Raw genomic sequence first — 57671 nt, forward strand, 5'->3', positions numbered from 1 at the left:
CCCGTTTGTCCAGGCATCATGCCCTATCTCTCTCTGACTTAGAGACGGATTCAGATTTCAGGTCGAACCGACCTGAAATCATCCGTCTCTAGGCCGCCGGGTTCTTTCTGTTTCCGGGAATGCCCTTCATGGACTCCTATCGCAACAGCGACCCGCGGCCGCCGATCATGCAGGGCTCGCCGCCCGTCATGGTGCCGCCGAAGCTCGACTGGGACCGGCCGCCATGGAACCGCTGGGCGTTCCAGCACATCCGCGAAATTCTGCCGACCGCCGAAGTCTGGCGCGGAAACGGCCATCGCCATCGTCTCGAACGCGCCGAGGCCGATCTCGACGGGCTGGCGGTCGAGGACAGCGAGGGCAGGGCCTCGACGCTCGCCGGGTTGCTCGACGAAACCTATACGGACGGCTTCCTCGTGCTCAAGCACGGCAAGGTTGCCTATGAGCGCTATTTTAACGGCATGGACGAGCGCACGCTGCATCTGTCGCAGTCGATGGCCAAGTCCGTCACCGGCTCGGTGTTCGGCATATTGGCCGGGCGCGGCCTGATCGATCCGGCCAGGCCGGTGACCGACTATCTGCCGGAGCTGGCGGAGACAGGCTGGGCCGGCGCGACTATCCAGCATGTGCTCGACATGACGACGGGCGTGCGTTTCTCCGAGGAGTACACCGACCGCTATTCCGACATCGGCCAGGTTGATGTCGCCACCGGCTGGAAGCCGGTACCGCCGGGCAGCGATCCGGACTTCCGCTGGCCCTCGCATATGTTTGAGCTGATCCTGGGCTTGAAGGACATTGTCCGCCCGCATGGGGCAAAGTTCGAGTACCGCTCGATCGAGACCGACGTGCTCGCCTTCCTCATGGAGCGGGTGACGGGCAAGCGACTGGCGCAATTGGTTTCGGAAGAACTCTGGCAAAAGCTCGGCGCCGACGAAAGCGCCTGCTTCACCGTCGACAGCGCCGGCTATGCCGTGGCCGATGGCGGCTTCAACGCCACGCTGCGCGACTATGGCCGCTTCGGCCAGATGATCCTCGACAATGGCGGCGGCATCGTGCCGGCCGACTGGATCGAGGCGACACGCAATGGCAGGCATGGCCCCGGTTTCTCCCCCAGCCTGCCGCAGGGCAGCTACCGCAACCAGTTCTGGATCGAGGATCCCAGCTCGCGCGCGCTGATGTGCCGGGGCGTGTTCGGGCAGATGATCCATATCGACTGGAACACAGGAATGGTCGTGGTGAAGCTTTCGACCTGGCCGGATTTCAGCAATCTCGCCTACTCCACGGCGACGCTGAAGGCCGTGCACGCCATCGCCGCTGCTCTGAGCTGAGCCCCCATAAGAAACGACATGGAAGGAAACGCCATGACCGGCAAGACCGCGTTCGAGACCCGCTACGGCTTCGCCCGTGACCACGTGCTGCTTTCCAACTGGCGCGAAAACCCGTTCAACCGATGGTCGTTCCAAAACCTTGGCGAACTGGTGCCGACGGCACGCGTGGCTGCGGCACCGGGTGGTGCCGAGGCGCCCGCACGGGATTTCGGTGGTTTGCTCAGCGAAAAGGTCTCGGTTGCCAAGGCGCCGGAGACGGTGGCTGACTTCCTCGCGCGCTCCAGCACCGATGCACTGACCGTGATGAAGGGCGGCAAGATCATCGGCGACTGGTTCGCGCCGCATATGGATTTCGGCGCTCGCCACATCATTTTCTCGATCAGCAAGTCGGTCACCGCCATCATCGCCGGGATATTGGAAGGCGAGGGGGTGTTCGATCCGGAAGCGCCGGTGACGCAGTATATCCCGGAAGCCGCAGGCTCGGCCTATGGCGATGCGAGTTGCCGGCACGTGCTCGACATGAGTGTCAGCCTCGATTTCGAAGAGGCCTATCTCGATCCGGAAAGCGCCTTTGCCCGCTATCGCCGCGCCACGCTGTGGAACCCGGGCGGCGGCACAGAAAGCCTGCGCGAATTTATCCTGACGCTGCAGCGGCTGGCCGAGCCGCACGGCCAGACCTTCCGCTACCGCTCGCCCAATTCCGACCTGCTCGGCCTGCTGCTGGAACGCGCGTCTGGTCAGCGCTTCACCGAGCTGATGCGCGAAAAGCTGTGGCTGCCGCTTGGCGCCGTCAGCGAGGCCTCGATCGGCGTCGACATGGAAGGCACGGCGCGCACTGCCGGCGGCATTTCGGTGACGCCGCGCGACCTGGCGCGCATCGGCGAGATGATGCGGCAAGGCGGCATGGCCAATGGCCGCCGCATCGTACCGGAGGCCTGGGTGCGCGACACGGTCAGCACCGGCGGCAGTGCGGAGGCCTGGCGGCGCGGCACGATGGCTTTCCTGTTTCCGAACGGCCGCTACCGCAACAAATGGTACCAGACTGGACACGAGAACGGGGCCTATTGCGGCATCGGCATCCACGGCCAGTGGCTCTATGTCGATCCGAGGACCGAAGTCGTCATCGCCAAGATGTCGTCGCAGCCGGTGCCGGTCGACGATCCGCTCGATGCCGAGATTGTCGCGTTTTTCGAGGCGTTGAGCCGGATGGTCTGAACCGTCCGGCACGGTTCCTTGCCGCGTGCTTTCTTGTGGACCGCCTGCGCCGGTGGAAAACGTCGCGGTTGGCGGGGCAGGCATCTGCGCCTATGGTCGCCGCTCTTTTGATGAGAGCAGGAACGACATGGCATCCGACATCAAGCGCATCGCAGCCATCATCGCGGCCGAGATCAAGGCGCGGCCCGAACAAGCGGCCGCGGCGATCGAACTGCTCGACGAGGGCGCGACGGTGCCGTTCGTGGCGCGTTACCGCAAGGAAGTGACTGGCGGGCTGGACGACACGCAGTTGCGCGACCTTGCCGAGCGGCTGGCCTATCTGCGCGAGCTCGACGCCCGCCGCGACACCATCCTCGGCTCGATCCGCGAGCAGGGCAAGCTGACCGAGGAACTGGAAACCAAGATCGCGGCGGCGGCCACCAAGGCGGAACTCGAAGACATCTATCTGCCCTACAAGCCGAAGCGCCGCACCAAGGCCGAGATCGCCAGGGAGCGCGGGCTGGGGCCGCTGGCCGAGGCCATCCTTGCGAACCGCGCGCTCGTGCCCTCCGAGGCGGCACTCGCCTATGTCACCGAGGAGGTGGCCGACGCCAAGGCCGCATTGGAAGGCGCGCGCGACATCCTGTCGGAACAGTTCGCCGAAAATGCCGATCTGGTCGGCAAGCTGCGCACCTACATGAAGGACCGCGCCTTCATGCGCGCCCGGGTGGTCGACGGCAAGCAGGAGGCCGGCGCGAAATTCTCCGACTATTTCGACCATGTCGAGCGCTGGGCAAATGTGCCGAGCCATCGTGCGCTCGCCATGCTGCGCGGCCGCAACGAGGAGGTGCTGTCGCTCGACATCGAGGTCGACACCGATGACACCTCGCCGGTGAAGCCGGTCGAGCGGATGATCGCCAATGCTTATGCCATCGGTGGCAGTCTGCCTGGTGACCGCTGGCTGATGGACGTCGCCGGCTGGACGTGGCGCATCAAGCTCTCGCTGCACCTGACGCTCGATCTGATGCGCGACCTGCGCGAACGGGCCGAGGAAGAGGCGATCCACGTCTTCGCCCGCAATTTGAAGGATCTGCTGCTCGCCGCGCCCGCCGGTTCGCGGCCGACGATGGGGCTCGATCCCGGCATCCGCACCGGCGTCAAGGTGGCGGTGGTCGATGGCACCGGCAAGGTGCTGACAACGACGACGGTCTATCCGTTCCCGCCGAAGAACGATGTGCGCGGCACGCAGGCCGAACTCGCCAAGCTCATCCGCCTGCACAAGGTCGAGCTGATCTCGATCGGCAATGGCACCGGCAGCCGCGAGACGGAAAAGCTGGTTGCGGACATGCTGTCCGACATGCCTTCCGATGGCGGGCCGAAGCCGCTGAAGGTGATCGTCAGTGAAGCCGGCGCCTCGGTCTATTCGGCCTCGGCGACGGCGGCGGCGGAATTTCCTGGCCTCGACGTGTCTTTGCGCGGCGCGGTGTCGATCGCGCGGCGCCTGCAGGATCCGCTGGCCGAACTGGTCAAGATCGAGCCGAAATCGATCGGCGTCGGCCAGTACCAGCACGATGTCGACCAGTACAGGCTCGGCCGCTCGCTGGAAGCGGTGGTCGAGGACGCGGTCAACGCGGTGGGCGTCGATCTCAACACTGCCTCGGCGCCGCTGCTGGCCCGCGTCTCAGGCCTCGGCGCATCGCTCGCCGACGCCATCGTTGCGCATCGCGATGCGACCGGGCCGTTCGCCAGCCGCAAGGATCTGCTCAAGGTGCCGCGGCTCGGGCCCCGCGCCTTCGAACAGTCTGCCGGCTTCCTGCGCATTGCCAATGGCAGCGAGCCGCTCGATGCCTCGTCGGTGCATCCCGAAGCCTATGGCGTGGCCAAGAAGATCGTCGCCGCCTGCGGGCGCGATGTGCGTTCGCTGATGGGCGACAGTGCCGCGCTCAAAGCGCTTGATCCGCGCGTCTTCGTCGACGAGCGTTTCGGCCTGCCGACGGTGCGCGACATCCTGGCCGAGCTGGAAAAGCCCGGCCGCGATCCGCGCCCCGGCTTCAAGACGGCGACCTTCGCCGACGGTGTCGACGACATCAAGGATCTGAAGCCCGGCATGCTGCTGGAAGGTACAGTGACCAATGTCGCCGCCTTCGGCGCCTTCGTCGATATCGGCGTCCACCAGGACGGGCTGGTGCATGTCTCGCAACTGGCCGACCGTTTCATCAAGGACGCGCATGAGGTGGTCAAGGCCGGCGACGTGGTCAAGGTGCGCGTCGTCGATGTCGACATAAAGCGCAAGCGCATCGCGCTTTCCATGCGCAAGGATGGCGGCGAGGGCGGTGCATCCAAGGGCGGGCCGCGCGACAATGGTGGCGGCAGGCCGGCACCGCGTTCGCCGGCGCCACAACGCCAGCCGGAACGGCCGATGCAGCAGGGTGCGTTAGGTGCGGCGCTGGCGGATGCGCTGAAGCGGAAGTAGCCTACCAAGCCAGAACAGCCGGCTCCTTCTCAAGCTGGCCCAGCAGCCAGTCGCGAAAACTGGCGACTGGCGGATGGCCGCGCTTGTCGTGCGGGACGACGAGGTAGTAGGCGCTGCGGCTTTGCATGGGTTGGCCGGGGGCGGGCACCAACTGGCCGCGCTGCAATTCGCCAGCGATGAGGAGCAGCGGCAGCAGCGCGACGCCAAGCCCCGCCATGCAGGCCTGGGCGGCGGTGCCGAACTGCTCGAACTGCATGCCGGGGCCGGTCGGTGCGCTGAGGCCCTGGTGTTCGAACCATTCGGTCCAGGCGCCAGGACGTGTCGCCATGTGCAGCAGCGGCAGGCGGCCGATATCGGCCGCCGTGGCGATGGCGCGGCCGGCGAGGAAAGCGGGCGACACCACCGGCGCCACGGTTTCGCGCACCAGAAGTGTGGAGTCCGCTTCCGGCCAGTCCGGCAGGCCGTAATGGATGGCGGCATCCAGCCTCTCCCTGGCGAAGTCGAAGCGGCCGACGCGGGTGACGAAGTTGATGGTGATGTCGGGATTGTTCTCGACGAAATCGGGGATCATCGGCATCAGCCAGCGAGTGCCGAATGTCGGCAAGATGGCCAGGTTCAGGATGCCACTATGCCGATTGCTCATCAATCCAAGAGCGGCGTCGCGCAACTGGCCAAGCGCAGAGCGCACCGCCTCGGCGTAGATTTCGCCCGCCGTCGACAGCCGCACATTGCGGCTGTCGCGTTCGAACAACTGGCGGCCGAACTGATCTTCGAGCAGCCTGATCTGCCGGCTGACCGCGCCCTGGGTCAGATCCAGTTCCTGGGCGGCGGCGGTGAAAGACCCAAGCCGGGCCACCGCCTCGAAGGCGGCAAGCGCGCTGATGTTGGGTAAAAGGCGGCGCTGGACACTCATGATCCATTCCTAACGCTCATTGATCCGTGAAGCAATTTCGTTTGATTTTTTGAGCCCGCGGGCCGATAAGCCGGGCTTCACCGTTTTGAGGACCGAGAAGCCATGGCCGCCGACAAGAATGCATTCGTCTGGGAAGACCCGTTCCTGATCGAGGACCAGCTTTCGGAAGAAGAGCGCATGGTGCGCGACGGTGCGGCCGCCTTTGCCGCCGACAAGCTCGCGCCGCGCATCGAGGACGCCTACCTCAACGAAACCTTCGACACCGCGATCTTTCGCGAGATGGGCGATGCCGGCCTGCTCGGCATCAACATCCCTGAAGAATTCGGCGGGCTCGGCGCCAACTATGTGACCTACGGGCTGGTCGCGCGAGAAGTGGAACGGGTCGATTCCGGCTATCGCTCGATGATGTCAGTGCAGTCGTCGCTGGTGATGTATCCGATCTACGCCTACGGCTCGGACGAGCAGCGCATGAAGTACCTGCCCAAGCTCGCCAGCGGCGAGTGGATCGGCTGTTTCGGCCTGACCGAGCCAGATGCCGGCTCCGACCCGGGCGGCATGAAGACGCGCGCCGAGAAGACCGCCAGCGGCTACAAGCTCTCCGGCTCCAAGATGTGGATTTCCAACTCGCCGGTTGCCGACGTGTTCGTCGTCTGGGCGAAGTTGAAGGGCGAGAACGGCAAGGATGAGATCCGCGGCTTCGTGCTGGAAAAAGGCATGAGGGGACTGTCGGCGCCGAAGATCGGCGGCAAGCTGTCGCTGCGGGCCTCGATCACCGGCGAAGTGGTGATGGAAGGTGTCGAGGTCGGCGAGGATGCGCTGCTGCCCAACGCCAAGGGCCTTGGCGGCCCGTTCGGCTGCCTCAACCGGGCGCGCTACGGCATCTCCTGGGGCTCGATGGGTGCGGCCGAAGATTGCTGGCACCGCGCCCGCCAGTATGGTCTCGACCGCAAGCAATTCGGCAAGCCGCTGGCCGGCACGCAGCTTTACCAGAAGAAGCTCGCCGACATGCAGACCGAGATCGCGCTCGGGCTGCAGGCATCGTTGCGCGTCGGGCGCCTGCTCGACGAAGGCAAGATGGCGCCGGAAATGATCTCGATCGTCAAGCGCAACAATTGCGGCAAGGCGCTCGACATCGCCCGCCAGGCCCGCGACATGCATGGCGGCAACGGCATCCAGATCGGCTACCACGTCATGCGCCACGCGCAGAATCTGGAAACGGTCAACACCTATGAGGGCACGCATGACGTGCACGCGCTGATCCTGGGACGGGCGCAGACGGGTATCCAGGCGTTCTTCTAAGCTGCGCCTTAGGCCAGCTTTGGCTGCTTAAATTAGGTGCACCGCAACATCTGTGCTTGGAGAATGGCCGGCAGATGTGTCAGGGTTCGGCGAATTCATTTTGAAACGCCGATCTCCGGGGCCCCATGGCAATTTTGGCAGCCGTCTACCATCTGACCCATTACAAATACGACCGGCCGGTGGTTCTCGGGCCCCAGATCATCAGGCTGCAGCCGGCACCGCATTCCCGTACCAAGGTGCTCAGCCACTCTTTGAAGGTCGAGCCGGCGAACCACTTCGTCAATCTGCAGCAGGACCCTTACGGCAACTTCCTTGCCCGTTTCGTCTTCCCGGAGCCGGTGAGCGAGCTGAAGATCGAGGTCGACCTCGTCGCCGACATGACGGTCTACAATCCGTTCGATTTCTTCGTCGAGCCGTCAGCCGAGACGTTTCCGTTCGAGTATCCTGAAGAAATCCGCGACGATCTCGCCATCTACCGGACACCGGAGCCGGCGGGGCCGTTGCTCTCGGCCTTCCTGAGAACCGTCGAACGCAGCGCGAAAAACACCGTCAATTTCCTCGTCGACCTCAATGCGCGGCTGCAGCGCGAGATCGCCTATATCGTGCGCATGGAGACCGGCGTGTTCTCGCCGGAGGAAACGCTGGCCGCCGGCAAGGGCTCGTGCCGGGATTCCGAGCTGGCTGCTGGTGCAGATCCTGCGCAATCTCGGCATCGCCGCCCGCTTCGTGTCGGGCTATCTGATCCAGCTCAAACCCGACCTCATTGCGCTGGATGGGCCGGCCGGCACATCGGTCGATTTCACCGATCTGCACGCCTGGTGCGAGGTCTACCTGCCGGGCGCCGGCTGGATCGGCTTCGACCCGACCTCGGGCCTGCTCACCGGTGAAAGCCATGTGCCGCTTGCCGCGACACCGCATTTCCGCAATGCGGCACCGATTTCCGGCATGGCGAGCTTTGCCAATGTCGAATTCGGCTTCGAGATGCGGGTCGACCGCATCGCCGAGCATCCGCGCATCACCAAGCCGTTTTCGGATGAAAGCTGGCAGGCGCTCGATGCGCTCGGCAACAAGGTCGATGCGGCACTTGGCGCAGGGGACGTGCGGCTGACGATGGGCGGCGAGCCGACCTTCGTGTCGATCGACGATTTCGAGTCCGCCGAATGGAACACTGCCGCCGTCGGCCCGACCAAGCGCGAAAAGGCCGATGCGCTGATCCGCAAACTGCGCGAGCGCTTCGCGCCGGGCGGCTTTCTCCACTATGGCCAGGGCAAATGGTATCCGGGCGAAAGCCTGCCGCGCTGGACCTTCTCGCTCTACTGGCGCGCCGATGGCCAGCCGGTGTGGAGCGACCCGTCGCTGATCGCGCGCGAAAAGAGTTCGGCCGGTATCGGCCCGCAGCAGGCCGAAAGCCTGCTGACGGCGATCGCCGGCGAGCTCGGCATCGACAAGACCATGGTCAGCGAAGCCTATGAGGATCCGGCCGAATGGCTGCTCAAGGAAGGCAAGCTGCCGGAAAATGTCGATCCGTCCAATTCCAAGCTGGAGGACCCGGAAGAACGCAGCCGCATGGCGCGCGTGTTCGAGCGCGGGCTGACCAAACCGTCCGGCTATGTGCTGCCGGTGCAGCGCTGGAACAGCCAGGCGTCGGGGCCGCGCTGGCGCTCGGAAAAATGGAAGACGCGGCGCGGCCGGCTGTTCCTGGTACCCGGCGATTCACCGGTCGGTTATCGCTTGCCGCTCGGCACGCTGCCCTATGTGCCGCCGGCGCAGTTCCCCTATATCGTGCCGGTCGATCCGTCGCTGCCGCGCGGCCCGCTGCCGGCGCGCGAAGCGATCTTGCCTACTGCGGCGCCGGCGGAACTTGAAGGCGCCGATGAGATGGCGCGCCGGCAGCAGGCGGCGTCGTTTACCGCCGCGACCGGCCAGCAGGACCGGGTCGAACAGGAGATCACCGAGATCGGCGGCGCGGTGCGCACCGCGCTCTCCGTCGAGCCGCGCGATGGGCGGCTGTGCGTGTTCATGCCGCCGGTCGAGGCGCTTGAGGATTATCTCGAACTGGTCGCCGCCGCCGAGAATGCGGCCAAGGCGATCGGCCTGCCGGTCCATATTGAGGGTTATGGCCCGCCGCATGATCCGCGCCTCAATGTCATTCGCGTGGCGCCTGATCCCGGCGTCATCGAGGTCAACATCCATCCGGCTGCCAATTGGCAGGATTGCGTGGCGACGACGACGGCGATCTATGAGGAGGCGCGGCTGACCCGGCTTGGCGCCGACAAGTTCATGATCGATGGCCGCCACACCGGCACAGGCGGCGGCAACCATGTCGTGGTCGGTGGTGCGACGCCCAATGACAGCCCGTTCCTGCGCCGGCCCGATCTGTTGAAGAGCCTGGTGCTGCAGTGGCAGCGGCATCCGTCGCTGTCCTATCTGTTCTCTGGCCTGTTCATCGGCCCGACCAGCCAGGCGCCGCGCTTCGACGAGGCGCGTCACGATTCGCTCTACGAGCTCGAAATCGCCATGGCGCAGGTGCCGCATCCGGACCAGGGCGCAGCCCCCTTGCCGTGGCTGGTCGACCGGCTGTTCCGCAATTTGTTGACCGACGTCACTGGGAATACGCACCGCTCGGAAATCTGCATCGACAAGCTGTTCTCGCCGGATGGGCCGACCGGCCGGCTCGGCCTGGTCGAGTTCCGGCGGCTTCGAGATGCCGCCCAATGCGCGCATGAGCTTGGCGCAGCAATTGCTGGTCAGGGCGATCATTGCGCGCGCGTGGAAGAACCCGCTCGACGGTCGCTTCGTGCGCTGGGGCACCTCGCTGCATGACCGGTTCATGTTGCCGCATCATGTCTGGGCGGATTTCTCGACGTGCTCGACGACCTCAAGCTCAACGGTTTCGAGTTCCGTCCCGAATGGTTCGATGCGCAGCTCGAATTCCGTTTTCCGTTCTGTGGCGAGGTTCAGCACGCCGGCATCAAGCTGGAGCTGCGGCAGGCCCTGGAGCCGTGGCATGTCATGGGCGAACAGGGCGCCATCGGCGGCACCGTGCGCTTCGTCGATTCCTCGGTCGAGCGGCTGCAGGTCAAGACCGAAGGCCTCAACCCGGAGCGTCATGCCATCGTCTGTAACGGCCGCATCGTGCCGATGAAGGTCACGGACAACCGCGAAGTCGCGGTGGCGGGCGTACGCTTCAAGGCCTGGCAGCCAGCTTCGGGCCTGCATCCGGCGCTGCCGGTCAACACGCCACTGGTGTTCGACATCTATGACCGCTGGTCGGGCCGGGCAGTCGGCGGCTGCGTCTACCATGTCGCGCATCCCGGCGGCCGCAACTACGACACTTTCCCGGTCAATGGCAATGAGGCGGAGGCGCGGCGGCTTGCCCGCTTCGAGCCGCGCGGCCACACGCCATCAGGCTATGTGCTGCGCGAGGAACAACCAGCGGAAGATTTCCCGATGACCCTTGACCTTCGGCGGCCGGCAAGACTCTGATCAGCGATGGCAAAGGGGAATCACAAAAGGATACGCGGCAAGCCGCAGATCCACAGCCTGCTGGAGCACTACCAGCCGATCGACGGCGTCGTCGACGAGATGGTCGACGCTGCAGGCAATCCCCGCCCTGTGTGGAAGCATTTCATCGAGGCACTCGACGATCTCGGTGCCGAAAAGCTCGGCCAGCGCTTTGCCCGCGCCGACCAGTATCTGCGCGATGCCGGCGTCTACTACCGGGTCTACGACAAGGCTGGCGCCAATGAGCGCGAATGGCCGCTGGCGCATGTGCCGCTGCTTATCGAAGACAGCGAATGGGTGGCGATCAGCGCCGGTCTCGTGCAGCGGGCCGAACTGTTCGAGGAAACCATCGCCGATATCTATGGGCGCAACCGGCTGATCGAAAAAGGCATCCTGCCGGCGGGATTGATCGCGGCCAGCCCCGAATATCTGCGGCCTGTCGTGGGTACCACGCCGGCCGGCGGCCATTACCTGCATTTCTGTGCCTTCGAACTCGGCCGTGGCCCCGACGGCCAGTGGTGGGTGCTGGGCGACCGTACGCAGGCGCCGTCCGGCGCCGGCTTTGCGCTGGAGAACCGCGTCGCCACGACGCGCGCGCTCTCCGATATCTATGGCGAGATGCATGTGCACCGGCTTGCCGGCTTCTTCCGTCGCTTCCGCGATGCGCTGATCGGCATGGCCAGGGAAAGCGAAGGCCGCGTCGCCATATTGACTCCGGGGCCGCTCAACGAAACCTATTACGAACACGCCTATATCGCCCGCTATCTCGGCATCATGCTGCTCGAAGGGGAGGACCTGACCGTTTCCGGCGGCAGGCTGATGGTACGCACGGTTTCCGGCCTGATGCCGATCAGCGTGTTGTGGCGCCGCCTCGACGCTGCCTTCGCCGACCCGCTCGAATTGCGCTCGGATTCGCAGATCGGCACGCCGGGGCTGGTCGAGGCGATCCGGCAGGGGGCGGTATCCACCGTCAATGCGCTGGGCTCGGGCCTGATGGAAACGCGGGCGCTGCTCGCTTTCCTGCCCAAGATCGCGCGCGAATTGCGCGGCGAGGAGTTGCTCTTGCCGAGCGTCGCGACATGGTGGTGCGGGCAACCGACCGAACGCGCGCACGTGCTTGCCAATATCGACCGCATGGTGGTCGGTCCGGCGCTCTCGACAAGGCTTGCCTTCGAGGATGACGGCCAGACCACGCTCGGCTCGGCGCTATCGGCCGGGGAACGGGCGGAACTGGTGGCGCGCATCGAACGCGATGGCGGCGCCTTCGTCGGCCAGGAAGCGGTGACGCTGTCGACGACGCCGGTCTTTGTCGGTGGCTGGCTGGAGCCGCGGCCGGCGAGCCTGCGCGTCTATCTGGCGCGCACGCCCGAAGGCTGGACGGTGATGCCGGGCGGGTTCGCCCGTGTCGGCCTGTCGCTCGACCCGACGGCGATCGCCATGCAGCGCGGCGGCCAGGCGGCCGATGTCTGGGTGGTCAGCGACAAGCCGGTCGAGCGCGAGACGCTGCTGCCGCAAGAGGGCGACAGTTTCACCCGCACCAGGCCGGGCAGCCTGCCCAGCCGCGCGGCGGAAAACCTGACCTGGCTCGGCCGCTATATCGAGCGCTCGGAAGACACGGTGCGCATCCTGCGCGCCTATCATGTGCGGCTGGCCGAGACATCCGATCCGGATATGCCGTTGCTGGCCGATATCAGGGACTATCTCGAACCGTTCGGCATCGATGTCGAGACGGCGATCCCGTCGGGGCTGATCGGCACGCTGGACAGCGCGGTCTACAGCGCGGGCCAGATCCGCGACCGCTTCTCGCCCGATGGCTGGCTGGCGCTGAAGGACCTGTCGAAGACCATCCATCAGTTCGCCACGACGGTGGCGCCGGGCGACGACGCGACACGGGCCATGACCGTTATCCTGCGAAAGCTCGCCGGTTTTTCCGGCCTGCTGCACGAGAACATGTACCGTTTCGCCGGCTGGCGGTTCCTCGAGATCGGCCGGCGACTGGAACGGGGCATCCAGATCGCCCGTACGCTCGCCCGGCTGACCAGCCCCAAGGCGCCGGACGGCGCGCTGGACATGATGCTGGAGATCGGCGACAGCGTCATGACCCACCGCCGGCAATATCCGGTGCAGGCCGGCCGGCGCACGGTGATCGACCTTCTTGCGCTCGATCCGCTCAATCCGCGCTCGATCCTGTTCCAGTTGGAAAGGCTGAAGGCCGAGATTGGCCTGTTGCCGTCGGTCGGCGGCGAGGGGCACATGTCGCCTGCGGCGAAAGAGATCCTGCAGCTTAACACCCAGATCGCCATCAAGGAGCCTTCGGACATGACGGCAAAGGCGCTGGACGAACTCGCCTATGAAATCGGAGGCCTCTACAACAGCCTCGCCAAGGCCTATTTCGGCTAAGCAGGTTCCGCAAAAGTGTCGCGCGGTTTTGCGACAAGAACCTGCGTCAGGACAGAAAAGTTTGCATGCTTTACGACATCAGGCTTCATCTCCATTACGACTATGCCGCGGCGGCGGGTGGCGGCCGCCACCAGATCCGCGTGCTGCCGTCGACGATTTCAGGCGTGCAGCGGGTCATCGCCGCATCCCTGTCCTTCGCGCCGGCGCCCAATGAACGGTCGGATTTCTCCGATTTCTTCGGCAACAACGTCACCTCCATCGCCTTTCGCGATGCGCATGACGCGCTCGACATAAGGATGAGCGCCCGCGTTTCGGTGTCGCGGCCGGAGCCCGGGCTCGATGTCTCACCCGATATCGGGCGGCTGCGGCAGGAACTGGCCGCGGTGCGGTCGCTGGCGTCCGCGTCACCGCACCATTTTCTGGCGGGAAGCGCTCACTCCGGCATCGATGCGGCGATCACCACCTACGCACGAGACAGCATCGCCGGCTCGGCCGCCGGCACGGCAATGAACCTATGCAACCGCATTCACCGCGATTTCACCTATGACGGTGATGCAACCACAGTGCGGACCCGGGCCAGCGATGCGTTCAAACTGAAGCGCGGTGTCTGCCAGGACTTTTCGCATATCATGATTGCCGGGCTGCGCGGGCTCGGCATTCCGGCTGGCTATGTCAGCGGCTTCCTGCGCACCATCCCGCCCAAGGGCAAGCCCCGACTGGAAGGCGCCGATGCCATGCATGCCTGGGTCAAGGTCTGGTGCGGGCGTGACGCCGGCTGGCAGGAATTCGACCCGACCAACGGCATGCGGGCCAGCAATGACCACATCACCGTCGGTTACGGCCGTGACTATTCCGATGTCGCGCCGATCGTCGGCGTGCTGAAAACCACCGGCGGACAGGTCGGCGAGCAGGCTGTCGACGTCATTCCCGTCGCGCTCGAAAAGGCGTGAAAAGGGACCTGCTCACGCAAGGTGGTCCACTGGTACAATTCGGCATGAACAAAGACGACTTCTCAAGTGGTGACGTGGCAGCTACCCTTTAGTCGGTTTCGAGAGGACCAATAATCGCAGTATTGATGCGCGTGGGCGCGGGGTTTGGTATTGAAAGCGGTCAGCGTCGTCATCCCTGCCCACAATGCGGCGAAAACCATCGCTACAACGCTGGCGTCCCTCGCCAGCGAGGCGGGGGTTATCGGCGAGATTCTGCTCGTCGATGATGCATCGATAGACGGTACGGCTGCCGCCGCGCTGCAGGCCGCGGCGAAATTGTCTCTGCCGCTGCGTGTGCTGCCGGCCAATTGTCGCGATGCCGGTGGCGCGCGCAACATTGCACTGGCGCAGGTGCTGTACCCCTGGGTGTACCTCATCGACGCTGACGACCTGCATCTTGAAAGTGGCTTGCGCGCGTTGCTCCAGCAGGCAGATCGCCAGCCAAAAGCCGACATGATCGTTGGCGCTTACCGGCGTCGGGTGAATGGCCAGGACCGCCAGATCAAGGTGCCGAACGGATATCAGGCCGGCTGTCTGGCAAACGCTGCGGCCTATGTGAAAGGCGACATTCGCTCCGTCGCGGTGGGCAGCGTGCTTGCTTCGCGGCACCTCATCGGCCAAACGCGGTTTCCGGTCGGGCTGGCCTATGATGAGGACACATTGTTTTGGGCGCGGCTGATGAGCACGGCGTCGCTGGCCATGATCGAGCAGCCTGTGATGGTCTACGAAGTCTCGCCGATGCGCTCCGACGATCGTTTTACGATCAACCCGGTGCGGCGCTTCCTTGATTGGCGCCGGGAACTGCGCACACTCACCGATTGCAGCATCCCGGTCTCGGCGCTCAAGACCAGGGAGGGGCTTGTATCCCTCAAGATTGCCCGCGTCCACTATGCGCGCGGTGGCCTGGCCATGGCCGCGCGCTTCCTGGCGGTGGCCGCGGCCGCGCCGAAGCGACGGTCTGAGGCCTGGCGCTGCCTGCGTTACAGGCTCAAGCTCGCGGTGCGACGCCGGCTGTCGGCTCCACTGAACCAAATGCAGGACGCGCTGTAACCTGCCAGCCGCCAACACGTTCGGGATCGCCTGCTTTTCAGACGGTGTGTGGAACCAGCAGTCGGCCAACAGCTTATCTACGCATATTTGCGTGGAGCTTACATGCTGCAGAGATCCGGATTGCCGCACGGCCGGTCGACCGACGAAGACGCTGCGCCGAAGAATGGGGCGCAAAGCTCGGCCAGGGATGCCGCACTCACCTATGTCAGCGATGCCGAGCCTGGTATCCGCCGGCTGAGGACCAGCAAAGGATTTTCCTACACAGGACCGGACGGGAAAGCGGTCTCCGATGCCGCCAGGGCGCGTATCGAGGCGATCGTCATTCCGCCGGCCTGGACGGATGTGTGGATCTCGCCCGATGCCGATGGGCATATCCAGGCGACTGGAAGGGATCAGCGGGGGCGCAAGCAGTATCGCTATCATCCACAATGGGCCGAGGAGCGCGACGGCGCCAAATATTCGAGCCTCGTTGCTTTTGCTGAAAGCTTGGTCGACCTGCGGCGCACGATAGACAGCGATTTGCGCCGTCACGGCCTGCCATTTGAGCGTGTCGTCGCCGCAGTCGTCTGGCTGCTCGACAACACGATGATCCGCGTCGGCAATGCCGCCTATGCGCGCGACAATAAGAGCTTCGGCCTGACGACATTGCGGGACCGCCATGTCGACATCAAGGGATCGAGCCTGCGCTTTGCCTTCAAGGGCAAATCCGGCAAGGAATGGAAATTGAAGCTGGTCGATCGCCGCATCGCAGGGATCGTGCGGGGCGCCCAGGATCTGCCCGGCCAGAAGCTGTTCCAGTATCTCGACGAGGACGGCAACAGGCGCCCGGTCCGCTCCGATGACGTCAACCGCTATATCAGGGACGCCGCCGGCGATGCGTTCAGCTCCAAGCATTTCCGCACCTGGGGCGGCACCATCCACGCCGCGTCGCTGTTTGCGCAGACGGAGCTGCCCGAAGCCCAAGCCCAGCAAAAGCGGGTGATGAACAGCGTCATCGACAGAGTGGCCGAGCGGCTGGGCAACACCCGTACCGTCTGCCGCAAATGCTATATCCATCCGCTGGTTTTCGAGGCCTGGTCGCAAGGGCGGCTGCTGGCCGAAATGGCGGAAGCCAACAAGCGCAAGCGGTCCATAGAAGGTCTCGATGACGAGGAGGCGCTCGTGTTGAGGTGGTTGAAAACGCACGAAGGGTGACGCGCAACAATTGGCGCTCGCCACGTCAGATTTTTTTATCGACGCCGTGTCGGGATCGGTCCTACTGTTTCGTCCTTTGATACAGAAAAGGACCAACCATGCTCTACGCCATCCTATGCTATGCCTCCGAAGACGTCGTCAGCTCCTGGAGCAAGGCGCAGGACGACGAAGTGATGGCCAATCTCCTCAACGTTCAGGACAAGTACGCCAGGGCCGGCCGGCTCGGCCCGGTGGCGCGGCTTTTGCCGACGACGGCGGCGACGACGCTGCGGAAAGTCAAAGGCGAATCGGTGGTCATCGATGGGCCGTTCGCCGAGACCAAGGAGCAGTTCCTCGGTTTCTACACGCTGGAATGCGCCGATCTCGACGAGGCCGTCGAATTCGCCCGTGAGCTCTCCGAGGTCAACCCGAGCGGCGGCTCCTATGAGATCCGGCCGGTCTCGGTGTTCAATCCCACCAAGGTGGCCGTATGACCGAACTTGCCTGGATCAGCTCGGCGATCAGTTCTGCCCGCCCGCAGGCGATGGGCGCGCTGCTGCGCTATTTCCGCGATCTCGACACGGCGGAGGAAGCTTTCCAGGATGCCTGCCTCAGGGCGTTGAAGAACTGGCCGCAGAACGGGCCGCCGCGCGATCCGGCGGCCTGGCTGATCTTTGTCGGCCGCAACAGCGGCATCGATGCGGTGCGCAAGCGCGCCAAGCAGGCGCCGATGCCGGAAGAGGACCAGATTTCCGATCTGGAAGATGCCGAGAGCGACATCGCCGAGCGGCTGGACGGGGCACATTACCGCGATGACATTTTGCCGGCTGCTGTTCATCTGCTGTCATCCCGATTTGCCGGCAACGCAGCAGATCGCGGTCGCGCTGCGCATAGTCTCCGGTCTCACCGTCAAGCAGATCGCGCGCGCCTTCCTGGTCGGCGAGAGCGCCATGGAGCAGCGCATCACCCGCGCCAAGGCACGCATAGCGGACGCCGGCGTGCCGTTCGAGACGCCGGGCGCGGTCGAGCGGTCGGAGCGGCTCGCTGCTGTCGCTGCTATGGTCTACCTGATCTTCAACGAAGGCTATTCGACCAACAGCGGCGAGGCGCCGGCCCGCGCGCCGCTGTGCGAAGAGGCGATCCGGCTCGCCCGGCTGCTGCTGCGGCTGTTCCAGGCCGAGCCGGAGATCATGGGGCTCACGGCGCTGCTTCTGCTGCAGCATGCACGCGCACCCGCCCGTTTCGACGAAGATGGCGAGATCGTTCTGCTCGAGGACCAGGATCGCGGCCTGTGGAGCCGCAAGATGATCGACGAGGGGTTGGCGCTGGTCGACAAGGCATTGCGTCATCGCAAACCCGGCCCCTACCAGGTGCAGGCGGCGATCGCCGCGCTGCATGCGCGGGCAGAGAAGGCCGAGGACACCGACTGGGTGGAGATCGACCTGCTCTACGGCCTGCTCGAACAGATGCAGCCGTCGCCAGTCATCACGCTCAACCGCGCGGTGGCGGTCTCCAAGGTGCGCGGCCCGGAAGCCGCGCTTGCCATGATCGAGCCGCTGGAAGACAGGCTTTCCGGCTATTTCCACTTCTTCGGCCTCAAGGGCGGGCTCTTGATGCAGCTCGACCGAGGTGAGGAGGCGCGGGTCGCCTTCGACCGCGCCATCGCGCTTGCCAACACGGCAGCGGAAGCGGCCCATATCCGCATGCATATCGACCGTTTGATGAAAGACGGTGCCGTGCGCGCGCCGGCGAAAAAGGCCAACTGAGCCGCGTTTGCCCCTCTGGTTCAATCGTGTCGCCTGGATCAATCGTGTAATTTGGCCTTGGACCATGCCGGGTGGCGATTTTCCCCTGAAACGAGTAAGGCCACGCCATGACTGCGCCTGAAGTGCCTTTCGGCATGCGGGGCGACATGGCGCGAGGCTTCGACCGCCATATGATGGGATCTGAAAGGGATAAAAATGACCATAGCGAAGGAAACGGCCGAGCTTCTGGCGAAACTGGGTGTGGCCAAGGACACGCTGGTTGGCGGCGACCTGATCGTGCGCAGCCCGGTGACGGGTGAACAGATCGCGGCGCTGAAGACGATATCGCCGGCCGATGCGGCCAAGACCATCGATGCCGCGCACAAGGCGTTCCAGTCCTGGCGGCTGGTGCCGGGCCCGAAGCGCGGCGAACTGGTGCGGCTGCTCGGCGAGGAATTGCGTGCGCACAAGGCCGAGCTTGGCCGGCTGGTGTCGATCGAGGTCGGCAAGATCCCGTCCGAGGGCCTCGGCGAAGTGCAGGAGATGATCGACATCTGCGATTTCGCCGTCGGTCTGTCCCGGCAATTGTACGGTCTGACCATCGCCACCGAGCGTCCTGGCCATCGCATGATGGAAACCTGGCATCCGCTCGGCGTGGTCGGCGTCATTTCGGCCTTCAATTTCCCGGTCGCGGTATGGTCGTGGAATGCGGCACTGGCGCTGGTCTGCGGCGACGCGGTGGTGTGGAAACCGTCGGAGAAGACGCCGCTGACGGCGCTTGCCTGCGAGGCGATCTTTAAGCGCGCTGTGAAGCGTTTCGGCGCGGACGCACCGGCAGGATTGGCGCCGGTGCTGATCGGCGACCGTGCCGTCGGCGAAATCCTGGTCGACCACCCCAAGGTGCCGCTGGTTTCGGCGACCGGCTCGACCCGCATGGGCCGGGATGTCGGGCCGCGCCTGGCCAAGCGCTTTGCCCGCGCCGTGCTGGAGCTCGGCGGCAACAATGCCGGCATCGTTTGCCCGACCGCCGACCTCGACATGGCGCTGCGCGCCATCGCCTTCGGCGCCATGGGCACGGCCGGCCAGCGCTGCACGACGCTGCGGCGCCTGTTCGTGCATGAGAGCGTCTACGATGCCTTGGTGCCGCGGCTGAAGAAGGCCTATCAGAGCGTTTCGGTCGGCAATCCGCTGGAGACGTCGTCGCTGGTCGGACCGCTGATAGACAAGGCGGCGTTCGACGCCATGCAGAAGGCGTTGAAGGAAGCAGCCGCCCATGGGGGCAAGGTGACCGGCGGCACGCGGGTCGAGAACGGCCACCCCGATGCCTATTATGTGCATCCGGCGCTGGTCGAAATGCCGAAACAGGTCTCGCCGGTGACGGAAGAGACCTTCGCGCCGATCCTCTACGTGATGAAATATTCGGATTTCGACGCGGTACTCGATGAGCACAATGCGGTGGGTGCCGGCCTGTCGTCGTCGATCTTCACCCGCGACCTGCAGGAATCCGAGCGTTTCCTCGGTGTCGATGGTTCGGACTGCGGCATCGCCAACGTCAATATCGGCACGTCGGGCGCCGAGATCGGCGGTGCTTTCGGTGGCGAAAAGGAAACCGGCGGCGGCCGCGAGAGCGGCTCCGATGCGTGGAAGGCCTATATGCGCCGCGCCACCAATACGGTGAACTATTCGAAGGCGCTGCCGCTTGCCCAAGGCGTCTCGTTCGACATCGACTGAGGCGCCGAGGCGTGCCTCGGGTCAGTGTCGATCAAGCTTGTCGAGCGTCAAGTGAGACAGACGGAAGACCCACATCCCGCCGTGACGCTGGACAGCTTTCCGCGCTTGTCCAGCGTCGGTTTTTCGTACCGTCTTTTCATTTGGGTCCCTCTCCAATCATAGCGCCGCGCGCATAGCGGGCATTGGAGTGCTAGCGGGCATGACGAATTCGTGCATCCCCCGCACGGGGGATGCCGCACCGGTCAGCGGCCTGCCGTCGGACCAAAGGCGTCGGCGAAGGCGGTATCCATAATGGCCAGCTTCACCGCCTGGGCGGTTATGTATTCCTGATGGAAGTCGCGCGACACCCACATCACCGAGTTACCGCGTTGGCCGAGCCAGCCGACGCTGCCGAGATTTTCGGCATCACGCAGCTTGCGGGCCAAATGGGTTCGCGACAGTTTCAGCCATCTGGCGAAATCGCCGATCGAGACGATGCCGGTCGGGATCCGATCGAGGCCGGCATGGTCGGGATCGACGCTCGATATCAGCCAGTCCATGACGACGCCGCCATTGTTGAGCCAGGTGAACAAGGAAAAGGTCCGCTTGGGCTCGCGCACTGGATTGGACGACAGCAAGCCATCGGCAATCCGTGGCTGCACCATGGCGAGTGCGTCCGGCCGGGCCAGGAACACAGCGAGCCGGTTCCCTCCGTCGAGACTGTCCAGCGTCTGCAGATGCGCCAGCAGCCACAGGGTAACCGGCTCCAGCGAGGCCACCGACGGCTGCAGAGGGCGGATGCGGCGGTCCTGGGTTGCGGGCACATATTCGATGAAACCGTAGTGCAGCATTTCCTTGACGAAGGCGTCGGCGGTGTTGCGGCTGGCCACGGCATTCTGCCGGATCACGTCGATGAAGCGCGCCGCCGTCAGTTGCATGCGATAGTCGTCAGGCTCCCGCCTGAAATGCAGGGCGAGGCCGATATGGGCCATCAGCCAGCGTTGCTGCGTGGCGAACACCGAGGAAAGCCGCGGATTCGTCTCATAGGTCTGGTTCATCGCCGTCGCCTGGACGCGAACACAGCGATGCAATGCCGGATGGCCGGCAATTTCTTCCAACGTGAGCGCCATTCTCCCCCGCTGCGAAAAGCCCCCTTGTCGCGAAGACGCAAAAATACAATTTCAGCCTTCGCGGCTCGTGTCCAGACGCCGGCCGTCAATAGTGGGTGAATGTGTACAGTGGGAGCGAATTGCGTGAGCGCTCCGTGCGCGGCGCCGCTCAGCCACCGCCTTGCGATGGCGGAAAACAAGCCTTGAAGGCGTTGTCGACGACAGCCAGCTTGGCGGCCTGCACGGTCATGTATTCCTCATAGAACCTGTGCGACACCCACATCACCGAATGGCCACGCTGGCCAAGCCAGCCAATGCTGCCGAGTTCCTCGGCGGTGCGCAGTTTGCGGCCGAGATGGGTGCGCGACAGTTTGAGCCATTTGGCGAAGTCGCCGATCGAAACCACGCTGGTCGGAATCCGCTCCAGGCCGGCATGGTCCGGATCGATGCCGGACATCAGCCAATCCATGACGATACCGCCATTGTTGAGCCAGATGAACAGGGAAAAGGTCTGGTTGGGTTCGCGCACCGGCTCTGAGGCAAGCAGGCCGTCAGCGATCAACGGCTGCAGCGTGGCAAGCATGTCGGGCCGGTCCAGGTACCTTGCCAGCCGGTCGCCGCCATCGACATGGTCAAGCGTGCGCAGATGGGCGATCACCCAGCCGGTGAATCTCTCGATTGTCGCCGCCGTCGGTTGCAGGGGATGCGTGCGGCCGTCGCCGCCCGCCACATACTCGGCGATGTTGTAGTGCAGCATTTCCTTGATGAAAGCGTCCGCCGTGTTGCGGCTGGCCACCGCGTTCTTGTGCACGACCTCGATGAAACGCGATACGGTCAGCTCCTTGCGGCGGTCGTTCGGGTCGCGCCGGAAGTGCATGGCAAGGCCGACATGGGCCATCAGCCAGCGCTGCTGCGTGGCAAAGATGGAAGCCAGTCGCGGGGTTTCCTCATAGATGCGGATCAGGGACTGCGACTGTTCCTGAACGTAGCGGTGCAAGGCCGGATGGGCCGCTATGTCTTCCAGTTTCAGCGCGGATCTCCTGATCTCTTGAATCAACTCGTATCGCGAATTTGCGTTCCCCATTTTCCAGCCTTCAACACTTGTGTCCAGACGTACCAATTACGGAGAACAGGGCCTGCCGAGACACGCATCCACGACGACGGGCTTATGGTTCAATCTGCTAACCGATTGCTATGACTTGGAAAACCCCTCCCAATAATAGTCAGCCGAACGGCCGCTCGTTGAATTGACCTTCATCAGGGCCAGGCATAGTTTCCGCCTCATCCGACCGGCGGGGGCACGCCTTTCGGACAAGAGTGCATACCAGCCGTGGTTTTGACGAGCGATAAGACATCGCGCGGCGGCGAAGCTTTGCCGCGTTCTACTTCGAAATGCGAGTGACTGAGTGGATTATCGGAAAAAGATCGCGATTGGCAAAAATGCCGACGGCCTGCCTGTCTTGGGCGGGCCGTCGGTGCGTGGAACATGGCTGATCCTGCTGGCCGCCTCGGCATGTCTGTCGGTTCAGGCCAGTGCGTTCGCCGAGACCGCCAGCCAGATCACGCCGCCAAGCTTCCGGCCGCCACCGCAGGCCAACACGGTGGGCGTCTCCATCCCGGAAGGTTCGGCCTCCAGGCGCCGGCGGGCGCCGAGAAGCTGAAGGTCAAGCTCAGGGATGTCAGCGTCGAAGGCGGCCTGCCTGACATGGCCCAGGCGACGCGCAAGATCGTTTCGGGCCTCGCCCATCGTACGGTGACGGCGGCGGAGATCTTTGCCGCGGCGCGCGCGCTGGAGACCGAATATGGCCGCGCCGGCTACGCGCTTGTTCGGGTCGTGCTGCCGGCGCAGAAACTCAACGACGGTGCCAGGCTCAGGCTCGTCGTTGTCGACGGCTATCTCGAACGGATCGACACGAGCAACCTGCCTGAGCGCATACGCGGGCGGGTCGAGGCAACGTTGGCGCCGCTGGTCGGGCAGAAAAGCATCAAGCTGTCGGCGATCGAGCGCAAGCTGCTTCTGGCCGGCGACACGCCGGGCGCCAGGCTGCGCTCGACCTTGCAGGCCGGCGCCGCGAAGGGCGCCAGCGTACTGGTCATCGACGGCAAATATCGTCCGCTTGGCGGCCAGGCCACCGTCGACAATTCGCTGTCGCCGTCGCTGCAGCGCTGGTCGACAGGCGTCGGCGTCGATTTCAACTCGCTGCTTGGTCTCGGCGAACTCGTCTATGTGCGCATCGGCGGCTATCCCGATGGCGGTGAGAGCGGCCTGTTCACCGATGCCCCGCGCAACCGCAACTATGCCGCCGGCATCGTCGTGCCGATCGGCTATGACGGGCTGACGCTCAATCTGGAGGCCACCCACACACGCGCCAACCCGATCGCCGAGCCCGGCACGCTCGGTTTTGGCAGTGAATTCGAGCGTTATTCGGCGAGGCTTCGCTATCCCTGGATCCGCAGCCGCGAGCTGACCGTCAGCAGCGAACTCTCCTTCGACGCGCAGAACGATTTTCTCAATGCAGTGACGCCGATCTCGCTGCCGATCGCCGAGGATCGGCTGCGCATCATCAGATTCGGCACGGACGCAACCTGGTTCACGCCGCTCGGCGGCGTGTTCACCGGCAATGTCGTGGCCTCGTTCGGTATTGACGGGCTCGGCGCGCGCTCGGCCGCCGACGCCACGCCGCTGCTGCCGCTGTCGCGCCAGGGGGCCGATGCCGACTTCCCGAAGCTCGAGGTCTCGGCCAGCTACAGCCAGCCGCTGGCCACCCATCTCGGCCTCGATCTCTACGCCCGTGCGCAGACCTCGTTCGGCAAGCCGCTACTGCAGTCCGAGCAGATCGGGCTCACCGGCCCCAATGGCCTGTCGAGCTTCGACGCCGGCGCCCTGCAGGGCGATTCCGGCTATGTGCTGCGCGGCGAGCTGTCCTCGCCCTGGTACATGCCGTTCACCGGCGGCATCGTCTCGCTGTCGCCCTATGTCTTCGGCGCCGTCGGGCAGGTCCATCTCGAAATGCCGACCGTGCTCGAGACGGCCGATATTGTCGGCGCATCCTATGGGCTTGGCCTGAAGGTCGGCACGGCGCTTGCGGGCGATGCCACCAATGCCAGCCTGACCCTGGAATGGGGGCGCCAGCATCGCGACGACCATGTGCCGACCAGCGATCGCTTTTCGCTCGCCGGCGCCATCCAGTTCTGAGGCGTGAGCATGCGAAGCCACTCACCACACCGCGTCAATCGCACCAGCCCGCCGTTGATGGCGCTGCTGCTGACGTCGACGGCGTTGATCGGCTTCACCTCGGCGCGGGCGCAGGAACTGCCAACGGGCGGCAGCGTTGCGTCGGGCGGCGTCATCATCTCGAACCCGTCATCCTCGCAACTAAGCATCAAGCAGTCGACCAACTCGGCCATCGTCAACTGGCAAAGTTTTTCGATCGGTGCGGGCGCTACCGTCAACATCGACCAGCCGACATCGTCCTCGACGATGCTCAACCGCGTCACCGGCGGCACCAAATCGACGATATCCGGTCAGCTCAACGCCAATGGCCAGGTCTTCCTCGTCAACCCCAACGGCATCGCCATCTCCAAGACCGGCAAGGTGAGTGCAGCCGGCTTCGTCGCGTCTTCGCTCGACATCAGCGACGAGGATTTTAAGGCCGGAAATCTCAAATTCGAGGGCAATGGAGCCTCAAGCACGGTTTCGAACCAGGGCTCGATCAGCATCGGCCGTGGCGGCTATGCGGCCCTGATCGGCGGCAGCGTCGACAATGCCGGCTCGATCAGCGTGCCGCTGGGCAAGGTTGGGCTCGGCTCGGGCGAGAGGGCGACGCTCGATCTTTCCGGCGACGGCTTCTTGCAAGTTTCCGTGCCCACCAAGGCGGATGGCAGCAACGCGCTGGTCAGCAATTCCGGTACTATCAGTGCGGATGGCGGGACGGTCGAGCTCAAAGCGGCGGCGGTGCGCGATGCGGCGCGCCAGGCGGTCAACATGTCGGGCGTTGTCGAGGCACGCACCGTGTCAGGCCAGTCCGGCGCCATCGTGCTTGGTGGTGATGAGGGATCCGTCGAGATTACAGGCACGCTCGACGCCTCGGCCAAGGCCGGCGGCAAAGGCGGCAAGGTCACGGTCACCGGCCGCAAGGTGAAGCTCAAGGCAGCCAAGGTCGATGCTTCGGGCAAGGATGGCGGCGGTACCATCAAGATCGGCGGCGACAAGCAGGGCTCCGGCACGCTGCAACGCGCATCGACGACGGACGTCGATGCCAATACAACGATCAACGCCAGCGCGACCGGCACCGGCGATGGCGGCACTGTCATCGTCTGGTCGGACGAGCAGACCAAGTTCGCCGGCAATATCTCGGCACAAGGTGGGGCTGACGGCGGCAATGGTGGCTTTGCCGAAGTCTCCGGCAAGCAGCGCCTCGACTTCACCGGCTCCGTCGACCTGCGTGCCCGCTTCGGCGACACCGGCGATCTTCTGCTCGACCCCTACAACGTGACCATCTCCAATGCCGCCGGCAATACCGGCGGCAGCATGACCGCCAACACCAATGACAGCGTCATCAATGTCACCACGCTGCAGAACCAACTGGCGCTGGCCAACGTCACCATATCGACGGGCAGCGGCGGTTCGCAGGCCGGCGACATCACCATCGCCGCGCCGATCGCCTGGAGCGCCAACACGCTGACGCTCAGCGCCTATCATTCGATCGTCTTCAACGCGAACGCCACGATCGGGGGCGTCGGTGGCCTGTCGCTGGTCACCAACAATGGCGGCACTGGCGGCACGATCTCCTATGCGCTCGGCGCCTCGGCGACATTCACCGGCACGCAAGGCGCGCAGGCGCTGTCGGTCAATGGCCAGAGCTACACACTGATCTACGATGTCAACGGGTTGCAGGCGATCAACAGTGGCCTGACCGGCCGCTATGCGCTGGCGAAGAACATCGATGCCAGCGCCACGTCCAGTTGGAACAGCGGCCTCGGCTTCATATCGCTGGGCACCGACGGCAACAGCAATATTCAGAACAGCGGCAACGGTTTCACCGGGACCTTCGACGGCCTTGGCCACGCCGTCGATGGGCTGTCGGTGACGCAGTCCGCCGCCCAATATGTCGGCCTGTTCGGCTATGTCGGCGCGGGCGGCTTTGTCCAGAATGTCGGCGTCACCAATGTGACGGTCCGAGGATTTAAGACACTTGGTGGGATCGTGGGCTTCAATGCCGGCACGGTGACCCAAAGCTATTCGACCGGCCAGCTGTTCACGACGCAGTACGGTTCCAGTTCGGGCGGCCTGATCGGCGAAAATGATGGCGCACTGTCCGACAGCTTCTCGACGGTCGTCGTCAACGCGCGCGACACCAATACCGCGGGCGGCGCGGTGGGCTACAACTATTTCGGAACCATCGATCGCGTCTACGCCATGGGTGCCGTCGATGTCGGCAGTGGCGGCGCCGCCGTCGGCGGCCTCGTCGGATCGAATTATGGCTATTCGTTTGTCGGCAGTGGCGGCAGGATAACCGACAGCTATTCGACCGGTGCGGTCAGCGGCGGATGGCTTGTCGGCGCGTTTATCGGCAACAATCTTTATGATGGCACAGTCACAGGCGCGTATGACACATCGACATCCGGCCCCTATAACACCTCATCCACCGCCAAGCCCGCGATCGGCGGCGGCACCACCGGCGGGTCGGTCAATGTCGTCGGCCTGTCGACCTCCAGCCTCCAGAATGGCGGCGCGAGCGGTCTCAGCGCCGCCTATGGCGGCGGCACCGGTGGCCTCTATCCCTATCTGAAAAGCTTCTATCCGAATGGCGCCCAGGCGATCTCCGGAATTGCCTACAAGGATGGCGGCAACACACCGCTGATTTCCGGCACCGGCCAGCCCTATTACACAAAGAATCCCGGACTTGTGTCTGTCGTTTCCGTCGGCGTGAAGCTCGGCACTGTCTCAACTGGCGTCAACGGCTACTACTACCTCGTTCTGCCGACGGGCACCGTCCCGAACGCGGTGCTTGCCTACACGGTTGCCGACGCAGACTCGGGCGCCAGGAACGGCGTGACGTTCCGGACCGGCCTGTCCGGCGGCAATGTCTCGAACCTCAATGTCTATGGCGACTGGCGCCTCGACGAGGCGGACGGCTCGATCGCTTCGCTGTCGGCGCTGAACAGCGCCTATGCTTCCACGGCAGGATCGACCTCTGTCAGCAGCCTGTCCTTTGCCAACCGCCAGATCGAAACCGCGGCGACCACCTTCGCCCTCAATCAGGCACTCTCGGTCGGCACCGGCACCCTGGCGCTGTCATCGGACGGCTCGGTGACCCAAGGCGCGACCGGCAACGCCATCACAGCCGGCTCCCTATGGCTCGGCGGCACCGGCTCGTTCGCGGTCAATGGCGCCGGCAACCAGATCGGCACCGTCGCCGGCAATATCGGTTCGGTCGATCTGCGCGACGGTGCAAGCCTGACGGTCGCGAGCGCCTCCAGCGCCCGCGGCGTCAGCACGAGCGGGTTCAATGCCACAGGTTCCATCAAGCTGCAGACAACGGGCGACCTGACCATCGCGGCGAACGCGACGGTCAGTGGCACCAGTCCGGTGCTGGCCGCTGGCGGCCTGTTCATCAACAACCGGGGCAGCGACGCCGTCACCGCCACCAGCGGACGCTGGCTGGTCTATGCGGCGAACCCGACCGGCAACACATTCGGCAATCTGGACAGCGGCAACACGGCGATCTGGAACACGACGGCCGGCGCAGCGGTGAGCGCGGCCGGCAATCGCTACGTCTTTGCCTATCAGCCGACACTGACCTTCACGTCCAACAATGCGACGAAGACCTATGGCGACACTGCCCTGCCGCCGCTGACCTATTCGGTGGCGGGCTACCAGGCGGGCGTGATCGGTGCCTATCTCGGCGATGCCGCCACGACGACCTTCAGCGGCGGCCCAAGCGTGACGTCCGTGAACCCGCCCAGCAACACGCAAGTAGGCGCTGGATCCTACGCAATCACCGTCAGCGCCGGCAACCTCGCGGCGTTGAGCGGCTATGGCTTCGCCTACAACAGCGCGGGCCTTCTCACCATCGGCAAGCGCGCGGTGACGGTGACGGTGACGCCGGGCCAGGGAAAGATCTATGGCGATGCCAATCCCTCGTCCTATGGCTACACCGTCTCTGACCTCGGCGCCGGTGTGGCTTTGGCCGGCAGCCTCACTCGTGCGGCCGGGAACAATGCCGGGACGTATGCCATCAACCAGGGCAGCGTCACCAACGCCAACAATTCGAACTACGACATCACCTACGTCGGGGCAATTTCACCATAGCCCAGCGGGCGATCACCGTGACTGCCGCCGGCAAGAGCCGCACATACGGAAGCAGCAATCCGGCGCTCACCTATCAGCTCACATCAGGCAGTCTTGTCGGCAGCGACAGCCTGACAGGCGCGCTGACAACATCGGCGACAACAACGTCCAACGTCGGCAGCTACGCCATCACGCAAGGCACACTCAACAACAATAATTACGCGATCACCTATGTCGGCGCCAATCTGTCGGTGACGCCACGCGCGATCACAGTGACAGCCGATGCCAAGACCCGCATCTATGGCGATGCCAACCCCGCGCTGACCTATCACCTTACATCAGGCAGTTACGTCAACGGCGACAGCCTGAGCGGTGCGCTGGCGACGACAGCGACGACGGCATCATCTGTCGGCAGCTACGCCATCACGCAAGGCACACTCGCCAACAGCAACTATGCGATCACCTATGTCGGTGCCAACCTGTCGGTGACGAAACGCGCCATCACGGTGACGGCCGATGCCCGGACCCGTGCCTATGGCGACGCCAATCCGGCGCTGACCTATCAGCTGACATCAGGTAACTTCGTCAATGGCGACAGCCTCGGTGGATCGCTCGCAACAACAGCGACGACGGCATCTGGCGTCGGCAGTTACGCCATCACGCAGGGCACGCTCGCCAACAGCAACTATGCGATCACTTATGTCGGCGGCAATCTGGCGGTGACGCAGCGCGCCATCACGGTGACGGCCGATGCCAAGAGCCGTGCATATGGCGACGGCAATCCGGTACTGACCTACCAGCTGACTTCGGGCAATTTCGTCAATGGCGACAACCTTAGCGGTTCGCTCGCAACAACCGCGACGACGGCATCCGGTGTCGGCAGTTACGCCATCACGCAGGGCACGCTTGCCAACAGCAACTATGCAATCAGCTATGTCGGCAGCAATCTGGCGGTGACACCGCGCGCCATCACGGTGACGGCCGATGCCAAGAGCCGCAGCTATGGCGACGGCAATCCGGCACTGACCTATCAACTGGCCTCGGGAAATTTCGTCAATGGCGACAGCCTTACCGGCGCGCTGGCGACAACGGCGACGACGGCATCTGGTGTCGGCAGTTACGGCATCACCCAGGGCACGCTCGCCAACAGCAATTACGCAATCAACTACGTTAGCGCGAACCTTTCCGTGACGCCGCGCGCGGTCACGGTCACGGCCAATGCGGGGCAGAGCAAGATCTATGGGGACAGCGATCCGCTGTCCTACGGCTATACAGTATCCGATCTCGGCGGTGGTACAGCGCTGGTCGGTGTTCTCGACCGGGCAGCCGGCGAGATGTCGGCACCTACGCGATAGGGCAGGGAACGCTGACCAATGCCTTGAACTCGAACTACGACATCACCTATGTCGGCGCCGGCTTCAGCATCGGCAAGCGGTCAGTCACCGTCACGGCCAATGCTGGCCAGGACAAGACCTACGGCGACGCGGACCCGACCCTCGGCTACACGGTTTCCGATCTCGGCACTGGCGCGGCACTGGTCGGCGCACTGGACCGGGCGACGGGTGAGGATGTCGGCACCTACGCCATTGGGCAAGGGACGCTGACCGGTGCGAACAATGCGAATTACGACATCAGCTATGTTGGTAGCAATTTCAGCATCGGCAAGCGGGCGATAACGGTCACGGCCACTGCCGGACAGCACAAGGCCTACGGCAATGCCGATCCGTCGTCCTATCTCTACACCACCTCCGACCTTGGCAGCGGCACGGCCCTCGTCGGCACGCTTGATCGCGTGGCGGGCGAAAGCGTCGGCGCCTATGCGATCGGCCAAGGCACGCTGACCAACGCCAACAATTCCAACTACGACATCAGCTATGTCGGTTCGGATTTCACCATCGGCAAACGCGCGATCACGGTGACGGCCAATGCGGGGCAGGGCAAGACCTATGGCGACAGCGATCCGCTCTATTATGGCTACACCGTTTCGGATCTCGGCAATGGCGTCGACCTGGTTGGTTCTCTCGAGCGTGTCGCCGGCGAAAACGCCGGTACCTACGCCATAGGCCAAGGCACTCTGGCGAGTTCGAATGCCGACTACGACATCACCTATGTCGGCGCCGACTTCACCATCGCCAAGCGCGCCGTGACGGTCACCGCCAATGCCGGCCAAGGCAAGATTTACGGCGACGCCGATCCGTTGGCCTATGGCTACACCCACTCGGATCTCGGCAACGGCGTCGACCTGGTCGGCGCGCTTGATCGCGTCGCCGGCGAGAATGTCGGCCGTTATTCGATTGGGCAGGGCACGCTGATCAACGCGGACAATTCGAATTACGACATCACCTATGTCGGCACCGATTTCAGCATCGCCAAGCGGGCCGTGACGGTCACAGCCAATGCCGGGCAGGGCAAGATTTATGGCGATGCCGATCCGTCGTCCTATGGCTACAATCATTCCGATCTCGGCAATGGCGCGGCTTTGGTTGGTGCTCTCGACCGCGCTTCCGGCGAGAATGTCGGCAACTATGCGATCGGGCGAGGCACGCTCACCGATGCCGCCAATTCGAACTACGACATCACCTATGTCGATGCCGGCTTCAGCATCGGCAAGCGGTCGGTGACGGTGACGGCCGACGCCGGGCAGGGCAAGACCTATGGCGATATCGATCCGTCGTCCTATGGCTACAGCTATTCCGATCTCGGCAATGGCGCGGCTTTGGTTGGTGCTCTCGACCGCGCCTCCGGCGAGAATGTCGGCAATTATTCGATCGGGCGAGGCACGCTCACCGGTGCCGCCAATTCGAACTATGACATCAGCTATGTCGGAGCCGACTTCAGCATCGGCAAGCGATCGGTGACGGTCACGGCGAATGCCGGCCAGGGCAAGACCTACGGCGATACCGATCCATCGTCCTATGGCTACAGTTATTCCTATCTCGGCAATGGCATCGCCCTTGTCGGCGCGCTGGACAGGGCCGCCGGCGAAAATGCCGGCAGCTATGAAATCGGCCAGGGCACGCTGACCAACGCGGCCAACGCGAACTACGACATCACCTATGTCGGCTCGGATTTCACCATCGGCAAACGCGCAATCACGGTCGTGGCGGATGCGCAAAGCCGGCCGCAAGGCATGGCCAACCCGCCGCTCACCTATACGATCGGCGGGCTGGGCCTGGTCGGCAGCGATGCGCTTGCCGGCGCACTCTCGACCGCCGCGACGCCGGCCAGCATACCGGGCAGCTACGCGATCGAGCAGGGGAGCCTCACTGCCTCGGCCAATTACGAGCTGACCTATGTCGGCGCCGATCTGGTTGTCTCGGCGCCCAACACGATCCCGACATCGCAGGCGGCCACCACGGTGGCCTACAATGCCGATGCTTATGGCGCCGGCGCGCCGGCCCCGGTCTTCTTCACCGGCCAGCCGGTGGGTGGCGACACACAGACGCTGGTCGAGGATCCCCGGCTTGGCAGCATCGCCGTCTGCCAGGGCATGGCCGAGACCGCGTCCGTCTGTTCGGTCGCGGCGGTCCAGTAGCGGCACGGGGCGGAACATGCAGCGCCAGACCCTCTTCCCAGGTCGCCTCAATCGCACCAGCGCGCCGCTGATGGCGCTGCTGCTGACGTCGACGGCGTTGGTCGGCTTCACCTCGGCGCGGGCGGTGGAACTGCCAACGGGCGGCAGCGTTGCGTCGGGCGGCGTCATCATCTCGAACCCGTCATCCTCGCAACTGAGCATCAAGCAGTCGACCAATTCGGCCATCGTCAACTGGCAGAGTTTTTCGATCGGTGCGGGCGCTACCGTCAACATCGACCAGCCGACATCGTCCTCGACGATGCTCAACCGCGTCACCGGCGGCACCAGATCGACCATATCAGGCCAGCTCAACGCCAATGGCCAGGTCTTCCTCGTCAATCCCAACGGCATCGCCATCTCCAAGACCGGCAAGGTGAGTGCCGCCGGCTTCGTCGGCTCCTCGCTCGACATCAGCGATGACGACTTCAAGGCCGGCAAGCTGACGTTCCAGGGCAAGGGCGCCTCGGCGGCCGTCTCAAACGAAGGTTCCGTCTCGATCGGCCGTGGCGGCTATGCGGCACTGATTGGCGGCAGCGTCGACAATGCGGGTTCGATCAGCGTGCCGCTGGGCAAGGTTGGCCTGGGTTCTGGCGAGAAGGCGACGCTCGACCTTTCCGGCGACGGCTTTTTGCAGGTCTCCGTGCCGACCAAGGCGGATGGCAGCAACGCGCTGGTCAGCAATTCCGGCTCGATCAGCGCCGATTGCGGGACGGTCGAGCTCAAGGCTGCGGCGGTGCGCGATGCCGCGCGCCAGGCCGTCAACATGTCCGGTGTCATTGAGGCACGCACCGTGTCAGGCCAGTCCGGCGCCATTGTGCTGGGCGGCGGCGACGGCTCGGTCGAAATCTCCGGCAAGCTCGACGCTTCGGCCAAGAGCGGCGGCAAGGGCGGCAAGGTCACGGTCACCGGCCGGAAGGTGAAACTCAAGCATGCCGTCGTCGATGCCTCGGGTAGGGATGGCGGCGGCACCATCAAGATCGGCGGCGACAAGCAGGGCAAGGGGACACTGCAAACCGCTGCCACGACAGAGATCGATGCGGCCACGACGATCAACGCCGACGCCACCGGCACCGGCGATGGCGGCACGGTCGTCGTCTGGTCCGACGAGCAGACCAAGTTCGCCGGCAAGATCTCGGCACAAGGTGGGGCTGATGGCGGCAATGGCGGCTTCACGGAAGTGTCGGGCAAGCAGCGCCTTGACTTCACCGGCTCCGTCGACCTGCGCGCCCGCTTCGGCGACACCGGCGATCTTCTGCTCGACCCCTACAACGTCACCATCTCGAATGGTGCCGACACCGGCGGTTTCACCGCCGGTTCCAATGACAGCGTCATTAATGTCACCACGCTGCAGAACCAGCTGGCGCTGGCCAATGTCACCATCTCGACGGGAAGCGGCGGCTCGCAGGCCGGCGACATCACCATTGCCGCGCCGATCGCCTGGAGCGCCAACACGCTGACGCTCAGCGCCTATCACTCGATCGTCTTCAACGCCGGCGCCACGATCGGCGGCGTCGGTGGTCTGTCGCTGGTCACCAACAATGGCGGCAGCGGCGGCATCATGTCCTACGCGCTCGGCGCGGAGATCACTTTCACGGGCACCCAAGGGGCGCAAGCGCTGTCGATCAACGGGCAGAGCTACACACTGATCTACGACATCAACCAGCTGCAGGCGATCAACAGCGGGCTGAACGGCCGCTATGCGCTCGCCAACGACATCGAGGCCAGTTCCACCTATTCCTGGAACAATTTGATGGGTTTCATAGCCCTTGGCACAGACGGCAACACAAATATCCAGAACGGCGGCAACGGCTTCAACGGCACGTTCGACGGTCTTGGCCACATCATCAACCAGATCTGGGTCAGGCAGATCCCGGCCAATTATGTCGGCCTGTTCGGCTATGTCGGCGGCTCGGGCGTGGTGTGCAATGTCGGCCTGGTCGACAGCTATACAAGCGGCTCGTATGACACCGGCGCCATAGCCGGCTTGAACAAGGGTACGATCTCAGGCGTTTGGGCAAGCGGGTATCTCGAAGGCGTCAGCGGGTCGGGTGGTCTGGTCGGCACAAATCAGGGCACGATCACCCGGTCGTTCTCGACGGTGGCGGTGCAATCGCGCGATTCCAACAACGTCGGTGGCATTGCAGGCTACAACAGCGGCACGATCAGCCAGGTCTATGCCAGCGGCTCGGTTCTCGGCGGCGACAAGACCGGTGGCCTGGTCGGATTGAATCTGGGCTCGCTCAGCGACGGTTATTCGACCGGGGCCGTCAACGGAACGATGGGCGCCACCGGCATCGGCGGCAGCGTGGGCTTTTCCTGGGGCACGGTCACCAATGTCTACTTCGACACCACCACCTCGGGAACGACCACGGGCGTGGGCAGCGGCGGCACGCCCGGTGTCATCAGCACCGGCCTGACCACGGCGCAGTTGCAATCGGGCGGCGCCACGGCCCTCAGCGCGGCTTTCGGCGGCGGGACCGGCGGCCTCTATCCCTATCTGAACAGTTTTTATCCAAACGGCGTCCAGGCCATCTCCGGCATCGCCTACAAGGATAGCGGCGTCACGCCGCTGTCGTCGGGCACGCGCCAACCCTACTATGTGAAGAACCCCGGTTTTGTCACCGGCGTCTCGAACGGCGTCGACATCGGCACCGTCACCACTGGCGTCAACGGCTATTACTACATCGCCGTGCCGACCGGCTGGATCAACGACAGCGTGCTGGCTTACACAGTCCGCGACGCGGATCCGAGCAACAGCTCGGGCGCTCAAAACGGCGTGACGTTCCGGACGGGCCTGTCGGGCGGCAATGTCACCAATCTCAACGTCTACGGCAACTGGCGTCTCGACGAGGCGGACAGCTTGATCACGTCCCTTTCGGCGCTGCAAAACGCGGCTTCTGCGACGGTCGGCTCGACCTATGTCGGCAGCCTCACCTTCGCCAACTGGCAGATCGAAACGGCGGCGACAACCTTCGCGCTCGACCAGGCGATATCGATCGGCGGCGGCACGCTGGCGCTGTCGTCGAACGGCGCGGTCACTCAGACAAACAGCCTGGCGGCAGCATCGCTGTGGCTCGGCGGTACGGGCGATTTCAACCTGACCAATGCCGGCAACCAGATCGGTACGGTTGCCGCCAATGCCGGATCGGTCAACCTCGTCGATCTGGGCGGGCTGACCATCGGCAGCGTCGCCAGCGCGCGGGGCGTGACCACGACCGGCGCCAACACAACAGGGCAGGTCCAGCTGCAGACATCAGGCGACCTGACGATCGCAGCAAGCGCCAAGGTCAGTGGAACCAATCCGGTGCTGGCGGCAGGCGGCAAGTTCATCAACAACCGCGGCAGCGATGCCGTCACCGCGACCAGCGGACGCTGGCTGGTCTACGCGGCAGCACCCACCGGCAACACGTTCGGCAATCTCGACAGCGGCAACACGGCGGTCTGGAATACGGCGACCGGCGCAACGGTGGGCGCGAGCGGCAACCGCTATGTCTTCGCCTACCAGCCGACGCTGACCTTCACCTCCCAAAATGCTTCGAAGGTCTACGGCGACATCGCCATGCCGACATTGACCTACACGGTGTCGGGTTATCAGGCAGGGGTAGCCAACGCCTATCTCGGCGACAGCGCCGCCACCGCCTTCAGCGGCGCGCCGTCGCTCTCACCCCCACTCACGCTTGCCACTCAGCAACTCGGAGCCGGGACTTATACGATTACAATCGATGCCGGCGATCTCGTCGCCCTGACCGGCTACGGGCTCGCTTTCAACAGCGCCGGATTGTTCACCGTCGCCAAGCGGGCAATCGCGGTCACAGCCGATCCCGATCAGCACAAGACCTATGGCGATGACGATCCCGCTTCCTACACCTATGCGGTTTCGGACCTCGGCACTGGCGTCGCCCTGGTCGGCGCGCTCGATCGTGTTGCCGGCGAGAACGCCGGCGCCTATGCCATTGGCCAGGGCACGCTGACCAACGCCAACAATTCGAACTATGACATCAGCTATGTCGACGCCAATTTCACCATCGACAAACGGGCCATCACCGTCACCGTCGATCAGGGTCAGGGCAAGGTCTATGGCGATGCCGATCCGTCGTCCTACACCTATAGCTATGGCAATCTCGGCAGCGGCGAAGCGCTGGTCGGCTCACTCGACCGCGTTGCCGGCGAGGATGTCGGCGCCTATGCCATCGGCCAGGGCACGCTGACGAATGCCGACAATTCGAACTACGACATCACCTTCGTCAGCAAGGATTTCAGCATCGGCAAGCGGGCGGTCACCGTCACGGCCAATTCGGGCCTGGGCAAGATTTACGGCGATGCCGATCCATCGTCCTATGGCTACAGCTACTCAGACCTAGGCACGGGCGTGGCGCTGGTCGGCGCACTCGACCGTGCCTCTGGTGAGATTGTAGGCGCATACGCGATCGGCCAGGGTACGCTGACGAACGCCGACAATTCGAACTATGACATCACCTTCGCCGGCGCGGATTTCAGCATCGGCAAGCGCGCGGTCACCGTCACGGCCAATTCCGGCCAGGGCAAGACCTATGGCAATGCCGATCCGACCCTTGGCTACAGCTATACCGACCTTGGCAGTGGCGCGGCGCTGGTCGGCGCCCTCGATCGCGCTTCGGGCGAGAATGTCGGCACCTACGCGATCAGCCAGGGCTCGCTGACCACCGCAGGCAATTCGAACTACGACATCACCTTTGTCGGTTCGAACTTCAGCATCGGCAAGCGCGCGGTCACCGTCACCGCGACTTCCGGACAAGGCAAGACCTACGGCAATGCCGACCCGTCGTCCTATGCCTACACTTACTCCGACCTTGGCAGCGGTGCGGCCCTTGTCGGTGTGCTCGACCGTGTGTCGGGCGAGAATGTCGGCAGCTATGCCCTTGGACAGGGTTCGCTGACCAACGCCAACAATTCGAATTACGACATCACCTATGTCGGCTCGAACTTCAGCATCGGCAAGCGCGCGGTCACCGTCACGGCCACTGCCGGACAGGGCAAGACCTATGGCAATGCCGATCCGTCATCCTACGGCTACACCTACTCGGACCTTGGCACGGGCGCTGCTCTCGTCGGTGTGCTTGACCGCACCGCCGGCGAGAATGCCAGCACCTATGCGATCGGCCAGGGCACGCTCTCCAATGCCAATAATGCGAATTACGACATCAGCTTCGTCAGCAAGGATTTCACCATTGCCAGGCGGGCGGTCACGGTCACGGCCAATTCCGGCCAGAGCAAGACCTACGGCAACGCCGACCCGTCGTCCTATGGCTACACCTACTCAGATCTCGGCGCGGGCGTGGCGCTCGTCGGAGTGCTTGACCGTGCCGCTGGCGAGAATGTCGGAAACTATGCGATCGGGCAGGGGACGCTGACCAACGCCGCCAACGCGAACTACGATATCAGCTTCGCCAGCGCGGATTTCGCGATCGGCAAACGAGCGGTCACAGTCACGGCCAATGCCGGCCAGGGCAAGACCTACGGCGATACCGACCCATCGCTCGGCTACACCTTCTCCGACCTTGGCAGCGGCGCGGCGCTTGTCGGCGCGCTCGACCGTGGCGCGGGCGAGACCGTCGGCACCTATGCGATCGGGCAAGGCGCGATCACCAATGGCGTCAACACGAACTACGACATCACCTATGTCGGCGCCAATTTCAGCATCGGCAAGCGGGCGGTCACGGTGACCGCCAATTCCGGCCAGGGCAAGCTCTACGGCAATGCCGATCCGGCGCTTGACTACAGCTTCTCCGACCTTGGCAGCGGCACGGCGCTTGTCGGCGCGCTCGATCGCGCTTCGGGTGAGGATGTCGGGATCTATGCGATCGGCCAGGGCACGATCACCAATGCCAACAATTCGAACTACGACATCATCTTTGCCGGCGCCGATTTCACCATCGGCAAGCGGGCGATCACTGTCGTCGCCGACGTGCAAAGCCGGGCGCAGGGAGCGGCCAATCCGCCGCTCACTTACGCGGTCGGCGGGCTCGGACTGGTCGGCAGCGACACGCTCAGCGGCTCGCTCTCGACCGATGCGACCACGGCAAGCGCGCCGGGCCGTTATGCCATCGAACAAGGCAGTCTTGCCGCCTCGACGAATTACGACCTGACCTATGTCGGCGCCGATCTGGAGGTGCGGGCCACTGACGTGGTTCCGTCGGCCGATACCGCCAGCGTTGTTGCCTACAACGCCACCATCCATGGCGGCGGACAGCCTGTCCCGGTTTTCTTCACCGGCCAACCGGCCGCCGGCGAAACACAGGCGCTGGTCGAAGACCCGCGTCTCGAAAGCCCTGCCTTCTGCCAGAACATCGGCGAGATCGCGGCTGTCTGTAGCGCCGGGTCGGTGCAATAGGAGGCTGCTCGGCGGCGTTCATTCGCCCGCCTGTGGGCGTAGCGTCCGCGGGCGCGGCATCGCCAGGCGCAACTGCCGGCACCAGCGACCGAAACGGTCGACATAGATGTAGATCACCGGCGTCGTATAGAGGGTGAGGATCTGGCTCAGGATCAGCCCGCCGACGATGGCGATGCCGAGCGGCTGGCGCAGTTCCGCGCCTTCGCCAAGGCCGATGGCCAGCGGCACGGCGCCGAACAATGCCGCCATGGTCGTCATCATGATCGGGCGGAAGCGCAGCAGGCATGCCTGGAAGATGGCGTCATGCGCCGATCTGCCCTCGTTGCGCTCCGCGGCCAGCGCGAAGTCGATCATCATGATCGCGTTCTTCTTGACGATGCCGATCAAGAGGATGATGCCGATCAGCGCCATGATCGAGAACTCGATGTTGACCAGGGTCAGCGCCAGCAAGGCGCCGACGCCGGCCGACGGCAAGGTCGACAGAATGGTCAGCGGGTGCGCGTAGCTTTCATAGAGAATGCCGAGCACGACATAGACGGCGATCAGCGCGGCAAGGATCAGCAGCGGCTGGTCGGAGAGCGAGTCCTGGAAGACGCGCGCCGTGCCCTGGAAACTGCCATGGATGGTTGCCGGCATGCCGATGCGGTCGGCGGCCGCGTTGATGGCCGCGACGCCTTCGCTGAGCGCGACGCCCGGCGCCAGGTTGAACGACAGGGTGGTGGCGACGAACAGGCCCTGATGGTTGACCGACAGCGGCGTGCTGCCAGGGCCGTAATGCGCGACGGTCGACAGCGGCACCATCGTCTCTGCTCCGGTGCTGACCGCCGAACCGGTCGAGGCCGCCGTCCTGCCGGTGCTGGTGATGGAATTGTTGGCCTGGTTGCGCGCGGCGTCGGCGGCGACCGACTGGGCGCTGGTGGACCGGCCTGGTGCGACGAATGTGCCGGCAACCGCATTGCTCGACTGCGAGCCGCCAACCGATCCGCCCGATGTGCTGACATAGACTTTTTTCGAGCGCATCGGGGTTCTGCCAATATTGCGGCGCCACCTCCATGATCACGTGGTACTGGTTGCGCTGGACATAGATGGTGGAGACCTGGCGCTGGCCGAAGGCGTCGTAAAGCGTGTTGTCGATCTCGCTGGCTGATATGCCGAGGCGTGTTGCGGTGTCGCGGTCAATGGTGACGTCGGCTTCAAGACCTTTGTTCTGCTGGTCGGAGTTGACGTCGGTGAGCTTGGGCTCTGTTTGCAGCGCCGCCGCCAGCTTCGGCGCCCACTCCGCCAGCTCGTCGAAACTGTCACCTTGCAAGGTGTACTGGTACTGCGCGTTCGACTGGCGCCCGCCGACGCGGATATCCTGCACCGCCTGCAGGAAAAGCGTGGCGCCTGGCACCACAGCCAGTTCGGGCCGCAGCCTGGCGATAACCTGATCGGCGGAGATCTTGCGCTCGGCCAGCGGCTTCAGCGACACGAACATGGAACCGGAATTGGTTTGGCCGCCGCCGGTGAAAGCGACAGCAGCATCGACGGCGGGATCCTTGCTGACGATGCCGGCGAACTGGGTGAGCTTCTGCGACATCGACTGGAAGGAGGTCGCCTGGTCGGCCTGGATCGAGCCGGTCAGCCGTCCGGTGTCCTGCTGCGGGAAGAAGCCTTTTGGGATGGTGACATAGAGGTAGCCATTGAGGCAGAGCGTTGCCGCCAGCACCGCCATGATCAGCAGCGGATTGTCGAGCGCCCAGGACAGCGACCTCCGATAGAAGCCCAGCATGGCCTCGAAGATACGTTCGCTGAAGCGGTAGAGCCGGCCGTGTTCGCGTTGTCCCTCGGGGCGAAGCAGGATCGAGCACATCATCGGCGTGGTGGTCAGCGAGATGGCGAGTGAAACCAGGATCGCCGCCGACAGCGTGATGGCAAATTCGCGGAACAGCCGGCCGACAATGCCGCCCATCAGCAGGATCGGGATGAAGACGGCGATCAGCGACAGGCTCATCGACAGCACGGTGAAGCCGACCTCCTGGGAGCCCTTGATCGCCGCCTCCATGCGGCCCATGCCCGAAGCGGTGTGGCGAGCGATGTTTTCCAGCACGACGATGGCGTCGTCGACGACGAAGCCAGTGGCCACCGTCATCGCCATCAGCGACAGATTGTCGATGCTGAAGCCCATCAGGTACATGGCGCCCAGCGTGCCGACCAGGGATACGGGCACCGCCATGATCGGCACCAGCGCCGAGCGCACGTCGCGCAGGAAAGCGAAGACGACGAGGATCACCAGGCCGATGGCAATCATCAGCGTCTGTGCGACCTCGCTCAGCGAGGCGCGGATGGTGGTCGAACGGTCGACCGCCAGCGACAGGTCGATGGCCGGTGAGATCGAGGCGCGCAGCGTCGGTAGCAGCGCCTTCACCCGGTCCACCGTCGCGATGATGTTGGCGTTGGGTGAGCGGTTGAGGATGATCAGGACGCCCGGCTTGCCGTTGGCGAGACCGGCATTGCGGATGTTTTCGACGGAATCGTTGACCTGGCCGACATCGGACAGCCTGACCGGCGCGCCGTTGCGGTAGGCGACGATCAGCGAACGGTAGGCATCCGCCTGGTTGGCCTGGTCGTTGGCGTAGATCTGGTAGCGCTGGTCGCCGACATCGATGGCGCCCTTGGGGCTGTGGGCGTTGGCCGAGGCGAGGGCTGCGCGCACGTCCTCCAGCCCGATGCCGTAATCGTAGAGCACTTGCGGGTTGAGTTCGACGCGCACCGCCGGCAGCGAGCTGCCGCCCACCGACACCTCGCCGATGCCGTCGACCTGCGAGAGCTTCTGCGCCAGCACGGTGCTGGCGGCATCGAAGAGCTGGCCCTTGGACAAAGTGTCCGATGTCATCGACAGGATGAGGATCGGGGCGTCGGCGGGATTGACCTTGCGATAGGTCGGATTGGAGCGCAGGCTGGACGGCAGGTCGGCGCGCGCGGCATTGATCGCCGCCTGGACATCGCGCGCGGCGCCGTCAATGTCGCGGTCCAGCCCGAACTGCAAGGTGATACGCGCGCTGCCGACGCTGCTCGACGAGGTCATCTCGTTGACATCGGCGATCTCGCCGAGATGCCGCTCGAGCGAGCTGGCGACGGTGTTTGCAACCACCTGGGGGCTGGCGCCGGGCAGCGAGGCCGACACCGAGATCACGGGGTAGTCGACCGCCGGCAGCGGCGCCACCGGCAATTGCGGAAATGCCACCAGCCCGGCCGCCAGCAGGCCGAAGGTCAGCAGCGTCGTCGCCACCGGCCGCCGGATGAAGGGGACCGACAGGTTCATGGCCTGGCTTCCGCCCCAGGAATGCGGGGAAGATCGGCGGCTCGGGCAAGATTGGGTTCGATGCCGCGCAGACGGGCGGCGAGGCGGTCGAACCAGAGATAGATCACCGGCGTGGTGAACAGCGTCAGCAACTGGCTGAGCAGCAGGCCGCCGACGATGGAGACGCCGAGCGGATGGCGCAGTTCCGAACCAACGCCGGTGCCCAGCATCAGCGGCAGGGCGCCCAGCATCGCCGCCAGCGTCGTCATCAGGATCGGTCGGAAGCGCAGCAGGCAGGCCTGGTAGATGGCCTCGCGCGGCGCCTTGCCTTCATGGCGCTGCGCATCGAGCGCGAAGTCGATCATCATGATGGCGTTCTTCTTGACCACGCCGATCAACAGGATGATGCCGATGATCGAAATGATGGTCAGATCCTGGCCGGCGATCATCAGCGCCAGCAGCGCGCCGATGCCGGCCGAAGGCAGCGTCGACAGGATGGTGATGGGGTGGATGAAGCTCTCATAGAGCACGCCAAGCACGATGTAGACCGTCACCACCGCCGCCAGGATCAGGAACAGCGTGTTGTCGAGCGAGGCCTGGAAGGCGCGCGCGGCACCCTGGAAGCTGGTGATGATGCTGAGCGGCATGCCGATGTCGGTTTGGGCCTGCTGGATCGCCGTAACCGCCTCGCCGAGCGACGCACCGGGCGCCAGGTTGAACGAGACGGTGGTCGCGGGGAATTGCCCCATATGGGTGATCTGCAGCGGCGTGGTGGCGATATGGGTGGTTGCCACCACCAACAGCGGCACCGGGGCGCCACCCGTCGACGAGGGCAGGTAGACGGACGAGAGCGCCTTGAGCGAATCCTGCTCCGAAGGTGCGGCCTCGAGAATGACGCGGGACTGGCTTGACGTGGTGTAGATGGTCGAGACCATGCGCTGACCGAAAGCGTCGTAGAGCGCGTTGTCGACGGTCGCCGGCGTGATGCCGAAGCGCGCGGCCTGGTCGCGGTCGATGTCGACAAAGACGGCAAGGCCGCTGTTCGACAGGTCACTCGCGACATCGGCGAGCTGCCGCAGCGTATTCAGCCTGGCAAGAAGCTTCGGCGTCCATTCTCCCAATTCGTCGGCATTGGCGTCCTGGAGCACGAATTGATACTGGGTGCGGCTCACCTGGCCGTCGATGGTCAAGTCCTGGACCGGCTGCATGTAGAGCGTCACGCCCGCCACCGAAGCGGCTTCCTGTTTCAGGCGGGCGATGACTTGGGTGATGTCGGCGGTGCGCTGTTCATGCGGCTTGAGGTTAATCAGAATGCGGCCGACATTCATCGTGGTGTTGGTGCCGTCGACGCCGATGAAGGACGACAGGCCGTCGACATCGGGGTCCTTGAGGATGATGGCGGCCAGCTGCCGCTGGCGATCCGCCATCGCGGCATAGGAAATCGACTGCGGCGCCTCTGATATGGCCTGGATGACGCCGGTGTCCTGTACCGGGAAGAACCCCTTCGGGATGACCACGTAGAGCGCCGCCGTCAGCACCAAGGTCGCCGCCGCCACCACCAGCATCAGCGTTTGGCGGTCGAGTACCCAGGTCAGCGCGCGGCCGTAGCCCCGGATCACCCAGTCGAAGAAGTCGCGGCTGGCGTGCTGCAAGGCGTTCTCGCGCACCGCCGCCACCGGCTTGAGCAGCTTGGCGCAGGCCATAGGCACCAGCGTCAGCGACACCACGGCTGAGATCAGGATGGTGGTGGCAAGCGTGATGGAGAATTCGCGGAACAGGCGGCCGACGACATCGCCCATGAACAGAAGCGGGATCAGCACCGCGATCAGCGACACGGTCAGCGAGATGATGGTGAAGCCGATCTGTTGCGAGCCCTTCAGCGCCGCCTGCAGCGGTGTCGCGCCTTCCTCGACATAGCGCGCGACGTTCTCGATGACGACGATGGCGTCGTCGACGACGAAGCCGGTGGCGATGGTCAGCGCCATCAGCGACAGATTGTCGAGGCTGAAGCCGAACAGGTACATGACGCCCAGCGTGCCGATCAGCGACAGGGGCACCGAAAGGCTCGGGATGAGCGTGGCGCGCGCGCTGCGCAGGAAGACGAAAATGACCAGCACGACCAGGATGATCGACAGCGTCAGCTCGTATTCGACGTCGCGCACGGAAGCGCGGATGGTCGTGGTGCGGTCGGTCAGCACCTTGACGTCGACGGCGTTGGGCAGCGAGGCCTGGAGCTGCGGCAACAGCGCCTTGATGCGGTCGACCACGTCGATGACGTTGGCGCCGGGCTGGCGCTGGATGTTGAGGATGATCGCCGGCGTGCTGTTCATCCAGGCCGCCAGCCGGTTGTTCTCGGTGGCGTCGACCACATCGGCCACATCGCTCAGCCGCACCGGCGCGCCATCCTTGTAGGCGACGATCAGCGAGCGGTATTCGTCGGCGCTCTTCAGCTGGTCGTTGGCGTTGATGGTGTAGGCGCGCGACGGCCCGTCGAAATTGCCTTTCGGCGTGTTGACGTTGGCGCTGCCCAAAGTGGTGCGCAGATCGTCGAGATTGAGGCCATAGGCAGCGAGCTTGCGCGGATCGGCCTGGACGCGCACGGCCGGGCGCTGGCCGCCGCTGAGGCTGACGAGGCCGACACCCGGCAGCTGCGATATCTTCTGCGCCAGTCTTGTATCGGCAAGTTGCTGGACGTCGCGCAGCGGCATTGTGGCCGAGGTCAGGCCGAGGGTGAGCACCGGCGCGTCGGCCGGGTTGACCTTGGCATAGATCGGCGGCGCCGGCAGGTCGGCCGGCAGAAGATTGCCGGCGGCATTGATGGCGGCCTGTACCTCCTGCTCGGCGACATCGAGCGAGATCGCTAGGCTGAACTGCAGTGTAATGAGGGACGACCCGGCCGAACTCACCGAGTTCATCTGGTTGAGGTTGGCGATCTGGCCGAGCTGGACTTCCAGCGGTGCGGTGACCGAGGACGTCATTACGTCAGGGCTGGCGCCGGGATAGAAGGTCTGCACCTGGATGGTGGGATAGTCGACTTCGGGCAGGGCCGAGACGGGCAAATAGCGATAGGCCAGCAGGCCGGACAGCATGATGGCGACCATGAACAGCGATGTCGCCACCGGCCGCAGGATGAAGGCGCGCGACGGGCTCATTGCTGCTGCCCGGACTCCGAATGGCGGTGCTTGTGGCCCTGATGCTTGTGCGCCGTGCCATCCAGCGCCTGTCCGTCTGACGTCTCCCCATTTGGCTTCTGTCCGTCCGATGGGGCTGCTGCCTGTGGCGGGGTCTGGGCGGGTGTCTGTGCCGGCGTCTGGCCCGCCGCGGGGGGTGGTGCCGTCGCCCGGGGCTGTGCCGGGGCCTGGCCGTCCTGCTGAAGGTTGATATGGGCGCCGTCGCGGAGCTTGTCGGCGCCGTCGACGACGACGCGGTCGCCGGGGTTCAGGCCGGCGAGGATCTCGACGTGCTCGCCATTGGTGACGCCAAGCGTGACCTTGCGCACGGCGACCGTGCTGTCGGGGTTGACCAGATAGACGAAGGTGCCGGGCAGGCCACGCTGGATCGCGGCGATCGGGGCGATCGCGACGTCCTTGTGCTCGTCGACGAGAAGCCCGACGTTGACGAACTGGTTCGGATAGAGGAGGCGCGCCTCATTGGCGAAACCCGCGCGCAGCTTGATGGTGCCGGTGCTCGGGTCGATCTGGCTGTCGAAGGTCTCGAGCTGGCCGTCGGCGAGCTTCTTGGCTCCGGCGTGGTCGAAGGCAGAGGTGGGCAGCGTGGCGCCGAGCTGCATGCGCTGCGCGATCGCGGGCAATTCATCCTCGGGCACGGTGAACAGCACACTGATCGGCTGCACTTGCGTGATGATGACGATGCCGTTGGCATCGCTTGGGGTGACATAGTTGCCCTCATCGACCTGGCGCAGGCCGGCCCGTCCATCGACTGGCGAGAGGATGCGGCAATAATCGAGATTGAGGGTGGCGGTCTGTATCATCGCCTGGTCGACCTGGACCGAGCCCTGGTCCTGCGCGACAAGGGCGACCTGCGCGTCGAGGGTCTGGGGTGTCGCCGCCCCCTGCGCCACCAGCTTCTGATCACGGACGAGATCGAGCTGGGCATCTTTGAGCATGGCCTGGTCGCGCACCAGCTGGCCCTGGGCCTGGGCGAGCGCCGCCTGGAAGGGGCGGGGGTCGATCTCAGCCAGCAGGTCGCCCTTCTTGACGTCCTGGCCCTCTTTGAAATTGACCTGGATGAGCGGGCCGGTGACCTGCGACTTGACGGTGACGGTGGAGAGCGAGGTCACCGTGCCGAGGGCATCGAGGGTGACGTCTATCGTGCCTTTTTCGATGGCGGCGGCGCCGATCGTTGTCGGCTGCGCGCCGCGCCTGCGGCCGGGCTGTTTGGCCTCGACATGCGGACGCTGATAGAGATAGGCGCCGGTTGCGGCGACAATGGCAATGAAGATCAGCCACGGAATCCAGCCACGCGAACGGCGTGGCAAGACGGTCGTCTGCAGGGGCATTTCCAATTGCTGATCCATGGCGGCATCTTTCACCCCCATCCACCAATATGGCCGAACCCAGACGAAGTCGAATTAACAGTTGGACAGGTTTGGCGCGGTCTTGCGGACCGCTCAATCGCCCCGGAGGGCGCTGCTCACTCGGCCGCCTGAACGCGGTTGGTCAGGATGAGGGCGCGGATTTCGGACCGGCAGGAGCCGCAATTGGTGCCCGCCTTCAGGGCACTGCCGATGGCTTCGACGGTCGTACAGCCAGCCGTCACCGCGGCCACGATCTGGTTAGCCCCGACGCTAAAACAGGAGCAGACGGTTGCGCCTGCATCGGGCCGTTCGGCACCGGCGCGGCCGGCGACGATCCGGAAGCGCTCGCGCTGGCTGGCGTGGACTTCTTCAAGCTGTTCCGCCGCCCAGCCGCGCGACACCGCGACCGGGCCGGGTGCGACGAACAAGGCGCCCATGAGGCGCTCGCCATCGAAGGCGGCGATGCGGTGCTGGCCGGCGTCGCGGTCGTGATAGGCGAGCATTTCGGCTGCGGGGGCACCGAAGAGCGAGCCGGCAAAGGCTGTCCAGTCGATAGCGTCGTCGGCAAAGGCAAGCTCGACCCGCCATCCGCCCCGGCACTTGGCAACCGCCCAATAGCTCGCGTCAATCCGTTCCGGCTTCTGGCGCATCACGGCGAAACCAAAGGCCTTGGCGACAAATCTCTCGATGCGGGCCGCGACATGCTTCAACGCGGGTTGGCCTGAGACCGGATCGATGAGCGGTGCGGTCAGTGCGTCGAGCCGGCCTTTTGCCGCGAACTGATCGGTCCAGTGCATCGGCGCGAAGACGCTGCCCGGGCGCTGGCGGGGCGTGATCAAGGCGCGAACCAGCACGTCGCCGCGCGGGCTGGCAATACGCACGATGTCGGCGTCGCCGATGCCGTGGTGCTGCGCGTCCACGGGGTGGATTTCGACAAAGGGCTCGGCGATGTGCTGGGACAGACGCGGGCTTTTGCCGGTGCGCGTCATGGTGTGCCAGTGGTCGCGGATCCGGCCGGTGTTCAGGATGAGGGGGAAATCGGATGTGGCGCGGGTTTCGGTGGTGGCGCGGATGGCGATGAAGCGTGCCTTGCGGTCGGGTGTGTAGAAATTGCCGTTGGCGAAGAAGCGAATGGGTTGGTGCTCCGTAGTGCCGCCTCGTGGGCTGGGGGCTGGCCATTGGAATGGCTCAAGTGATGCATAACTTTCAGCATCGGCCCCGGCATACGCACCGATATCGAAATCCCGCGCACCATCATTCTCGAACCCGGACAGCGCGGCGTGCTCACCAAAAATCTCCGCCGGCGTCTCGTGCCCAAACGCCTCGCCAAATCCCATCCGCCGCGCCACCTCCGCGATGATCCAGCAGTCGGGCCTCGCTTCGCCGGGCGCCGCCAGAAACGACCGCTGGCGCGAGATGCGGCGCTCCGAATTGGTGACGGTGCCGTCCTTCTCGCCCCAGGCGGTGGCGGGCAGTCGAACATGGGCATGGCGGACCGTGTCCGTGCTGGCCAGCACATCCGACACCACGACGAACGGGCAAGCCTTGATCGCCGCTTCGACAGCATCGGCGTCCGGCATCGAATCGACCGGATTGGTCGCCATGATCCACAGCGCCTTGATGCGCCCGTCGGCAACGGCTTGAAACATCTCGACCGCCTTCAGGCCGGGCTTTTGCGCGACATCGGGCGCGTTCCAGAAGCGGCGCACACGGTCGCGGTGTTCGGGGTTGTCGATCTCCATATGGGCGGCGAGCATGTTGGCCATGCCGCCGACCTCGCGGCCGCCCATGGCGTTGGGCTGGCCGGTCACCGAGAACGGCCCGGCTCCCGGCCTGCCGATGCGACCGGTGGCGAGATGGCAATTGATGATGGCGTTGACCTTGTCGGTGCCGGACGACGACTGGTTCACGCCCTGGCTGTAAACGGTCACCGTCTTCGCGGTCGCGGCAAACAGGCTGTAGAAGCGGGTGAGTTCGTCCTCGCTCAGACCGGTGGCGGCAGCGATTCCGCCAAGATCGAGCGCCGACGCCGCGAAAAGCGCTTGTCCGAAGCCGGTCGTGTGCGCGGTGATGTAGGAGCGGTCGAGTGCGTTGTGCTGGCCGAGCCAGGCGAGCAGGCCGGTGAACAGAGCGACGTCGCCATCCGCCGCGATCGCCAGATGCATGTCGGCGATATCAGATGTCATGGTGCGGCGCGGGTCGATCAGCACGATCTTCATCTCCGGCCGCTTTTCCCGGGCTGCCGCGATGCGCTGGTAGAGCACGGGATGGCACCAGGCGAGGTTGGAACCGACCAGCACGATGAGGTCGGCGATTTCCAGATCCTCATAGGTTCCCGGCACCGTGTCGGAGCCGAAGGCACGGCGGTGGCCGGCGACCGACGAGGCCATGCAGAGGCGCGAATTGGTGTCGATGTTGGCCGAGCCGACAAAACCCTTCATCAGCTTGTTGGCGAGGTAATAATCCTCGGTCAGTAGTTGGCCCGAGACATAGAAGGCGACCGCATCCGGCCCGTGCTCGGCGATGGTTTGCGAAAAGGTCGAGGCGACGCGGTCGAGTGCCTCGTCCCAGCCGACGCGGCGGCCGTCGATTTCGGGATGAAGCAGCCTGCCGTCGAGGCCGATCGTCTCGGCCAGTGCCGAGCCCTTGGAGCACAGCCGGCCGAAATTCGCGGGATGATCGGGGTCGCCGCGGACGGACACTTGCCCGTCTGCGGCGACCTTCGCCAGCACGCCACAGCCCACCCCGCAATAGGGGCAGGTGGTCCTCACCTCGCGTGCTGCATCGATCTCCATGGTCAGGCGGCGCGGCTGGCCAGCGCTTCCAGCGCCAGGAACAGGCGTTCGCCCTCGACCTTGACCGGAATGGTGCGCACCACGCCCTCGTCGGCACCGAGCGCCTTGCCTGTCTCGAGCGAGATCACCCAATTGTGCAAGGGACAGGTCACCGCCGCACCATGGACGATGCCCTGGCTGAGTGGCCCGCCCTTGTGCGGACAATGGTCGTCGATGGCATAGACCTGATCGTCCTGCGTGCGGAAGACGGCGACCTTGCCTTGCGGGGTGGCAACGCAGCGCGCGCCACGGCGGGGGATGTCGGAGAGGGAGCCGATGGCGATCCAGTTCATGTGAATTCCCTTTTTGCGCGTGTTCTTGACCGAAAACCGGTTCCCACTTTTCGGGAACACCCGCTCACTCCGCCGCCTCCGCGAACCCGACAGAAGCCATCGGCCGGAACTCGTGCTTGTCCTTGCCGGAGACGCGCTCCGACCATGGGTCGACCTGGGCGAATTTCTGGGAGAAGACGAAGCGTTCGTAGTAGGCCTTGCGCTTCTCGCCATCGTCCATGATCTGGCGCTTGATCTCGGGGATGCCGATGCGTTTGGCCCATTTGTAGATGCGTTCGAGATAGCGGCCCTGCTCGCGATACATCTGCGTCAGCGCCACGATATGCTCCAGCGCTTCGTCTTCTGTCTTCACAAGACCGAGCACTTCGGTGCCCTTGATGTCGAGGCCGGCGGCGCCGGCGAAGTGGATCTCGTAGCCGCTGTCGACGCAGATGACGCCGACATCCTTGCAGGTCGCCTCGGCGCAGTTCCTCGGGCAGCCCGACACCGCCATCTTGACCTTGGCCGGCGTCCACGAACCCCACATGAATTTTTCGATGCGGATGCCGAGACCTGTCGAATCCTGCGTGCCGAAGCGGCACCAGTCGGAGCCGACGCAGGTCTTCACCGTGCGCAGGCCCTTGGCATAGGCATGACCGGAGACGAAACCGGCCTGGCCGAGATCGGCCCACACCGCCGGCAAATCTTCCTTGCGGATGCCCAGCATGTCGATGCGCTGGCCGCCGGTGACCTTGACCATCGGGATCTCGAACTTGTCGACGACGTCGGCTATGGCGCGCAGTTCGGCGGCGTTGGTGACGCCACCCCACATGCGCGGCACCACCGAATAGGTGCCGTCCTTCTGGATGTTGGCGTGCACCCGCTCATTGATGAAGCGCGACTGATAGTCGTCGGCATAGTCGTTTGGCCAGTCGCAAACGAGGTAGTAGTTGAGCGCCGGACGGCATTTGGCGCAGCCGCAGGAGGTCTTCCATTCCAGCTCCTGCATGACGGCGGGAATGGTCTTCAGGTGCTTGGCCTTGATCAGCCGGCGCACTTCATCATGGCCGAGCGTGGTGCAGGAGCACATGGGTTGGACGGCCGCCGGGTTGTATGTGTCGCCGAGGGTCAGCACCATCAGCTTCTCGACCAGCCCGGTGCAGGAGCCGCACGAGGCCGACGCCTTGGTGTGGGCGCGCACGTCATCGAGCGAGGCCAGGCCCTTGGCCGTGATCGCGCCGGTGATCTTTCCCTTGCAAACGCCGTTGCAGCCGCAGATTTCCGCATCATCCGGCAAGGCTGCAACGGCCGCCATAGGGTCCAGCGGGGCACCCCCCTGGTAGGACTGGCCGAAGATAAGCGTGTCGCGCATCTCCGAAATATCGGTCTGCTTCTTCTTGAGGTCGTTGAACCAGGCGCCATCGGCCGTCTCGCCATAGAGCACGGTGCCGATGATGCGGTCGTCCTTCAGCACCAGCCGCTTGTAGACACCGGCCGAAGCGTCGCGCAGCACGATCTCCTGGCGGTCGTCGCCATCGGCGAAGTCGCCGAGCGAGAACAGCTCGATGCCGGTGACCTTGAGCTTGGTCGGCGTGTCCGAATGGACGAAGGCAGCGGCCTCGTCGCCGGCAAGCTGGCTGGCGGCGACGCGTGCCATCTCATAGAGTGGTGCCACCAGCCCGTAAACCATGCCGTTGACCTCGGCGCATTCGCCGAGCGCGTAGATGTCGGGGTCGTTGCTGCGCATGCCGGCATCGACAACGATGCCTCTGTTAACGGAGATGCCCGCATCTTTCGCCAGCGCCGAATTCGGCCGGATACCGACGGCCATGACCACCAGCGTCGCCGGTATGATGGTGCCGTCGGCGAGTTCCACCTGCTCGACCTTGCCGTCGCCCGTGATCGCCTGGGTGTTGGCCTTGGTGATGACCTTGATGCCGCGCTGCTCCACCGCGCGCTGCAAGAGGTAGCCGGCGGCGGGATCGAGCTGGCGCTCCATCAGCGTCGGCATGACATGCAGCACGGTGACGTCCATGCCTTGGGCGTTGAGGCCGGCCGCGGCTTCCAGGCCGAGCAGGCCGCCGCCGATGACGACGGCCTTCGCCCGCGACTGGGCGGCAAGCATCATGGCGCGTACGTCGTCGAGATCGCGGTAGGTCAGCACGCCGGGCAGATTGTGGCCCGACACCGGGATGATGAACGGCACTGAGCCGGTGGCGATGACGAGCTTGTCGTACGGCTCGGTTACGCCGTGATCGGAGGTGACGGTCTTCGCCTGCCGGTCGATGGCAACGATCTTGTGGCCCTTGTAGAGGGTGATGCCGTGCTTGATGTACCAGCCGTCACCATGGATGATGATCTCCTCATAATCCTTTTCGCCCGACAGCACCGGCGACAGCATGATGCGGTCGTAGTTCACACGCGGCTCGGCGTTGAAGATGGTGACCTGGTAGCGGCCGGGCGCCTTTTCCAGCAGATGCTCGAGCATGCGCCCTGGCGCCATGCCGTTGCCGATGATGACGAGTTTCTCTGTCATGTCCGGTCTCACTCAGCCGCGTAGGAAAGGGGTGAAGGTTCGGCGGATGCCACGCGCTCCATGCGCCGGATGGAGACATGCATCCAGGCAAGGCAGGTGACGACGATGACGAAGAGCAGCATGAAGCAACTCGACCACACGCCGGTGAGGTCGTTGAGGGCGCCGAAGGCGATCGGCAGGATGAAGCCGCCGAGGCCGCCGATCATGCCCACCACACCACCGACCGCGCCGACACTCTGCGGATAGTAGGCCGGGATGTGCTTGTAGACGGCGGCCTTGCCGAGGCTCATGAAAAAGCCGAGCACGCAGGCGACGGCGATGAAGGCGAGCGGGCCGATCTCGAAATGGAAGGCGATCGGCCCGCTAATGCCGCGCACGACGTAGTCTGCCGAGGGGAGGGACAGAACGAGAGTCGCGACGGCACTGACGGCGAACGTCGAATAGAGCACGGTCCGGGCGCCGATCCGGTCGGAAAGCACGCCGCCATAGGCGCGGAACACACTTGCGGGAATTGAATAGGCCGCGCCGATCATGCCGGCGGTCGCAAGCCCGAAGCCGTAGACGCCGATCAGGTAGCGCGGCAGCCACAGCGACAGCGCCACGAACGCGCCAAAGGCGAAGAAGTAGTAGAAGGCGAAGCGCCAGACCTGCACATTCTTGAGCGGCGCGAATTCCTGCCAGAAGCTTCTCGTGGGTGCTGCCTTGCCGGCGCGGCGCTCGCGGATGACGGGATCATCGCCGGTGGTGAACCAGAAGATGGCGGCCATGACGACGAGCGCTGCCGCCCAGATCAGAGCCACCGACTGCCAGCCCCAGGAGAGAAGCACGAAGGGCGCCAGGAATTTGGTGACCGCGGCCCCGACATTGCCGGCGCCGAAGATACCGAGGGCCGTGCCCTGCTTGTCGGCCGGGAAGAAGCGCGAGACATAGGACACGCCGACAGCGAAGGAGCCGCCGGCGAGCCCGACGCCGAGCGCGGCAACCAGCATCTGCCCGTAGGTGTGCGCGAAAGCCAGCAGGAAGGTCGCAACCGCCGCCGCAAGCATGGTCGCGGTGTAGACCAGCCGCCCGCCAAAGCGATCGGTCCAGACGCCGAGCACCATGCGCACGAGCGAACCGGTGAGGATCGGCGTGCCGACGAGCAGGCCGAACTGCGTCTCGTTCAGTCCGAGCTCCTGCTTTATGCGCACGCCGATGATTGAAAAGATCGTCCACACCGCGAAGCATACGGTGAAGGCGATGGTGGACATCACAAGCGCCTGCCGGGGAGCACTGTCCTGGCTGGGCGCGGCTGGGAGATTTGCGGTCAATGTCTGGCTCCGGTTTGCGGCGTCGGAGGCGCCGCGGATATTTTGTGGGTGAATGGTCAGCGGCGCGGCATCGATGGGGGCAACGAGACCGGGTTCGCGACGGTCAGGTCCTTGCTTTGGGTCTTGGCGCCGATCGGAAACAGCAGGAGCGCGGCGGTGAACAGTGCCGCCGTCAGCGCGCTGCTGGCCAGAAAATCGCGGCGCGTGAAGTCCGCGAGGGATGCGCCAGTTCCGATCCGTTTCGTCATCGTCGTCTCCGGTTGGGCGCCGCTTGGACCAGCGCCGTCGATCGCGCAAAAAACAAAAAAGCCGCCGGCCAGGCCTTCGCGCGTCCGTCCATCCGGGATCGCGCATTGACCTGAGCGGCAGCTTTGCCTGTGGCGCCCGCCATTGGACGCCGTGTCACTTGGCCCTTGCGGACCTACATTCTGCAAAGCAGGAAGCGTGCCAATTCGACAGCGCCCTAGATTATCGAATGAAATCAATGTGGACCGCAGCTGGGCGACTTTTGACCGAGCCCGGCAGCGGATCAAAGATTAGTCAGACTGCCTTGCACGGCAGCATAATATTTGTGCAGTGCGGTAGGCTGCCTATTGTCGATGCAGATTGCCAATTGGCGATGATTGCGCGTTTTTCGGTCATGATCTTACTCCGCGGCTGCGACGAAGCGGTGGCGCTCGTAGAGGAACTTCAGCACCGCCTCGCGGCAGCGCAGGAAGGTGCGGTCGGAGGAAAGCTCGACACGCCGGCGTGGTCGGGCCAGCGGCACGGCAAGCACCTCGCCGATGGTCGCGGCCGGGCCGTTGGTCATCATTACGATACGGTCGGACAAGAGCACGGCCTCATCGACATCGTGGGTGATCATGATGGTCGTCGAGTCCAGCCTCGAATGGATGTCCATCACCGCGTCCTGCAGATGGGCGCGCGTCAGCGCGTCGAGCGCGCCGAACGGCTCATCGAGCAGCAGGATCTTCGGCTCCATGGCCAGTGCTCGTGCAATGCCGACACGCTGCTTCATGCCGCCGGAAATCTCGGCCGGGCGCTTGTCCCTGGCATGCGCCATCTGCACGAGGTCGAGATTGCGCATGATCCAGTCGTGCCGCTCCGCTCGGCTCTTGCTGCGGCCGAAGACCTTGGATACCGCGAGGTTAATGTTCTCGTAGACGGTGAGCCAAGGCAGCAGCGAGTGGTTCTGGAACACCACGGCGCGTTCCGGGCCGGGGTTGTCGACCTCCTTGTTTTCGAGCAGCACGGCGCCGGCGGATACATTGGTCAGGCCGGCGATCAGGTTGAGCAAGGTCGACTTGCCGCAGCCGGAATGGCCGATGATGGAGACGAATTCTCCCTTGTTGATGGTTAGCTTGATGTCCTTCAGCACCTCGCTGACCTGACCGCCGCGCGAAAATGATTTGTCGATATGGTCGAGCTTCAGATAGGCCGTCATCTTGCCCTTCTCATTTTGCCGTTGTGCCGCGGGTGACGAAGACGCCGACCGCCGCGACCAGCCGGTCGAGGCAGAAGCCGGTGACGCCGATATAGGCGAGCGCGACGATGATGTCGGGCAGCCGCGACGAGTTCCAGGCGTCCCAGATGAAGAAGCCGATGCCGACGCCGCCGGTCAGCATTTCGGCGGCGACGATGGCAAGCCAGGACAGGCCGATGCCGATGCGCAGACCGGTGAAGATGTAGGGGGCCGCGGCCGGCACCATGATCTTGACGAAGAACTCGAACGGGTTGAGCCGCAGGATGCGCGCGACGTTGCGGTAATCCTGCGGGATGTTGCGCACGCCGACGGCGGTGTTGATGATGATCGGCCAGATCGAGGTGATGAAGATGACGAACAGCGCCGACGGGCTGGAATCGCGGAACGCCGCCAGCGACAGCGGCAGCCAGGCCAGCGGCGGCACGGTGCGCAGAATCTGGAACACCGGATCGAGGCCGCGCATCGCCCAGATCGACTGGCCGACCAGCGCGCCGAGCGCTACCCCGACCACCGCCGCCATGCCGAAGCCGATGGCGACGCGCTGCAGCGAGATCAGCACCCGCCACGCCAGCCCGATATCCTGCGGGCCGTTGTCGAAGAACGGATGCGCGATCAGGTCATATGCCTCGTTCCACACCTGGCTCGGCGGCGGCAGGCTTGATGTGGGTGACGAGCAGGCGACCTGCCAGACGACGAGCAGGACGAGGATGACGACGGCCGGCGGCACCAGCGCCGTCGCCAGCTTGCCGGCAATGGCGAGCGGGTCGATGCGGCGCCGGGCCTTGGCTGTGAAGGTGACCAGTTCGGCGGGCTTTGCCGGAAACGCCTTCACCTTGGTGTCCTCGATGGTTTGGATGGACATGTCTTGGAAAACTCCTGGGCGTTGGGCGACAACGCGCGAGCGCCGTTGCGCTTAAGCCGATGCCTTGATCTTGAGGCTGTCGAGGTAGGCGGACGGGTTGGCCGGATCGAAGACCTTGCCGTCGAAGAAGGTCTCGACGCCCCGCGACGAGGATGCCGGAATGTCGGTGGCCGCCACGCCGAGATCCTTCGCTGCCTCGCGCCACAGATCCTCGCGGTTGACCTGATCGACCAGCGCCTTGACGTCGGTGGTCGGTGCGAATTTGCCCCAGCGGATGTTCTCGGCGAGGAACCACGAATCATGGCTCTTGAACGGATAGGAGACGCCGCCCTTCCAGAACTTCATGTAGAGGTCGGTGCCCTTGGCGACGCGGCCATTGCCGTAGTTGATGTCGCCCTTGAGGCGACCGATGATGTCAGCGACGGGCACGTTCATCCACTGCCGCTTGCCGATGATAGCGGCCATCTCGTCCTTGTTCTCCATGGCCTCGCACCATTGCTGGGCTTCCATGACGGCCATCAGTATCGCCTTGGTGGCGTTCGGGTTCTTCTCGATGAAGGCTGCACGCAGGCCGAGAGCCTTTTCCGGATGGCCCTTCCACAATTCGCCCGTGGTGGCGGCGGTGAAGCCGACGCCCTGATGGACGAGTTGCTCGTTCCACGGCTCGCCGACGCAGAACACGTCCATGTTGCCGACCTTCATGTTGGCCACCATCTGCGGCGGCGGCACGACGATGGTCGAGACGTCCTTGTCGGGATCGATGCCCCCGGCGGCCAGCCAGTAGCGTATCCACAGGTCATGCGTGCCACCCGGGAAGGTCATGGCGGCCTTCACGTCCTTGCCGGCGGCCTTCTTGGCGGCGAAGGCTTCCTTCAGCTTGGAGGCGTCGAGGCCGACGCCGGTGGCGGCGTATTCCTGAGCGACGGAAATTCCCTGGCAGTCGTAGTTCAGCCGCGCCACGATCGCCATCGGCATCGGCTGGTTGTTCTGCGTCACCTTGCCTGTGTGCATGAGGTAGGGCAGCGGCGTCAGGATGTGGGCGCCGTCAATGCCGTTGGCCTCTCCGCCGAGCATCAGATTGTCGCGCGTGGCGCCCCAGGAGGCCTGCTTCAGCACCTCGACATCGGGCATGCCGTATTTGGCGAACAGGCCCTTCTCCTTGGCGATCATCAGGGGCGCCGCATCGGTCAGCGCGATGAAGCCGAGCTTGGCGCCGGTGACTTCCGGAGCGGCGGTCGCGGCATAGGCGCCAGAGGGGAGCAGCGCACGCGCGGCTGCCAGGGTTGCCGCGGTGGCAGCACTTGCCATCAGAAAATTGCGACGGGTCATGCCCTCAAGAGGGGCTTCGGTCTTGATGCGTTTCGTCATCGTCATCTCCCGTTGGGCACTGCTCGGGATCAGCGCCGTCGATTGTGTGTTCGGTCAAAACAAAAAAGCCGCCGACCAGGCCGCGCGCGTCCGCCCATCCGGGATCGCGTGTTGACCTGAGCGGCAGCTTTGCCTGTAGCGCCCGCCATTGGACGCCTGTTACGTGACCCATAAAGGGCCTAGTTATTTCAAAGCAGGAACCGTGCCAGTTCGCGGAGAACGGAAAAACATCAATAAAATCAGCGATTCATGCCCGTCGACGGCGCGCCGAGCAATATGGTGAGCAAGCCAAAGATTGTTCATCAGTACAAGCGCGCGCACAATTTTTGTGCAATGCACAAGAATGGCGCGGAAATGATCAGGCTTCCGCGCGGGCCGATTTCTGATGCTCGATATAGGCGTCGATCTCGTCGGGATCGAAGATCTGGCCGTCGAAGAAACCGTCCGGGCCGAGCACCAGACCGGCCCCGGTCGCGCCGACCGCGGTGGCGACCTTGAGCGCGCCTTCGACCTTCGCATTGGCGCCGGGAAGGGCGACCCCAAGCGGCTTCAGCGCCGAGCGGTAGAGGTCGGGCCGGTAGCAGTCGCGGGCAATGGCGAGGTTCTCAGGCGTGTGCGCCACATGGCCCCAGCGCACCATCTGCGTGTAGAACCACAGCGCATGGCTCTTCCATGGAAAGTTCGCCGCCTTGTCGAAGGGCAGGAAGAAGTCGTCGATATCTCGCTCCGCCCCGCCGCCCAATTGGAGATGGCCGGTCAGGATCGGCATCTGCACCGCGGGCGGTAGGCCAAGGAAGCCGGGCTGCGCCATCACCGCGGCCAATTCGGCGTGGTTGGCCGGATTCTGGCACCAGCGGGCTGAATGATGCAGTGCGCGCAGCAGTGCCGCCAGAGCCTCGGGGTTCTCGTCCGCCCAGGCCTTGCGCACGCCGATCACCTTCTCCGGGCTGTTCTTCCACAACAGTGCCTTGACGGTGACGATATGGCCGGTGCCGGCGGCCACCGCAGCGCTGTTCCAGGGCTCGCCGACGCAGTAGCCGTCGATGCGCCCGGTGGCCAGCGCG

General features: G+C 64.5%; 29 protein-coding genes and 4 pseudogenes (1 of these 33 running past the window's edge). 18 read left to right on the forward strand and 15 right to left on the reverse strand.

What is annotated here, in order from left to right; all coding sequences use genetic code 11:
- The first annotated feature begins 128 nt into the window (after nucleotides 1-128).
- The 3 genes from AC0V8S_RS11445 (at nucleotide 129) to AC0V8S_RS11455 (ending at nucleotide 4992) form a co-directional block, all read left to right on the forward strand.
- Nucleotides 129-1325, forward strand: coding sequence for a serine hydrolase domain-containing protein (locus tag AC0V8S_RS11445; RefSeq protein ID WP_475437729.1), 1197 nt, complete (start codon nucleotides 129-131; stop codon nucleotides 1323-1325).
- A gap of 33 nt (nucleotides 1326-1358) precedes the next feature.
- Nucleotides 1359-2540 carry a serine hydrolase domain-containing protein gene (locus AC0V8S_RS11450; RefSeq protein WP_475437730.1) on the forward strand — a complete coding sequence of 394 codons (1182 nt, stop codon included), beginning with the start codon at nucleotides 1359-1361 and terminating at the stop codon, nucleotides 2538-2540.
- A gap of 127 nt (nucleotides 2541-2667) precedes the next feature.
- The gene (locus tag AC0V8S_RS11455; RefSeq protein ID WP_475437731.1) at nucleotides 2668-4992 is read left to right on the forward strand and encodes a Tex family protein; all 2325 of its coding nucleotides are present in this window, start codon (nucleotides 2668-2670) and stop codon (nucleotides 4990-4992) included.
- A 1-nt stretch (nucleotide 4993) separates the two neighbouring features.
- Here AC0V8S_RS11455 and AC0V8S_RS11460 read toward each other — a convergent pair whose 3' ends face one another.
- Nucleotides 4994-5905 (reverse strand): LysR family transcriptional regulator, encoded by a 912-nt coding sequence (locus AC0V8S_RS11460; protein WP_183462724.1) that lies wholly within the window; start codon nucleotides 5903-5905, stop codon nucleotides 4994-4996.
- Between the two features lie 102 nt (nucleotides 5906-6007).
- Here AC0V8S_RS11460 and AC0V8S_RS11465 point away from each other — a divergent pair, with 102 nt between their 5' ends.
- The 9 genes and pseudogenes from AC0V8S_RS11465 (at nucleotide 6008) to amaB (ending at nucleotide 19796) form a co-directional block, all read left to right on the forward strand.
- On the forward strand, nucleotides 6008-7204 hold the full coding sequence (locus tag AC0V8S_RS11465) for an acyl-CoA dehydrogenase (RefSeq protein ID WP_183462723.1): 1197 nt from the start codon (nucleotides 6008-6010) through the stop codon (nucleotides 7202-7204).
- 125 nt (nucleotides 7205-7329) lie between these two features.
- Nucleotides 7330-10690, forward strand: a pseudogene (locus tag AC0V8S_RS11470) (transglutaminase family protein).
- A gap of 6 nt (nucleotides 10691-10696) precedes the next feature.
- On the forward strand, nucleotides 10697-13108 hold the full coding sequence (locus AC0V8S_RS11475) for a circularly permuted type 2 ATP-grasp protein (RefSeq protein WP_475437732.1): 2412 nt from the start codon (nucleotides 10697-10699) through the stop codon (nucleotides 13106-13108).
- A 65-nt stretch (nucleotides 13109-13173) separates the two neighbouring features.
- On the forward strand, nucleotides 13174-14058 hold the full coding sequence (locus AC0V8S_RS11480; RefSeq protein WP_095199305.1) for a transglutaminase family protein: 885 nt from the start codon (nucleotides 13174-13176) through the stop codon (nucleotides 14056-14058).
- A 150-nt stretch (nucleotides 14059-14208) separates the two neighbouring features.
- The gene (locus tag AC0V8S_RS11485; RefSeq protein WP_475437733.1) at nucleotides 14209-15147 is read left to right on the forward strand and encodes a glycosyltransferase family 2 protein; all 939 of its coding nucleotides are present in this window, start codon (nucleotides 14209-14211) and stop codon (nucleotides 15145-15147) included.
- 102 nt (nucleotides 15148-15249) lie between these two features.
- On the forward strand, nucleotides 15250-16341 hold the full coding sequence (locus tag AC0V8S_RS11490; RefSeq protein ID WP_475437734.1) for a DNA topoisomerase IB: 1092 nt from the start codon (nucleotides 15250-15252) through the stop codon (nucleotides 16339-16341).
- Between the two features lie 98 nt (nucleotides 16342-16439).
- On the forward strand, nucleotides 16440-16814 hold the full coding sequence (locus AC0V8S_RS11495) for a YciI family protein (protein ID WP_475437735.1): 375 nt from the start codon (nucleotides 16440-16442) through the stop codon (nucleotides 16812-16814).
- A pseudogene (locus AC0V8S_RS11500) lies at nucleotides 16811-18086 on the forward strand (RNA polymerase sigma factor). Before AC0V8S_RS11495 ends, AC0V8S_RS11500 begins: the two are co-directional and overlap by 4 nt.
- 195 nt (nucleotides 18087-18281) lie before the next feature.
- Nucleotides 18282-19796: an L-piperidine-6-carboxylate dehydrogenase gene (gene amaB / locus AC0V8S_RS11505; RefSeq protein WP_475437736.1), complete on the forward strand. Its 1515-nt coding sequence runs from the start codon at nucleotides 18282-18284 to the stop codon at nucleotides 19794-19796.
- A gap of 242 nt (nucleotides 19797-20038) precedes the next feature.
- Here amaB and AC0V8S_RS11510 read toward each other — a convergent pair whose 3' ends face one another.
- Both AC0V8S_RS11510 and AC0V8S_RS11515 read right to left on the reverse strand, forming a co-directional pair.
- Entirely contained in the window at nucleotides 20039-20905 is an 867-nt protein-coding gene (locus tag AC0V8S_RS11510) for a hypothetical protein (RefSeq protein ID WP_475437737.1), read from the reverse strand.
- A gap of 148 nt (nucleotides 20906-21053) precedes the next feature.
- Complete coding sequence (locus AC0V8S_RS11515; protein WP_183462707.1) at nucleotides 21054-21968, reverse strand: hypothetical protein; 915 nt, start codon at nucleotides 21966-21968, stop codon at nucleotides 21054-21056.
- Nucleotides 21969-22370: 402 nt separating this feature from the next.
- Between AC0V8S_RS11515 and AC0V8S_RS11520 the strand changes: the two genes are divergently transcribed.
- Genes AC0V8S_RS11520 through AC0V8S_RS11540 form a run of 5 tightly spaced genes read left to right on the forward strand, consistent with a single transcriptional unit; the run spans nucleotide 22371 to nucleotide 38122 of the window.
- Nucleotides 22371-24080 (forward strand): ShlB/FhaC/HecB family hemolysin secretion/activation protein, encoded by a 1710-nt coding sequence (locus AC0V8S_RS11520; RefSeq protein ID WP_475437738.1) that lies wholly within the window; start codon nucleotides 22371-22373, stop codon nucleotides 24078-24080.
- A gap of 9 nt (nucleotides 24081-24089) precedes the next feature.
- On the forward strand, nucleotides 24090-28199 hold the full coding sequence (locus tag AC0V8S_RS11525; RefSeq protein ID WP_475437739.1) for a beta strand repeat-containing protein: 4110 nt from the start codon (nucleotides 24090-24092) through the stop codon (nucleotides 28197-28199).
- Between the two features lie 17 nt (nucleotides 28200-28216).
- Nucleotides 28217-29533, forward strand: coding sequence for an MBG domain-containing protein (locus tag AC0V8S_RS11530; RefSeq protein ID WP_475437740.1), 1317 nt, complete (start codon nucleotides 28217-28219; stop codon nucleotides 29531-29533).
- Between the two features lie 23 nt (nucleotides 29534-29556).
- Nucleotides 29557-31713: an MBG domain-containing protein gene (locus AC0V8S_RS11535; RefSeq protein WP_475437741.1), complete on the forward strand. Its 2157-nt coding sequence runs from the start codon at nucleotides 29557-29559 to the stop codon at nucleotides 31711-31713.
- Nucleotides 31714-31729: 16 nt separating this feature from the next.
- Nucleotides 31730-38122 (forward strand): MBG domain-containing protein, encoded by a 6393-nt coding sequence (locus tag AC0V8S_RS11540; protein ID WP_475437742.1) that lies wholly within the window; start codon nucleotides 31730-31732, stop codon nucleotides 38120-38122.
- Between the two features lie 18 nt (nucleotides 38123-38140).
- On the opposite strand, the pseudogene AC0V8S_RS11545 reads toward AC0V8S_RS11540, so the two are convergent.
- The 11 genes and pseudogenes from AC0V8S_RS11545 to AC0V8S_RS11595 form a co-directional block, all read right to left on the reverse strand.
- Nucleotides 38141-41426 (reverse strand): annotated as a pseudogene (locus AC0V8S_RS11545) (efflux RND transporter permease subunit).
- Nucleotides 41423-44557: an MdtB/MuxB family multidrug efflux RND transporter permease subunit gene (locus AC0V8S_RS11550; protein WP_475437743.1), complete on the reverse strand. Its 3135-nt coding sequence runs from the start codon at nucleotides 44555-44557 to the stop codon at nucleotides 41423-41425. Before AC0V8S_RS11550 ends, AC0V8S_RS11545 begins: the two are co-directional and overlap by 4 nt.
- Nucleotides 44554-45942: an efflux RND transporter periplasmic adaptor subunit gene (locus tag AC0V8S_RS11555; RefSeq protein ID WP_475437744.1), complete on the reverse strand. Its 1389-nt coding sequence runs from the start codon at nucleotides 45940-45942 to the stop codon at nucleotides 44554-44556. Before AC0V8S_RS11555 ends, AC0V8S_RS11550 begins: the two co-directional genes overlap by 4 nt.
- Nucleotides 45943-46058: 116 nt before the next feature.
- Entirely contained in the window at nucleotides 46059-48737 is a 2679-nt protein-coding gene (locus AC0V8S_RS11560; RefSeq protein ID WP_475437745.1) for a nitrate reductase, read from the reverse strand.
- Nucleotides 48738-48739: 2 nt separating this feature from the next.
- On the reverse strand, nucleotides 48740-49069 hold the full coding sequence (gene nirD / locus AC0V8S_RS11565; RefSeq protein ID WP_475437746.1) for a nitrite reductase small subunit NirD: 330 nt from the start codon (nucleotides 49067-49069) through the stop codon (nucleotides 48740-48742).
- Nucleotides 49070-49133: 64 nt separating this feature from the next.
- Entirely contained in the window at nucleotides 49134-51584 is a 2451-nt protein-coding gene (gene nirB, locus AC0V8S_RS11570; protein WP_475437747.1) for a nitrite reductase large subunit NirB, read from the reverse strand.
- An 8-nt stretch (nucleotides 51585-51592) separates the two neighbouring features.
- Nucleotides 51593-52834 (reverse strand): MFS transporter, encoded by a 1242-nt coding sequence (locus AC0V8S_RS11575; RefSeq protein WP_475438603.1) that lies wholly within the window; start codon nucleotides 52832-52834, stop codon nucleotides 51593-51595.
- Nucleotides 52835-52950: 116 nt separating this feature from the next.
- Nucleotides 52951-53142 (reverse strand): twin-arginine translocation signal domain-containing protein, encoded by a 192-nt coding sequence (locus tag AC0V8S_RS11580; RefSeq protein ID WP_183462693.1) that lies wholly within the window; start codon nucleotides 53140-53142, stop codon nucleotides 52951-52953.
- Nucleotides 53143-53540: 398 nt separating this feature from the next.
- A complete protein-coding gene (locus tag AC0V8S_RS11585) occupies nucleotides 53541-54338 on the reverse strand; it encodes an ABC transporter ATP-binding protein (protein WP_475437748.1) in 798 nt (265 codons plus the stop codon).
- 10 nt (nucleotides 54339-54348) lie between these two features.
- The gene (gene ntrB / locus AC0V8S_RS11590; protein ID WP_475437749.1) at nucleotides 54349-55239 is read right to left on the reverse strand and encodes a nitrate ABC transporter permease; all 891 of its coding nucleotides are present in this window, start codon (nucleotides 55237-55239) and stop codon (nucleotides 54349-54351) included.
- A gap of 51 nt (nucleotides 55240-55290) precedes the next feature.
- Entirely contained in the window at nucleotides 55291-56607 is a 1317-nt protein-coding gene (locus AC0V8S_RS11595; RefSeq protein ID WP_475437750.1) for a CmpA/NrtA family ABC transporter substrate-binding protein, read from the reverse strand.
- Here AC0V8S_RS11595 and AC0V8S_RS11600 point away from each other — a divergent pair.
- The gene (locus AC0V8S_RS11600) at nucleotides 56594-56722 is read left to right on the forward strand and encodes a hypothetical protein (RefSeq protein ID WP_475437751.1); all 129 of its coding nucleotides are present in this window, start codon (nucleotides 56594-56596) and stop codon (nucleotides 56720-56722) included. The genes AC0V8S_RS11595 and AC0V8S_RS11600 overlap by 14 nt on opposite strands.
- A 243-nt stretch (nucleotides 56723-56965) precedes the next feature.
- Here AC0V8S_RS11600 and AC0V8S_RS11605 read toward each other — a convergent pair.
- Nucleotides 56966-57671 (reverse strand): annotated as a pseudogene (locus AC0V8S_RS11605) (CmpA/NrtA family ABC transporter substrate-binding protein) (it continues 532 nt past the right edge of the window).

The organism is Mesorhizobium oxytropidicola (assembly GCF_056174625.1).

Bases quoted from the DNA above. Each gene is read 5' to 3' on its own strand.
- AC0V8S_RS11490 (WP_475437734.1), top strand. From the start codon at position 15,250: ATGCTGCAGAGATCCGGATTGCCGCACGGCCGGTCGACCGACGAAGAC.
- AC0V8S_RS11510 (WP_475437737.1), bottom strand. From the start codon at position 20,905: ATGGCGCTCACGTTGGAAGAAATTGCCGGCCATCCGGCATTGCATCGC.
- AC0V8S_RS11450 (WP_475437730.1), top strand. From the start codon at position 1,359: ATGACCGGCAAGACCGCGTTCGAGACCCGCTACGGCTTCGCCCGTGAC.
- amaB (WP_475437736.1), top strand. From the start codon at position 18,282: ATGACCATAGCGAAGGAAACGGCCGAGCTTCTGGCGAAACTGGGTGTG.
- AC0V8S_RS11540 (WP_475437742.1), top strand. From the start codon at position 31,730: ATGCAGCGCCAGACCCTCTTCCCAGGTCGCCTCAATCGCACCAGCGCG.
- AC0V8S_RS11525 (WP_475437739.1), top strand. From the start codon at position 24,090: ATGCGAAGCCACTCACCACACCGCGTCAATCGCACCAGCCCGCCGTTG.
- AC0V8S_RS11595 (WP_475437750.1), bottom strand. From the start codon at position 56,607: ATGACGAAACGCATCAAGACCGAAGCCCCTCTTGAGGGCATGACCCGT.
- AC0V8S_RS11585 (WP_475437748.1), bottom strand. From the start codon at position 54,338: ATGACGGCCTATCTGAAGCTCGACCATATCGACAAATCATTTTCGCGC.
- AC0V8S_RS11480 (WP_095199305.1), top strand. From the start codon at position 13,174: ATGCTTTACGACATCAGGCTTCATCTCCATTACGACTATGCCGCGGCG.
- AC0V8S_RS11460 (WP_183462724.1), bottom strand. From the start codon at position 5,905: ATGAGTGTCCAGCGCCGCCTTTTACCCAACATCAGCGCGCTTGCCGCC.
- AC0V8S_RS11445 (WP_475437729.1), top strand. From the start codon at position 129: ATGGACTCCTATCGCAACAGCGACCCGCGGCCGCCGATCATGCAGGGC.
- AC0V8S_RS11465 (WP_183462723.1), top strand. From the start codon at position 6,008: ATGGCCGCCGACAAGAATGCATTCGTCTGGGAAGACCCGTTCCTGATC.
- AC0V8S_RS11600 (WP_475437751.1), top strand. From the start codon at position 56,594: ATGCGTTTCGTCATCGTCATCTCCCGTTGGGCACTGCTCGGGATCAGC.
- nirD (WP_475437746.1), bottom strand. From the start codon at position 49,069: ATGAACTGGATCGCCATCGGCTCCCTCTCCGACATCCCCCGCCGTGGC.
- AC0V8S_RS11520 (WP_475437738.1), top strand. From the start codon at position 22,371: ATGGCTGATCCTGCTGGCCGCCTCGGCATGTCTGTCGGTTCAGGCCAG.
- AC0V8S_RS11495 (WP_475437735.1), top strand. From the start codon at position 16,440: ATGCTCTACGCCATCCTATGCTATGCCTCCGAAGACGTCGTCAGCTCC.
- AC0V8S_RS11550 (WP_475437743.1), bottom strand. From the start codon at position 44,557: ATGAGCCCGTCGCGCGCCTTCATCCTGCGGCCGGTGGCGACATCGCTG.
- AC0V8S_RS11580 (WP_183462693.1), bottom strand. From the start codon at position 53,142: ATGACGAAACGGATCGGAACTGGCGCATCCCTCGCGGACTTCACGCGC.
- AC0V8S_RS11555 (WP_475437744.1), bottom strand. From the start codon at position 45,942: ATGGATCAGCAATTGGAAATGCCCCTGCAGACGACCGTCTTGCCACGC.
- AC0V8S_RS11475 (WP_475437732.1), top strand. From the start codon at position 10,697: ATGGCAAAGGGGAATCACAAAAGGATACGCGGCAAGCCGCAGATCCAC.
- AC0V8S_RS11575 (WP_475438603.1), bottom strand. From the start codon at position 52,834: ATGTCCACCATCGCCTTCACCGTATGCTTCGCGGTGTGGACGATCTTT.
- ntrB (WP_475437749.1), bottom strand. From the start codon at position 55,239: ATGTCCATCCAAACCATCGAGGACACCAAGGTGAAGGCGTTTCCGGCA.
- AC0V8S_RS11560 (WP_475437745.1), bottom strand. From the start codon at position 48,737: ATGGAGATCGATGCAGCACGCGAGGTGAGGACCACCTGCCCCTATTGC.
- nirB (WP_475437747.1), bottom strand. From the start codon at position 51,584: ATGACAGAGAAACTCGTCATCATCGGCAACGGCATGGCGCCAGGGCGC.
- AC0V8S_RS11455 (WP_475437731.1), top strand. From the start codon at position 2,668: ATGGCATCCGACATCAAGCGCATCGCAGCCATCATCGCGGCCGAGATC.
- AC0V8S_RS11515 (WP_183462707.1), bottom strand. From the start codon at position 21,968: ATGGGGAACGCAAATTCGCGATACGAGTTGATTCAAGAGATCAGGAGA.